Source organism: Pseudomonas sp. NFACC14 (assembly GCF_900106885.1).
Taxonomy (GTDB): domain Bacteria; phylum Pseudomonadota; class Gammaproteobacteria; order Pseudomonadales; family Pseudomonadaceae; genus Aquipseudomonas; species Aquipseudomonas fluorescens_AA.
This window is the reverse complement of record NZ_FNOA01000016.1, coordinates 77,426-135,096: the sequence shown is the minus strand read 5'-3', so window position 1 is coordinate 135,096 and position 57,671 is coordinate 77,426. Positions and strand designations below refer to the sequence as shown.

The window sequence follows — 57,671 nt, the reverse complement described above, 5'->3', positions numbered from 1 at the left end:
GTTTCGCGCCCGTTTCAATCGTTTGGATGGTACGCAAGCACAATGCGCCGACGTTCAGGCGTTCTTCGCTGAGCGTTACAAGAGCCTGACAGGGGACGAAGGGGTGGCCGCATGACGATGATGACCGAGACTTTAGTGAGTGGAACAGCACCCGTGAGCGACAACGTGAATTTGAAACAGCACCTCAATACGCCCAGCGAAGAAGGTCAGACCCTTCGCGGGAGTGTCGAGAAGGCGCTGCACAATTATTTCGCCCACCTTGAGGGCGCTGCCGTCACGGATGTGTACAACCTGGTGCTTTCCGAAGTCGAGGCACCGCTGCTCGAAAGCGTGATGAACTACGTCAAGGGCAACCAGACCAAGGCCAGCGAGCTGCTGGGCCTGAACCGCGGCACCCTGCGCAAGAAACTCAAGCAGTACGATCTGCTGTAAGCATTCAATCAAACCAGAAAGGCGCCCGCATAAAAAACGGTCGCCTTTTTTGCTGACTTCCCTTGCTTTTGATGGAAATTGAAATGACCGACCAGACCACCCGCCTGCCGATCCGCCGCGCCTTGATCAGCGTTTCCGACAAGACCGGGATCCTCGAATTCGCCCGCGAGCTGCAACAGCTGGGCGTCGAGATTCTCTCCACCGGCGGGACCTTCAAGCTGCTGCAGGACAACGGCGTCGCCGCAGTGGAAGTCGCGGACTACACCGGTTTTGCGGAAATGATGGACGGTCGGGTCAAGACCCTGCACCCGAAAATCCACGGTGGGATCCTGGGCCGTCGCGGCATCGACGACGCCATCATGAACGAACACGGCATCAAGCCGATCGACCTGGTGGCCGTCAACCTCTACCCGTTCGAAGCCACCATCAACAAGCCAGGCTGCGACCTGCCGACCGCCATCGAGAACATCGACATCGGCGGCCCGACCATGGTCCGCTCGGCGGCCAAGAACCATAAGGACGTGGCCATCGTGGTCAACGCCAGCGACTACGCCAGCGTGCTGGAGAACCTCAAGGCCGGTGGCCTGACCTACGCCCAGCGTTTCGACCTGATGCTCAAGGCCTTCGAGCACACCGCCGCCTACGACGGCATGATCGCCAACTACATGGGCACCGTGAACCAGGCCGCCGAAACCCTGTCGACCGAAGGCCGCAGCGAATTCCCGCGCACCTTCAACACCCAGTTCGTCAAGGCCCAGGAAATGCGCTACGGCGAGAACCCGCACCAGAGCGCGGCGTTCTACGTGGAAGCCAAGCCTGCCGAAGTCGGCATTGCCACCGCCACCCAACTGCAAGGCAAGGAACTGTCGTTCAACAACGTGGCCGACACCGACGCCGCGCTGGAGTGCGTGAAGAGCTTCGTCAAGCCAGCCTGCGTGATCGTCAAGCACGCCAACCCGTGTGGCGTGGCCGTGAGCCCGGACGCCGAGGGCGGCATCCGCCAGGCCTACGAACTGGCCTACGCCACCGACACCGAGTCGGCCTTCGGCGGCATCATCGCCTTCAACCGTGAACTGGACGCCGAGACCGCCAAGGCCATCGTCGAGCGCCAGTTCGTCGAAGTGATCATCGCCCCTTCCGTCAGCGAAGAAGCCCGCGCCATCGTTGCCGCCAAGGCCAACGTGCGCCTGCTGGCCTGCGGCCAATGGTCGGCCGACCGTGCGCCGGCCTGGGACTACAAGCGTGTCAATGGCGGCCTGCTGGTCCAGAGCCGTGACATCGGCATGATTGGCAGCGAAGACCTGAAAGTGGTGACCCAACGCGCCCCGAGCGAGCAGGAAATCAACGACCTGATCTTCGCCTGGAAAGTCGCCAAGTACGTCAAGTCCAATGCCATCGTCTACGCCAAGAACCGCCAGACCATCGGTGTCGGCGCCGGCCAGATGAGCCGTGTGAACTCGGCCCGCATCGCCGCCATCAAGGCTGAGCACGCCGGCTTGCAGGTACAGGGCGCGGTCATGGCCTCCGATGCGTTCTTCCCGTTCCGCGACGGCATCGACAACGCGGCCAAGGTCGGCATCACCGCCGTGATCCAGCCGGGTGGCTCGATGCGTGACGCTGAAGTGATCGCCGCCGCCGACGAAGCCGGCATCGCCATGGTGTTCACCGGCATGCGCCACTTCCGTCATTGATACACCGATCGACTGTGGGAGCGAGCTTGCTCGCGATAGCGTCGGATCAGTCAGCATTGAAGTCCGCTGACACACCGCCATCGCGAGCAAGCTCGCTCCCACAGAAAAGCAGCTTCAGTGCTGCATACAGAATCAGCGTCATCCGAGGTTTTTGAAATGAATGTTTTGATCATTGGCAGCGGTGGCCGCGAACACGCCCTGGCCTGGAAAGTGGCCCAAGATCCCCGTGTGCAGAAGGTTTTCGTGGCCCCGGGCAATGCCGGCACCGCCATCGAAGCCAAGTGCGAAAACGTCGCCATCGACGTGCTGGCCCTGGAGCAACTGGCCGACTTCGCCGAGAAGAACGTCTCGCTGACCATCGTCGGCCCGGAAGTGCCGCTGGTCGCCGGCGTGGTCGACCTGTTCCGCTCCCGTGGCCTGGACTGCTTCGGCCCGACCGCTGGCGCCGCGCAGCTGGAAGGCTCGAAAGCGTTCACCAAGGATTTCCTGGCGCGCCACAAGATCCCGACCGCCGACTACCAGAACTTCACCGAAATCGAACCGGCCCTGGCATACCTGCGCGAGAAAGGCGCACCGATCGTGATCAAGGCCGACGGCCTGGCCGCCGGTAAAGGCGTGATCGTTGCCATGACCCTGGCCGAAGCCGAAGACGCCGTGCGCGACATGCTCGCTGGCAATGCCTTCGGCGACGCCGGTTCCCGCGTGGTGATCGAAGAGTTCCTCGACGGCGAGGAAGCCAGCTTCATCGTCATGGTCGATGGCAAGAACGTGCTGCCGATGGCCACCAGCCAGGACCACAAGCGTGTCGGCGATGGCGACAGCGGCCCGAACACCGGCGGCATGGGCGCCTACTCCCCAGCCCCGGTGGTGACCGCCCAGGTGCACCAGCGCGTCATGGACCAGGTGATCTGGCCGACCGTGCGCGGCATGGCCGAGGAAGGCAACGTCTACACCGGCTTCCTCTACGCGGGCCTGATGATCGACAAGGCTGGTAACCCAAAAGTCATCGAATTCAACTGCCGTTTCGGCGATCCTGAGACCCAGCCGGTCATGCTGCGCCTGCAATCGAGCCTGGTCCTGCTGGTCGAGGCCGCGCTGGCCCAGGCCCTGGACAAGGTCGAAGCCCAATGGGACCCGCGCCCAAGCGTCGGTGTCGTATTGGCGGCCGGCGGTTACCCGGGCGACTACGCCAAAGGTAGCGCAATCCAGGGCCTGGACGCCGCGGCGCGGCTGGAAGGCAAAGTCTTCCATGCGGGCACTGCGTTGAAGGATGGGCAAGTGGTCACCGCCGGCGGTCGTGTGCTTTGCGCCACCGCCCTGGGCGCCAGTGTGGACGACGCTCAGCAGCAGGCCTACAAGCTTGCCGCCGAGATCGACTGGGAAGGTTGTTTCTACCGCAAGGACATTGGCTACCGTGCCATTGCCCGTGAGCGTGGCGAAAATCTGGAATAACCCGGCCATTCAGCCAGGCAGGGGTCTGCGGCCCTTGCCTGACTGTTCCGGCGCCGCGCATAGTTATAATCTGGCATCAACCTACGAAGGGATTTCGCCGTGCGCTGGCTCAGGATTGCCATAGGCTTTACCGTCACCCTGCTGACGCTGCTCTGCATGCTCCCGGCCCAGGCCGCGCCAGGCAGTGGCTGGGCGGTATTGCTCGACGAACAGGGCGACCTGACGCTGAGCGACATCCGTTCCGCTCGCTACACCAATCAATTCAGCCCCATCGACCTAGACCGCCTCAGGGCCGCCGAACCCGGCGGTGCATTGTGGCTGCGCTTTCGCCTGGCCCCGGACAGGCACGAACAAATCCTGCGCATCTTCGCCCCCGACCTGTCACGCCTGAACCTCTATGTGCTGGACGGCGACGCCCTGGTCGAGCAACAGGTCGGCGGCAATGCCACGCCGCATACGGAACCGGCGGTGCCCAGCAGCGACTTCATGTTGCCGCTGCCGCGCAGCGACAAATCATTGGACGTCTACCTGCGACTGGCTTCGCGTCACGAACTGCGTCCCTACATCACGTTGCAATCGGCTGTCGTGGCAGCGGCCGATCAGAACCAGACGCTGATCTACGGGCTGCTGTTCGGCTGCATCGCCATGCTGATCCTGCATAACCTCACCCGCTACGCCTACACCCGCTCCCGCAGTTGCCTGTGGCTGGCCGCCTGTGAAGGGCTGCTGATGCTCAGCCTGGTGCTGTTGCTGAACCTGGCCGGGCCCTGGCTGCCCGACTGGCCGGCGGTGCAGACGCCCGGCGCTTACCTGGCGTTGCTGCTGACGGCGCCCTGCGGCCTGATGTTCGCCTACCGCTTCTTCGCGCCCCTGGGGCCGCACCCGCTGAACCGGTTGCTGCTGGGGGACATTGTGTTCGTCATGCTGTGCAGCCTGCTGCTGTTGTTCGTCAACACGCTGCCACTCAATATCATGACCTACGCCCTGGTGGCCCTGGCCGGCCTGAGCATGCTGTTCGTCAGCGCCTGGCACTGGCAAAAGGGCTACCGCCCGGCCCGGCTGTTCGTCGCGGCCATGGTGGTCTTCAACCTGGGCACGCTGATCATTCTCCCGGCACTGCAAGGGCTCACGGAAGTCCCTCCCCAGGGCTTGATCATCACCCTGCTGATCTTCATCTGCATCAGCGGCCTGTTGATGAGTGTCGCCCTGGGCGAGCGCCAGCGCTCGATCAACGAAAGCCGCTTCAGCATCAGCCGCGACCTGGCGGCGAGCAATGCCGAGATCAATGCCAAGGCCGAGTTCCTGGCCAAGATCAGCCATGAGATCCGCACCCCGATGAACGGCGTGCTGGGCATGACCGAGCTGCTGCTGGGCACGCCACTGTCGGTCAAGCAACGCGACTACGTGCAAACGATCCACAGCGCCGGCAATGAACTGCTGACCCTGATCAACGAGATCCTCGACATTTCCCGGCTCGAATCCGGGCAGATCGAACTGGACGACGTGCAGTTCGACCTCAATGCGCTGATCGAGGATTGCCTGAGCATCTTCCGCGCCAAGGCCGAACAGCAGAACGTCGAGCTGATCAGCTTCATCCAGCCCCAGGTGCCGCGGGTGATCAGCGGCGACCCGACGCGGCTGCGCCAGGCGTTGCTGAGCCTGCTGGAAAACGCCCTGAAGAAGACCGACGAGGGCGAAGTGCTGATCGTCGTCGCCCTGGACGAGCGCAGCCATCAGCCGCGCCTGCGCATCGCCGTGCAGGACAGCGGGACGCCGATGGACGCTGAAGAGCGCGACACGCTGATGCACGCCGAACTGCACAGCAAGAACTTCCTTTCCGCCACGCGCCTGGGGGGCAACCTGGGGCTGGTCATCGCCCGCCAGCTGATCATCCTGATGCACGGGGAGTTCGGCATCAAGAGCGGCAGCAACCAGGGCAGTACCTTGTGGCTGACCTTGCCCCTGGACCCGGATCGCCTCGAACACCCGACCTCGGACCTCGATGGCCCGCTGCAAGGGGCACGGGTGTTGATCGTCGACGACAACGACACCTGCCGCAAGGTGCTGGTGCAGCAGTGCAGCGCCTGGGGCCTGAACGTCAGCGCTGTGCCCTCGGGCAAGGAAGCCCTGGCGCTGCTGCGCACCAAGGCACACCTGCGGGATTATTTCGACGTGGTGCTGCTGGACCAGAACATGCCGGGCATGACCGGCATGCAACTGGCGGCCAAGATCAAGGAAGACCCGAGCCTGAACCACGACATCCTGTTGATCATGCTCACCGGTATCAGCAATGCGCCGAGCAAGATCGTGGCGCGCAACAGCGGGGTCAAGCGCATCCTCGCCAAACCGGTGGCCGGCTATACCCTCAAGACCACCCTGGCGGACGAGCTGAACCAGCGCAACCGGGGCCTGGCTACGAACGTGCAGGTGAACGCCAGCCCTCCCACCCCGGTGAAGGTGCCGAGCGATTTCCGCATCCTGGTGGCCGAGGACAACAGCATTTCCACCAAGGTCATCCGTGGCATGCTCGGCAAGCTCAACCTGCAACCCGACACCGCCAGCAACGGTGAGGAAGCCCTCAAGGCCATGAAGGAGCAGCGCTACGACCTGGTCCTGATGGACTGCGAAATGCCGATCCTCGACGGATTTTCCGCCACCCAGCAACTGCGTGCCTGGGAAATGGGTAACCAGCGCACCCGCACACCGGTGGTGGCGCTCACCGCCCACATCCTGGCCGAGCACAAGGAACGCGCCCGCCAGGCCGGGATGGACGGGCACATGGCCAAGCCGGTGGAACTGTCGCAACTGCGCGAGCTGATCGAACACTGGGTGGCCCAGCGCGACCAGCAGAACAAGACCGCCGCGCATTCGTCCGAGGGCGTCCGCTGACGCCCGAAGCCCTGTCAACACTCCAACGCATGAATATTACGGGTCGTCTCGGCGATAACGGCGCCCAGGACTTTGTCCCGGAACATTGAGTAATGCAGGGTGTTGAACGTCACCACCGCCATTTCTTCATGACTGGTTCGCACGACCTCCTCGATTGGCCAGAAAAGAAAGGTCGAGACTATTTTACGAATGCTGAATTGTTTGTGATAAAGAGCGACCTCTATTCGCCCGGGCGATTTCGGCAGGCAGGGAACCACCTGGAAGAACGCCGAATCATGCTGCAGGCTTGCCCGTTCGAATACCTCAAGGGCATTGGGATTGCGCTCCAGGGCGCCAATCGAATCAGTGGCCGACCGCGCGAAGCGTTCATCGAATGACTGGGAAATCTGCCGGGCCACACTCTCGGCCATTGACCCCTCGCCCGCCTGTCCAGGCCTGAGGGGACGCGCCGAATCCCACCCCAGGTACCTGAGCGTGTTCCTGTAGTAGCTGAACCAACTGCCCACCAGACCGTCCCGATAGGCCGACCGCGTTGCCAACTGGGCGTACAGGTTGCTCAGGCAGATGTCTTCGCGATCCTGGGGCGACAGCCCCTGGCCGAACGACACAAGGCTTGCCCCCACGACAGCAGCCGGCGTGGGATCGCTGCTGCGGAACAGGCGTCCGCCAGCCTGTAGACGTTCGATATTCATAGCGCGGCCCCCCGTCCAACGTTGTCGGAAATATCAAAGACATGCTTGGTGGGCTTATCTCCCAGCTTTTGTACGATCGCACCGCGCAGGGGGTCGTAAAGCCCTTTCGACAAGTTGGCCTGGAAGCATCTGGATTGAAGATTCCCGACCACATTGGCGACGGACAGGCCCTGCCCGAGGGGGTTGGAGATTGCTTGTCGCCTGGTCTCATAGCTCAGGGAAACGCTGCTCAGCAAGGGGCCTCGTCGGGCCAGAATCACTTGCAGGCAGACCCTGCCGACAACTTCATCGGCCTCTGACGATGGCGCGGATTCCTTGCGCTTGCAGGTCTGCTCGCGCAGTTGCTCGATGGCCGGCAGGGTCCCCGGTAGCTGCGCGACTCGGCTCAACAGACGAGTGACTTCATCGGCCACCGTATGATCGACATACTCCCCCAGCCGACGCCCTAGCCAGTGCGCCGCATTGAAGTTGGGTTGTTCATCGAGCGTGAAGTTGTCCCAGGCCGCGGCCTTTTGCAACCAGCCGTTCTTCAAGACGTCGCGGTACTCGTCATACTTTTTTTGTGCCTGGGCATAAGCCGGGTACTTCTTGCTGGCGACCAGCTGCGCAAACAATACCGAATCCAACACATCGCTTTTTTCCTGCCCGGCCATACCCGGGGACACTATCACGACAACGCCGGCATTAATAAAAACCGAATAACCATCATTCATTGCAATCACCTGGTTCTTTTTATGGTTGGCGACTACGCTGTAGTCGCCCGGTGGATACACAAGATCAGAGTTCGTATGCTTCGATTTTTTTCTGCGCCCGATCGCCGAGTTTTTCGATGATGGTCGCACGGGTACGGTTAATAACGGACGGCACCATGGTCATGTGGCTTTCACCGCGATACAAGTCAACCGAACTGCTGTCCCAATTAACGAACAATACTTGGGTCTGATTCGTACGCTTGATGAAACGCACGGCTCCCAGTGCCATGATGACTTCGCCCTGGGGCGTCTCATGACAGGCGGCGACGCCAAACCCTCCCGTGCCGGATTCCTGGATGTTCTGGTCAAACACCCGCAGCGGCCTGTCACGGCTCTGCAAGGCCGCGATGGCATCGCTGGCGACCTTGAGCATCAACAGTGACGATGGCCCGGGCACCGCGGCGGCCGTCACCGCCGACCCCAGGATCTTCAGCACCAGTTGATCCATCTTGAAACTCTTGCCCGAGGCGGCAACCGCGTCGTAGTACTTCTGCAGGATCGTCCAGCCGCAATCCTGCATCACTTGCAGGAAAAGTTGATACCACTCCTTACCCTGTTCATCACGTGGGTAGCGCTTATTAGCCACTAACGAAGCGAACAGGTAAGAGTGCTGGATATCCGCCTGGTTTTGTTCGGACATTCCCGAAACAAAAGCCAGGATCCCGTCACCCACAATCGAAGCGCGATCCGGTTTTTCCGGAGAGTCCGCCGTCTCGTCAGGACGAACAATAAAAGTACGCGGCGACAATTCAAACGCCTCCGGCTCGACATCATAAGCACTCAAGCGCTCCAGGCGATCAGACAGTGTTACAACAGAATCATATTTAACGTTCATACTATTTCCTTATTTATTAAAGACCTTCCTTAGATCCGAGATATGAACTTACGCAACCCACCTCATCACAACAAGTGCACAACTGTAACCGTAAATAATCAACGTCGACGCCTTACAATCGCCGGTAATGAAGTTGCATTTTCCTGGACTTTCATCTTGCCCTTGCCACAAGCCGACAGATATCCCGACGCCTGATAGACTCCACGCCAAACTCATTCGTCGCGAGCCTCGACCATGCTCCATGTGCTGTTCAGCGTTTACCTGAAGATGCTGGTGCTCTACAGCCCCTTCTTCGTCCTGTCCTGCTTCATCGGCCTGACGCGCGGCTATTCCCGCAAGGAACAACGCCGCCTGGCCTGGAAAGTCGCGACGGCGACGCTGATCTCCAGTGTGTTGCTGTATTTGTTCGGGCGAGTGATTTTCAGCGTGTTCGGCATCACCGTGGATGCGTTCCGGATCGGCGCCGGCAGCGTGCTGTTCATTTCGGCCCTGGGCATGGCCCAGGGCAAGTCGGCCGTGCAGACCGACAATGTGCAGCAGGACGTGACCATCGTCCCGCTGACCATTCCGTTGACCGTCGGCCCCGGCACCATCGGCGCCCTGTTGGTGATGGGCGTGAGCCAGCCGCACTGGGACGACAAACTCATGGCCATTATCAGCATCGCCCTGGCAAGCTTCACCGTCGGCGTCGTGCTCTACCTGTCCAGCCGCATCGAACGCATCCTCGGCGACCAGGGCCTGCAGATCGTCAGCCGCCTGATGGGGCTGTTTGTCTGCGCCTTGGCGGCGCAGATCATTTTTACCGGGGTGAAGGGCTACCTGGTGCCGTAAAAGGAGGACGGCTCATTCTGCGAGCGGCGCTGTCGCCAGCAGCGCCTTCAGGGTTGCACTGCCAGTCTCCCCCAGGTCCCTTAACCGCGCCACGAACGTCGACACCGGGCGAGATTGCGCGGCGTTGAAGCCCAGGCATATTTCACCGCGCAAGGCCGGATCGGCAGAACACACGTCACGCAAGATCAGGCAGCGTTCACTGTCCGGATCGACAATGACCAGGTGCGCCTGGACGATCTCGAACACGAGTTTTCCAGGCTCATCGAATGCCCAGATCAAGGTGCTGGCCGTGACGGGTGTTTCACCCAGGGCATGGCGACAGTCGACAATGACCGACTCCAGCTTCAGCCATACCGGCTTCGTCAAATGACAAGTCACCGCGCCTTGGCCCATACGCAGGATCAACCGGTTGACCTCATCGGGAATCAGCGGCAAGAGATCGCGACCGACCTTCTCCCCTTCGACCACCAGCACCTGGGCGTTACGCTGGACGTAATCGAACGGCCCGATGCTGCGCTTGTCCGGATAGATCAGCACCCGCCCATCCTGGTGCGCGTGCAGCAGCACATTCACCGGTGCTTGAGTGCCCAGCAGGGTGAAGTCCCTGGGCAGGTTCTTGCCAGTGACCCGCAACAGCCGGGCACTTTGCACGTCATACCATTGCAGGCTCCCAGGCTCGGACTCCACCGAGACGAACTCGGCATGCTGCGCCGCGTCCAGCAATCGCTGCAGGGCTTCGACCAGGTGTTCGCCCTGGGCCCTCACCCAGGCGTGGTTGACCCCGGTGATGGTCGCCGCCTCCTGGTGACGCAGCGCCAGCGACACACCGTCCACGCTGGTCCCGCGCAATCCGCTGCCGTCGGGCGTGACGTCGGCGAACCGCCAGCCCGTCCACTCGCGTCGATAAGCTGGCAGGCTGGCACCCGGCAGCAGTTGCGAGCCGGCGCCAAATGCTTGATCGAGCTGCTGCGGGTCGAAGAATGCCTGGCTCAGGACTTCACCGCTTGACCGGTCGAACAGCCAGGCCGACTGATTGTCCGGCGTCACGCCGAGCAAGCGCACTTCTTTGTCGAGTCCCGGATCGCACAACAACAATCGGTGCGTCGCGTACCAGGCACACAGGTTGCCGTCGCCGGCGGCATTGCGCAGGCCGGCAATGGCGAAATCCTTGTCCGGGTAGCGCTTGGCCAATGGCTCCAGCGCCTGCCACCAGCGGGCACGGCCCTTGAGCCAGTGCTCGCTCACACCGGCAAACTGCAACGCGCCTTGCGCGGCCAGGTTGAAAAACAGTCCATTGTCATCGAGCGCCACGTAGCCCCCTTCGACAGCCAGGACCTGCTTGAGTCCGTCGGGTTGCACCCAGCGGTGCGTCCATTGCGCCTTGCCGTCCTTCACGCTGCGTTGCAGCCGGCAGAGCGTTTGGTTGGGGGTGACTCGCTGGTAGATGAAGAAGACATCGCTGTCATCGGCCATCGGCAAGAGCATCAGGCCGTCCAGGTGCTTGATCGAATCGTCCCAGCCACGGGCGTGATGCCTGGCCGGTTGTGCAAGGATCAGCTGTCGATCACTGCCGCGTACCCACGCCATGTCTCGAACGTCGGGCGCGATCGCCCAGCAGATCGAAACATACGGCGCCGGCTGCCAATCGACAGTGACAAGCCCATCGCTCGAAGGCCCGGAGGCCAGCCGCAGGAAATTGCCGAGCAAGGACGACCATTCGGCCAGGGTATCGTTGGCCAACAGCAGCGCTTGCAGCTGCGACGCCGTGTCGTAGGTGACGGAACTCAACAGCAGTTGCCCGTCATGAATCAGGTAGCGGTATTGCCGGACGGTTTTCTTGTCGACGACGTACTCCTGCACCACATGAATCACGCCCTGGGCATCCGCAGCAACGCTGCGAATGGTGCTTTGACCGTCCTGGATAAGTAACAGGTAACGGCGCTTGAGCAGGCCAGTGGCGCAATCCGTTTGCCATATCTGCAATTGCTCGGGGTCATGGAAATACGCGGAGCCCTCCAGGACCACCGACAGCTGTGGCTCGCCGAGCACTTCCAGGTCGTCGCGGATGTAGAGGAAACGGTCTTCGTGGGCGTCATACCAGGCCGTGGTGTAGCGCGGTTGCCGGGGATCCTCGAACGGGATCAGGAAACGCTGGACCGGCGTATATGGCAGTGCCAATCGATGCTCCCGCGCCAGGCCCTTGTAGTGGTCAAGCAGCGCCTGCTCGTCGAGCCCCTCGGGCGCCGTCTGCTCGACCAGGTCCAGTTGCTGTTTACCCTGGGTGACGCTGAACAACTGGTCGGCCGTGCGGATCAGCACCTCCTGACGCCCGATCCGGGTCACATGGACGGTGCCGATGTACAGGTCGCCGGAAGGCTCGACCCGGATGTCACTGTCCTTGGCCCAGTTCGCCTGTAATACCCAGCGGCAATACGTCTGGTTCGGTGCGATCAGCCGGATGTCGGCCCCGGGGTTGAGCATCACCGTACAGCGCCCGCCCGCGCCCCGGAGCCAATAGGCCAACTTTCCTTGCCAGGCATCCGGCAGGACGGGAACCACCAGCGTCCGCTCCAGCGCATCCAGGTTCACCCGGATAACCGTTTCGCCATACACCGGGTTCAGGCGATTGAGGATGTAGTCGGAAGGAAACGAATAGAACGAGAACAGAAACAGCCAGGTGCCGTCCGCTTGCTTTTTTTCCAGGCGCCGGGCCGTGTCGAAGCCGCGGTCATGGCGCCAACGGGCGAAGGGCAACGCCTTGTATTCATAACCGTACGTGGTGTGTGGCGTGCAGGGCAGCACGATGGGTTGGCCAGCGGGCGGCGCGAACCCGACCTGCCCGGGCAGCCCCAGCTCCCGGCGAATGTCGATGACCCGCGCGTTATCGGGATCGAAGCCCGGCACACCAAAATGATCACGCAGCGGATACAGCTTCGGGCTGTCGAGCAGCACCGTTGCCTCGTTCAGATCGATGCTTTTGACCAGCAGTGACGGCCGTGCCACCCACGCGGCCAGCGTGTAGTCGTAGTGGTAGCCATCGCCCCGGTAGGCCTGCTCCAGGTCGTCGAAAAACTGACCGACTTGCCGTGCCTCGCGGGCGATGGTGGCAAACCCCTGGGCCAGGGCGGCGACGCCGACGGCCAATCCGCCGAGAATCACCCCCGCACCGCCGAGTACCGCCGCCGCGGTCGACGCCCCGGCCAACCCCGCTCCAACACCGCCCGCCGTCAAGGCCAGGCTGGCAGAGTCGAAGGTCAGTTGGGTGCCGAATTGCGCGGTCTCGACGCCGGTTCGCGCGGTCTTCAACTGATAGATATCGAAGCCGACATTGGCCAGCCCCAACACCGCGCCGACGCCCTCGTTGGCCGCATGCCCCAGCGCCTGGCCGACAATCGGCGCGCACGTGCGGGCGATGAGCCGCTCTTCCGCCAGCGCCGTGCGCGCCAACTGCACCAGGCCCGCCACATCCACGACATTGCCGTGCACCAGCTGCGCATAATTGACGTACGCGTGCAGGCGCACGGCGGTGGTCAACGTCCGGTCATCCCCTTCCCGACCGCGCAAGGCATTCATCAAGGCCTGGATGGTGAAACCGGCGTTGAGGGTATGGACACTGGCGGCCTCGGTCGGGTCCAGGACGTTACCCGTCTGCGCGGGTTTGCGCGCCAGGGTCGAAAACTGTTCCGACAGCCAGTTCTTGATCCGCAACAGGCGCTGATCGTCGCTGAGCACCTGAACCGACTGTTGCGGTCGCGCGGGATCGATCAGGCTCACCCGGTACTTGCCCTCGGGGGTGATTTCCAGCGTTTCGAACAAGGGCACCAGCGGCGTCGCCGAGTCATGCAAATCCTGCAAACCGACCGTTGCCTGGGCGATCTGCTGGCCCCACCAATGGCTGTCCAGTTCCAGCAAACTGCTGCCCAGGTGCGAGTTGTCCGCCAGGGACCTGCCGTGGGCGTTGTTCAGGCGCTGGCGAATCGCAAGCGCCGGTTTTCCGGGCAACGGATCGGGCTTGAGCAGGTGTTCCACGGTGAAGCCGTCAGCCAGTTCCAGGGCGGCGATTTTGTTGCTGTGCAGGTCGATCAGATCGAATTCCGGTCGCGCGTCGGGGCCATAGGCGGCGTAATAGCGGGCCATGCCCTCTGTTCGGAAAAACGTCTCCAGTGCCCGTTGCAGTGCATCCGGCTGGTCGAACTTGCACAGGCCGAAATTGGGGTCGAAAAAATGGTAGGTGGCACGTTCTCCACTGACGGTCTTGGCCACCAGCATCGAATGGTTGTCAGAGTTGAGCATCAGCGTACGGGGGCCGATGTGCTTCTCGAGCCGGGCCCTGACCTGATCCAGGTTCGCCTGCCCCAGACGCGTCCCGACCTCCGCCATCGGTACGTCCCGCAGCGCCTCCAATGTTTGCACAAAGGCCTGGGAATCGGCTTGCCCGGGTTCGAGCACCGCGAGGAAGAAACGCTCGCGCAAGTGCCCGGAGGACGCATCGCCCTGGGCAAGCGCTGCACTCATCACCAACGCCAAGGGATAACAGCGCCCGCCAATCGCCTCGCCATCGCCGTTGAGCAGCAAATCCTGGGGGACCATTTGCACACCGTTGCTGCCGAATCCGTCCAGCACCTGCGCGGAGCGTTCGACGACCTGGAGACGGTGTTCCAGGGTCGCCGCTTTCTGGATCCGCGCGACATGACGGCCCCACTGGAACAGCGTCCGCGCCTGTTTCAAAGCGGTTTTCTTCAACTCCAGCGCGCTGTCGGACGGCAGCGGCGCATCCGCCGGATCGCTCACCAGGCCGTTCATGAACCCTGCCGCCCTGCGCTTGAACAATTGCCGCTCGATGACCGCGTAACGGCCGGCCACCGCCTGTTCGGCGACGCTGTTGGCCAAGTTCTCAAGTTCACTGGTGAAGGCGTTGAAGCGCGGGTTATCCAAGCTGTCCAAACCGAGCAACACACCCAGCGACAGCCTTTGCGCAGGGCTGACCTCAATGACCCGTCGAGCGCCGCTGGCGATCTCGCCCAGCACGTCGTCGATCCCCAGGCTTTGCATCTTTGCATCGCTCAGGAACACCGGAACCAGCGTATCGGGCGCCTGGCGCCGGATACGCTGGCGATCATCGAAACTCAGCGGCAGCGGCTTCCCGAAACGGATTTCACCATCATGCCCCTGGCTCATCGCCTCGATGAACGGCTCGCCGAGCCCCTCGACCAAGCGCTCCAGGACATCGGTCAGCAGCACGGCCCGGCCTTCGATCAGCGGCCAGCCCTGTTGGAATTCAACGGTCGAATGCTTGAGCAACTCGGCGATGTCGCCGCTGTAGCGCGTGCGGTACTGACCTTCACGCCAGCGTGCCTGCTCGTCGGCCAGCCATTTTTCCGGTTGGTTGCCATGTTCTTTCCAGGAGTGATCCTGCTCCTCTTCGGTGGCGCCGTTAACCGTCAGGTGGGGGGCAACGCCCGCCTCCTCGCGCAAGGTCTTGGCAACCGCTGCGCTCAAGTGCGCGTTCGCATAGTCGGCCATGCCATCGCGCATGGCGCCGGGGCCCGTCAGGTGGATGGTGCCTTCACTCTCGAAGCGAATGCCGTCGCCAAAGTGGGTGGCTACGCCCGATATCCGCGCGATCGCCCTGAGCACTTCGCCCATCGGCAGGCGGCTCAGCGATCCATGTCTTTTTTCGAAGACTTCTTCCACCAGCACCAACATGCCGGCAACGTCGCTCAATGCAACATTGCGCTGGGCGGCCAGTTGGACCGATGCGTCAATCAACTCGTAGTTGGAGCGCAGACGGTCGATCACGCTCTTGAGAATCTCGGCGCCCGGATGAGCCATCAGAAAGGCATTGGTCAGCGACAGCTCCGCGCTCAAGGCCCGCAGCGCGAAAGGTCGGGCCAGCCGCTCCGCCGGCAGTTCGAAGACCTCGCTCAAGCTTGGCCGGCTCCGCGCGAACGCTTCCAGTGCCGGCAGATGCTCGGCAGGAATATGCCCACGATAACGGGAAGAGGCCTGGCGACCCGGCAGCCATTCGGGGTTCTCGTTCAGCAGCAATTGCAGGGTGCCCAGACGGGCATCATAGTCAAAACCGCTGATGTCGACGCCGCCCAGGGTGGCCGATAACGGCGGAAGGTAGTCGATATCGGTATACCTGCCACCTTCGGCGAACAGGACTTCCATGCGCACCACATCCGCAGCCGCCGCCATATTGCCAAGCAAGCGCATCTCCCGGTCATAGACCTCCTGCAACTGCAGCGAAACCGCGCCAGCGGCAAGATCGCGCAACTTGAAGCCGTCCATGTCCAGGACACTGCGCCGATTGCGTTCCAACTGTTGGCGAAGCACTTGCGCATCCTGACCGTAGGCGCGGGTCAGTAAATCGATCCGGGCTTCATCGGCTGATCCGCCATTCACCACAGCGGCATTGATATGGGCCTGCATCTGTTGTTTCAGAACAAGGGCATGTTCGTTGTACAGGGCTCCCAACTCGACTTCAGTAATACGCTCATCTACGCCGTGTAAAAAAACATTGGCCTTGGCCGCCTCGACAATAAGCTTATTGGTTTGCCAGGCCAGTAGTGCATCGCTGTCATACCAGAGATTCAGGGTATAACCCTGCCGGGCCAACACCTGCCGCCATACATTGAGATAATCGCGCTGAATGTCGCCAAGACCGCCGCCGAGCCAGACGAAGTGCAACATCCTTGGCACTTCCGTGGGCAACTTTTTCATCTGTTCGGCACTGAACTGGAGGCGCGCTTCGTGTTGTTCGACTTTGTCGTATATCTGCGGCAGGTCAATCCCGGCGCCGGCAGGGCTGGAGATATGCGTATCCTGGCTGCGCTTGACCCTGCGCTTGCCCAGCAGCTTGGCGAGCGTCTGTTTCAAGAGCCCCAAGGGCTCGAGCAACCGGTGGGAATCCGGCATGCCGATACAGGCAAAGTAATAACGGATGACCGCGTCGTAGTGCTCAGTGTTCTTGTGGGGCAACAGTGCCCGTTCGAGATCGGCCAGTTTGAAAAGGCTGATGAAGCCGAGCGCACTGTCGCCCGTCTTGATGTTCGCTTCCTGCATAAAAAAGACACTCCTTGGCCTGTCTGGTTAAAAAACAGGCCTATGACAACGCCGTCGTCAGCAAATATTCTGACGACCTATTGATTCAATTTAATATCTTGCAACCTGGCGACACCTGACACGTCTGCCAAACACCGACAAGCGCACACCGACATCTTATCAGGCAGGCAAACTAACGCTTAGAAACCATCAACTCAAACGGGAAGGCTTTCAATGCATTTCAACGAAGGGTCAAGACTGCAACTTTCGCTTTTATTTATATGAGAAACCAATACAGCGAAAGAATCGAATGTACGGCCCTGAAGGCGATGTTTCTCTTCTGTGGCGAGGGAGATTTCGCAGCCTGCGATGAGGCTGCGCGGTGTGGTAGGAGCTGTCGAGCGAAGCGAGGCTGCGATCTTTGCCCAGACACTTGAGTCCCAAGCGAAAGATCAAAAGATCGCAGGCTTCGCCAGCTTCTACAGGGATCCCTCGCCGCAGTAGCCATCCATGAATGAACGGTGTCGCGGTTCAGGCAGGTTTGGCCCCATACCAGCGGGGCGTGTACACCCAGTTCCCACCCGACGCGCGCGGGAACACGCAGGTGGTGGAGGAACCGATCAGGACCATGGTGCGCATGTCCACCTGCTCGGCCGTGAGCTGCCCCAACGTGGTGACACGCAGGGTCTGGCCCGGACGACCGATGTCACGCCCCAACACCACCGGCGTCTCCGGCGTGCGGTGCCGGGCGACGATTTCCAGCGCACGCCCCAATTGCCACGGTCGCGCCCGGGAGATCGGATTGTAGAAGGCCAATGCCAGATCGGCTTCGGCAGCCAGGTCCAAACGCTTTTCGATGATCGACCAGGGCTTGAGATTGTCCGACAGCGACATTACGCAGAAGTCATGCCCCAACGGCGCACCGGCCTGGGCGGCGGTCGCGAGGGAGGCGGACACCCCGGGCAGGATTTCCAGGTCCACCTGATGCCAGGCCGGGTCGCTGGATTCGTGCAACGCTTCGAGCACCGCCGCCGCCATGGCGAAGACGCCCGGGTCGCCGGACGACACCACGATCACCGAACGCCCCAGGGCCGCCAGTTCAAAGGCGTGACGAGCGCGCTGCATTTCTTCGCGGTTGTCGGTGCAGTGCAGCACTTGATCGTCGCGAAACGGGCCGGCCATGCGCACATAGGTTTCGTAACCGAGCACATCGGTGGCCCGCGCCAGTTCGGCTTTCACCGCCGGCACCATCAGCTCGGCAGCGCCTGGCCCCAGGCCGATCACCGCCAGGCGGCCGCGCGGACGACCGATTCGGGCCACATCCAAGGGCTGCGCGGCGACAGCGATGACCAGGTTGGCCGTTGCCGAAACGAGGGTCGCCGCCGGCACCGAGCCGCGGGCCAAGGTGGCGGCATCGCCTGTGGCCGCCACAAAGCGCAGCGCCACCCCGAGTTCCTGCGCGGCGTCACGCAAGACCGTGCTGGCCATCAGCGTATCCGCCGCCACCAGGCACGCCAGGCTCGCAATCGCCACGTTGGCTTGCTGCAACGCTGCACGAACGGCGCTTGGCAGATCGGCCACCTCGGCGCTCACCACCGCCGCGACACTGCGCGGATAAATCAGCAGCTCATGGGCACTGGCCTCACGCTCGGCATGGCTAACGTGGATCGTGCGCCGGGCTTGCGGGTCTTGCGGCAACTGCGCTTGATCCAGCCACGGAGCTGCGCCTTCGATGCGCACCGGCTCGCCGGCCAACAGGTCGGAGACGAAGCGCTTGCCTTGCTCCAGGTCGCCGAGGCTGTAACCGCTGGGTGGATTGAGCAGGCACGTGCCGAAACGCAATTCACCGCTGGTGGTGATCGCCGGCGCGACCTGCAGCATTGCCGCGATGTCCCGGGCCATGCCGTTCACCCCGCCCAGGCCGCCCAGCAGCGGCACCACGGCGCTGCCATCCTCGGCCACTGCCAGCACCGGCGGTTCGGCGCCTTTTTCCAGCAGCAGCGGCGCCAGGGTACGGATGACAATGCCCGCCGCGCACAGGGCGATGATCGGCGTGTCCTGTTGGTAGAGTTCACGCAGTGTCGCGCCGAACTCGAAGTATTGCCGATCACCCTCGACCCGCCCGGCCAGGCCGTGGATCAGGGCGCCGGGGTAACGCTGCTGGATCCGTCGGGCTGTTGCCAGGCTGCCGGGGCCGAGGATGACGATGGCCGGCGTGTTGGCGGCCATCAACCCTGCCACCGTTCGCCCGGCACGATGATCAGCGAGAAGTACGGCGAAGACATCGGCTCGACTTCATCCAACGGCACGATTTTTTGGTTGGCCATGGTCGCTCGCTCGACGTACAGCGCTCGCCCGTCCATGCCCAGTTCCTGAAGCACCTGGCGGACCTTGGGGAAATTGCGTCCCAGCTTCATGATCACCGCCGCATCGGCATCGGCCAGGCGACGCTTGAGATCGTCGTGGGGCAAGACGCCGGAGAGCACCGACAGGCTCTGGTTGCGATAGACCAGCGGCGCGCCGAGCACCGAAGCACCGCCCAGCATCGAGCACACGCCGGGAATGACTTGGGCCTCATAACGCTCGGCCAGGCGATCGTGCAGGTACATGTAGGAGCCGTAGAAGAATGGGTCGCCCTCACAGATCACCGCCACGTCGCGACCGGCATCCAGGTGCACGGCCAACTGCTCGGCGGCGGTGTCGTAGAAATCGGCGATCACCTGTTCATAGGACAGCGGCGCAGGCAGCACCTCGGTGGTGACCGGGTAGACCAATGGCAGCAATGTCTGCGCGTCCTGCAAATGGGCCTCGATGATACCGAAGGCGTTGCCCTTCTTGCCCTTGGCGACGAAATACGCCACCACGGGCGATTCGCGCAGCAGGCGCAGGGCCTTGACCGTAATCAGTTCCGGGTCACCGGGGCCCACGCCGAGGCCGATCAGACGTCCAGGCTGCAGCATCATTCAATCTCCGTGGCGAGGGCGTTGACGGCAGCGGCGGCCATGGCGCTGCCGCCCAGGCGGCCTTGCATGATCACGAATGGCACGCCACGGCTGTTGGCCGCCAGCATCGCCTTGGACTCGGCGGCGCCGACGAAGCCCACCGGGAAACCGAGGATCAATGCCGGTTTCGGCGCGCCGGCATCGAGCATTTCCAGCAGGTAGAACAGCGCGGTCGGGGCGTTGCCGATGACCACGACACTGCCTTCCAGGTACGGGCGCCACAACTCCAGCGCTGCCGCCGAACGGGTGTTGCCCAGTTCCTGGGCCAATGCCGGTACGCGCTCGTCGCGCAAGGTGCAGATCACCGGATTGTTGGCTGGCAGGCGAGCCCGGGTCACGCCTTCGGAGACCATCCGCGCATCGCACAGGATCGGCGCACCGGCGGCCAGCGCCTGGCGCCCGGCCGTGCCCGCGCCCTCGGAAAACTGCAGGCCATCGATGGCCTCGACCATGCCGCAGGCGTGGATCACCCGCACGGCGAGTTTCTCCAGGTCGGCCGGAATGCGCGCCAGGTTGGCTTCGGCGCGGATGATCGCGAAGGAGTTGCGATAGATCTCCTGACCGTCGCGGATGTAATCAAGCATCAAGGGGGCTCCGGGGGCGAGCGTCGAGCCAGTGGCCGAACGCTTCAATAGTCAGATTGTGTGCCTGCAACGCGCCGAAACCCGGCAACGTGGCATCGCGAAAATACAGGTCGTAACGACCGGGGGCGACCGCCAGCAAAGTGGCAGGCGCGACGTGGGCCGCCGCGCAGGAACGCGGGCAGCCCGACAGATGAACCTTGAGGGTTTGGCCCTGGCGTTGCAGCAACTCGGCCAGTTGGCGGGCGTCGGCCTTGGTGTCGGCCAAGGCTTTGCCGCAGCCACTGGAACCGGTACAGGCGATGAGTTGCGCCAGGGGTTGATCGTTCGAACCTAACAGCCCCAACCCCTCAAGCCGCGCCAGCACTTGGTCGGCATCCGCGCGGCGCACGTTGGGCAGCAGCAGGCTTTGCCAAGGGCTGAAACGCAGGCTCGCATCACCCTTCTCCCGCGCCAGTTGCGCGGCCCCCCGTAGCATGACCGCATCGAGCCGGCCCAGGGGCGCCGCCGCGCCGACGTAGACGCGGTCGTCGTGCTGGGGATGGACGCCGAGGTGCAGTCCATCGATGGACCCATCCCGCCGCCAATCCAGGCACGCTTGCAAGGGCACACGACGGGCCAGCCGGGTCATGAACTCATCCACAGAGACTTCAGCCAGCAAGTGGCGCATGCGGATCTGGTCCGGGCGGGCCAAGTCGAGGAACAACTCCAGCACCGCCACCACCAAGGCATGCCCCTGGGCCAGGGGCACCCTGCCCGCTGGTGTATCCAGCGGGGTGCCGGCCAAGCCGAAGGCCAGCCAGGGCTCGCCGTTACGGACCTGGGCCGAGAGCCACAAGTCGTGGTGATGTTCGAGCATCGCCAACGCCTCTCCGCCGTCCAGTTGCACGGCGAACTTGGCGGACAGTTCATGGAAGCGTTCATGGGTTTGCAGGGTGACGAGGATCCGCTCGGCCAACGGGCGAGTGTCGAACAGCATCTGCCGGTCGATCCCGGCCGCGGGGCTGAGCATCAGGTTGCGCACGTCATCGCCAGCGGGTGTCCGCGGCCCCAGGCCAGCGACGAGCAAGGACTCGATCAATGCGCTGTGCTCGGAACCAATCCCGCGGATTTGCAGGTTACCGCGGTTGGTCGCCTCGATCACACCGCCGGCAAACCGCTCGGCCGCCGATGCCACGGCCTCGGCCTGATCCGCCTGGATGGCACCGCCATCGAGCTTGATCCGACAGATCCCCCCGTCCAGCGCCTGGACGACACGCAGCAACCCCGGGCAACCGGAGGGGCGTACGACGAGGAGGGATGGGCGTTCGTTCAAGGGAAGACCGGCAAAGATAAGAAACGCCACATTGGCGAAGGAGCGCCATTATGCCTGCTTTGCCGGGGGTCATGAAAAGCTTGCTGGTCGGATTGAAGCCAGAGAGCTCAAGAACACGGGCTGCCTGATCCTATGATGTTGTCTGTACCGCTGCTTTCGCGAGCAAGCTCGCTCCCACAGTGTTGATCAGGTTGTGCACAGATTCTGTGCTCACCCCAATCCCCTGTGGGAGCGAGCTTGCTCGCGAAAGCGGTCTGGCAGCCACAATGATGTTGCGCCAGGCGCCTGATCCGCCGGGGCGCGGTATGATGGCGGCCCGGTTCGCGGCGGCAACACGCCTGTCGATCAACCCCATTCATTCGAGGAACAGAGATGACCCCCTGGCTGACTGTAGTGGGCATCGGCGAAGACGGCTTCAAGGGCCTGGGCCGAACGGCTCGTCATGCCTTGCTGCGGGCGTCGCGTATTGTTGGCAGCGCTCGCCAGTTGGCGCTGCTGCCAGTGTGCATCCGCTGCGAGCGGGAGCTGTGGCCCAGCCCGTTTTCCCTGGAACCGCTGCTGGCGCGGCGGGGCGAGTCGGTGTGTGTACTGGCCAGCGGCGACCCGATGTTCTACGGCGTGGGCGCGAGCCTGGCGAAACAGCTGCCGGGCGATCAGATGCTGGTCATCCCCGCGCCCTCCTCTTGTTCGCTGGCCGCGGCGCGCATGGGCTGGCCGTTGCAGGACGTGGTCACGCTGTCGCTGGTGGCACGCCCCCTGGCGGCGCTCAATGGGCATTTATCCACAGGCGTCAGGCTGTTGCTGCTGAGCAATGACCGCCACAGCCCTGCCGCCGTGGCGACGTTGCTGCGCGAGCGGGGGTTCGGCCCAAGCGCCATGACCGTTCTGGAGCATCTGGGAGGTGCGGCAGAACGACGGGTCGACGGTAGCGCCGCGCAATGGTCCGATGACAGCGTCGCCGACCTGAACCTGATCGCCGTCGAATGCCGGGCCGAACCGTCGACACCGCGACTGTCACGCTTGGCCGGTTTGCCGGACAGCGCGTTCGAGCATGACGGCCAGTTGACCAAACGCGACGTGCGCGCCATCACCCTCGCCCGCCTCGCCCCGACCCCCGACGAGCTGCTCTGGGACGTCGGCGCCGGCAGCGGCTCCATCGGCATCGAATGGATGCGCGCCCACCCCAGTTGCCGAGCCCTGGCCATCGAAGCCGACGAAGGCCGGCAAGGCTTGATCGAACGCAACCGCGACAGCCTCGGTGTACCCGGCCTGCAACTGATTCGCGGCAGCGCCCCGCAGGCGCTGGACAACCTGGAGCGTCCGGACGCAGTGTTCATCGGAGGCGGCGTCACCCGCGAAGGCGTGCTCGACACCTGCTGGGCCCGACTCAAGCCCGGCGGTCGGCTGGTCGCCAACGCCGTGACCCTGCAAAGCGAAATGACCCTGATGCACTGGCGCGAACGTCACGGCGGTGAGCTGACCCGCATCCACATCGCCCAGGCCCAGCCGTTGGGCGAATTCGACACCTGGCGCCAGGCCTTGCCGATTACCTTGCTGGACCTGACGAAACCTCTCGATGCGTGACGAAACCGCCGAACAACCCGCCCCCCTGCGCAGCGGCCTGACCACCGGCAGTTGCGCCACGGCCACCAGCCTGGCAGCGGCCCGCTTGCTGCTGCGCGGCACCGAAGCCGACGCCGTGGAAATCGTACTGCCCAAGGGCAAGCAGGTGCAGATGCGCCTGGAGTTCTGCCGCCTGACCGAACAAGGCGCCGAGGCCGGGACGATCAAGGACGCGGGTGATGACCCGGACGTGACCCACGGTGCCCTGCTGTTTTCCCAGGTGCGCCTGATCGCCGAACCCGGCGTGCGTTTCGTCGCTGGTCGCGGCGTAGGCACGGTGACACGACCGGGGTTGGTGCTGGGTGTCGGTGAGCCGGCGATCAACCCGGTGCCACGCAAAATGATCAACGATCACCTGGGCCGCCTGGCCGAGGAAAGCGGTTATGCCGGTGGTTTCGAAGTCACGGTCAATGTCGAGGACGGCGAAGCCCTGGCGCTGAAAACCATGAACCCACGACTGGGCATCCTCGGCGGCCTGTCGATCCTCGGCACCAGCGGCATCGTCCGGCCATTCTCCTGCGCGGCCTACATCGCCTCGATCCACCAGGGCATCGACGTGGCGAAGACCAACGGTTACCTGCACATCGCCGCCTGCACCGGCAATGCCAGCGAAGACACCATGCGCCGGGTCTATGACCTGCCGGAGATCGCCCTGATCGAAATGGGCGACTTCGTCGGCGCCGTGCTCAAGCATGTGCGCAAGGTGCCGGTGGAAAAACTCAGCCTCTGCGGCGGCTTTGGCAAGATCAGCAAACTCGCCGCCGGTCACATGGACCTGCACAGCCGCCACTCGAGCATCGACCTGCCGCAACTGGCCGAATGGGCGGCGGCCATCGGTGCCGATGAGGTTTTGCAGCAGGGCATCCGAGATGCCAACACCAGCCAACAGGCCCTGGCGATGGCCAGCGCCGCCGGCGTCGCCCTCGGCGATGCGGTGTGCGAGCACGCCCTGGCCTTCGCTCGCAGTGTGGTACCGGCCCAGGTCCAGGTCGAAGTCTTCGCCATCGACCGCCAGGGTGGGATCGTCGGTCACGCCGGAAGCTTCCAATGAAACGCATCCTGCTGCTCGGTGGCGTCACCGAAGCCCTGGCCATCGCCCGCACCCTGGGACCCGATCACATCTACAGCCTGGCTGGCATCGGTCGCGTCCCCACCGACCTCACCTGCCAGGTCCGCGTCGGCGGCTACGGCGGTGCCGAAGGCCTGGCGCAATTCATTCGCGACCAAGGCATCGATCTGCTGCTGGACGCCACCCACCCCTACGCCGCGCAAATCAGCCACAACGCCGCCCACGCAGCACGCACCTGCGGCATTTCCTGCTGGGCCCTGCGCCGTCCGGCCTGGCAGCCCCAGGCCGGGGATGACTGGCGCGAAGTGGCCGATTGGGCTGAACTGATCCAGGCCCTGCAACCCTTCCACCGCCCGCTGTTCACCCTCGGCCGCGAACCGCTGCAACACCTGCACGAAATTCCGCCAGAGCAATTCTGGATCCTGCGCGCCCTGGACGTTTATCCCGGCAATGAACGCTGCGAAGTCATCGGTGCCCGCGGGCCGTTCCACCTCGAAGGCGAGCGCGAGCTGTTCGAACGTCGGCAGATCGATGTGCTGATCAGCAAGAACAGCGGGAGCATGGCTACTGAGCCGAAGCTGGAAGTAGCCAGGGAGCTTGGGGTGCCGGTGCTGGTGTTGAAGCGGCCGGTGTTGCCGGTTGTTGATCGGGAGTTTGGGACAGTGGGTGAGGTTTTGTTGGCGTTGCGGGACCCGATCTAAGGCCGTTTTTGTCGCGATGTTTAGAAACTCCGAACAGCCCTACAATTTCGTCCGTCAGAACTTCGGCACCTGGCTACATTGTCTTGCGCCGCGCCCTACAACTACACCAGAATCCGCTGGCTTGTGCGCTTTGGGATCCCTCGGTAACTTGGTCCCCGTCACTGCCCATCAGTGATCGGGTTTAGTCGCCCGTGGTCTTTAGCTGGTTCATAAGCTTCCTCCAGCCAGGTAGTCATTCCTGCACTCGATGGTGGTGTGCGCAGGGCGCCCTCGGGCGCGCCGGTATTGCTGGACTCCCCGGTCGACTAACCTGCGCACAGCCGCCCTGTGGCGAGGGGATTTATCCCCGCTGGGCTGCATAGCAGCCCCTGAACGACAGCACGGGGTTAGGCTGATGCTGCGAGGTGCCAGCTTTTGGGACTGCTTCGCAGCCCAGCGGGGATAGATCCCCTCGCCACAAAAGCATCCACTTACAAAAACCGTTGCTACTGTTAATGCAAACCCTGCGACCCTATACCGCACGCGCCTTTTTTACTTCTCAACCCCGATCAGGCTAAATACCGCCACCTGATCGCCCAACCGAGCGGATTGCCCCATGTCCCGACAACGGCTTGCATTTGCCTGGATCGCCTGCTTCGCAGTGCTGTTCAACATGCTTGCCATGCCGCTTTCCAACAGCGGTGGCACGACTGCCAGTTCACCAGCCGAGCAATTGCTGTGGGGCAGTTTCTGCTCGTCCAGCGGCACGAAAATGGTCGCGATTTCCCTGGGCACGCTCGAGCAGGGCACGCCACAGAAAGACACTCACTCGACGATGCAGCATTGCTGGTGCTGCGCCGGCACCGCGTCGCTGGTGGCACTCACCGGCCATGCCCCGCAACTGTACCTGGACGCCCGGCTCGATCATCGCGGCATCGCCCAATCGAAACTCGATAACCCCACGCCCCGCCAGCAATGGCCAAGCCTCAATCCCCGCGCCTCGCCCCTGGTCTGATTCTTTCCGCACACACCTGCGCCCTGAATCGTTCCGGAGAATCGCCATGTTGAACAGACTTATCCTGCTGGCTGCCCTGCTGCTTCCCGTCGGCTTTGCCCAAGCTCACCAGTACAAGGCAGGCGATCTTGAAATCGCCCACCCGTGGTCTCAAGAGTTGCCGCCCAATGCGCCGACCGTGGCCGCGTATTTCGTCATCCACAACGGCGGCACCCGCGCCGACAAGCTGCTCAGCGTCGACTCACCCATCGCCGGCAAGGCCGAGCTCCATGAGCATGTGATGCAAAACGACCTGATGAAAATGCAACCGGTTTCCGACGTCGATATCGCCCCGGGGGCGACTGTCACCTTCGCGCCGATGGCGTATCACGTGATGCTGCTGGAGTTGAATGACCGCAGCCTGCTCAGCGACGGCAAGCGTTTCCCGATGACCCTGCATTTCGAAAAAGCCGGCGATGTCACGGTCGACGTCGCGGTGCAGAAAAAAGCGCCCGACGGCACCAAGACACACATGCACGCCCAGTAGACGTAGCCGCCCGTGCACGCCCTTCGCGCCAGGCCATCCATGCCCCGCCGTCAGCCCATGAGCCTGACACGCGGCAGTTGGATCAGCCTGTTCGCCATGCTGATGATCTTTATCGGTCCGCTGATTTCCCAGTCGATGCCGATGGGTCAGCGCATGTCTTCGTCCATGCCTGTGTCCATGAGCATGAACATGGAGATGGACATGACGGCGCACGAAGCGCCGGCAGCCGAACATTGCCCGTCCCGGAGCGAGCACCATGCGTTGTGGGAAAAGTGCGGTTATTGCAGCCTGCTGTTCAATTGCCCCGCGCTGCCTGGCGGCCACACCTTCGCCGTCTTCGACACCCCCCACACCAACACCTACACCAGCCCTTCCCCACGCCTGGGCCATGCCCGACCCGCGTTCTTCCCGGGAGCCCGCACCCGCGCACCGCCCCTCGACGCGTAAGCCGACACTTCACTCACCCGGTCGTACAAGACAGCCCCAGGCTGCCCGACCGTGTCGTCTACGTTTGTTCGATGGAATCATCATGTCCAGGTTTTCTGCTGGCATCGCGTTGGGCTCTGCCCAGGTTCGCTGCCCCCTGAACGAGCCACGGGTTCGTTTGCGCCAAACCATCGCCGCACTGTGCGGCCTGCTGCTCACGCCTCTCGCGCTGGCCGACGAGCACGAGCATCACGACCATCAGGTCGACGAACTGAGCCCGACGGTCATCACCGCCATCGCCCCCAGTTCGCCGCTGACCGTCGTCACCAACCCCAAGGACCCGCGCCAACCGGTGCCGGCCAGTGATGGCGGCGACTACCTCAAGACCATTCCGGGCTTTGCCCTGGTGCGCAACGGTGGCACCAATGGCGACCCGGTGCTGCGTGGCATGTTCGGCTCACGGCTGAACATCCTCACTAACGGCAGCATGCTGTTGGGTGCTTGCCCAGGCCGGATGGACGCGCCGACCTCCTATATCTCGCCGGAAACCTACGACAAGCTCACCGTCATCAAAGGCCCGCAAACCGTGCTCTGGGGCCCCGGCGCCTCGGCCGGGACCGTGCTGTTCGAGCGCGAGCCGGAACAGTTCGGCGAGCTGGGCACCCGGGTCAACGCCAGTGTGCTGGCCGGCTCCAACGGCCGTTTCGACAAAGTGCTGGATGCCGCCGCCGGTGGCCCGCTGGGCTATGTACGGGTGATCGGCAACACCGCCCATTCGGACGACTACCGCGACGGCAATAACGACACCGTGCCGTCGCGCTATGACAAGTGGAATGGCGACGTCACCCTTGGCTGGACGCCGGACGCCGACACCTTGCTGGAGTTGACGGCCGGCAAGGGCGACGGTGAAGCGCGCTACGCCGGACGCGGCATGGACGGCTCACAGTTCAAGCGCGAAAGCCTCGGGCTGCGTTTCGAGCGCTCGAACATCGGCGAGGTGCTGGACAAGGTCGAGGCCCAGGTCTACTACAACTATGCCGACCACGTGATGGACAACTACACCCTGCGCACGCCGTCCGGCACCGGGATGATGGCCGGGCCCATGGCTTCCAACGTCGATCGCCGCACCCTCGGTGCCCGCATCAAGGCCACCTGGCGTTGGGCCGATGTGCAATTGATCAGCGGCCTGGACGCCCAGACCAACGAGCATCGCCAACGCAGCAGCATGGGCGTGGACACCTACAAGGACCTGCCGTACACCAAGGACGCCGACTTCCACAACTACGGGGTGTTCGGCGAATTGACCTGGTACGCCGCCGACCGTGACCGGGTGATCACCGGCGCCCGGCTCGACCGGGCCTCGGCCAAGGATTACCGTCAGAGCATCGGTTCCGGCATGTCGGCGCGCCCCAACCCCACCGCCGACGACACTCGCGCCGACACACTGCCCAGCGGTTTCGTCCGCTACGAGCACGACCTGGACGACAGCCCCACCACCCTCTACGCAGGCGTCGGTCACGCGCAACGCTTCCCGGATTACTGGGAGCTGTTCTCGCCGGACGCCGGCCCCGGCGGGTCGCTGAATGCCTTCGATTCGATCAAGCCGGAGAAAACCACCCAGCTCGACTTCGGCCTGCAGTACAAGACCGAAACCCTTGAAGCCTGGGCGTCGGGTTATGTCGGCCAGGTACGCGACTACATCCTGTTCGACTACACCCCCGGCATGATGGGCAGCACCTCCCGGGCCGAGAACATCGATGCGCGGATCATGGGCGGTGAATTGGGTGCGGCCTACAAGCTGAGCGAACGTTGGAAAGCCGACGCCACCCTGGCCTACGCCTGGGGCAAGAACAGCAGCGACGGCAGCGCCCTGGCGCAAATGCCGCCGCTGGATGCACGACTGGGCCTGACCTACAGCGAAGACCGCTGGAGTGCCGGCGCCCTGTGGCGGCTGGTGGCGGCGCAACACCGTGTCGATGAAAACAGGGGCAACGTGGTGGGCAAGGACTACGGCGAAAGCTCGGGCTTCGGCGTGTTCTCGCTCAACGGCGCCTATCGCATCAATCAACACTGGAAGGTCAGCAGCGGTGTCGACAACCTGTTCGGCAAAGCCTACGCCGAACACTTGAACCTGGCCGGCAACGCCGGGTTCGGCTACCCGGCGAGCGACCCGCAGGCCATCAACGAACCGGGGCGCACGCTCTGGACCAAGGTGGACATGAGTTTCTAACCGGCACCGGAGATCTGTCAGCCAGGACATAAACTGTGGGAGCGAGCTTGCTCGCGATGGCGAAGGCCCATTCAACATCGATGCAAGCTGAACCATTGCTATCGCGAGCAAGCTCGCTCCCACAGGGTTCGATTCCACCTTGACTGACGGCACACCATAACAACCCAATTTGCCCTGCGGAGCGCGTTGCAATGAGCCAACCGAAACCGAATTTCTACAACCTGGCCTGGCGCTGGCATTTTTATGCCGGGCTGTTCGTGGCGCCATTCATGGTGATGCTGGCCCTGACCGGCATCATCTACCTGTTCAAGCCACAACTCGATCCACTGATGTACGGCAGCCTGTTGAACGTGCCGGCCGGGCATCACACCCTGGCGGCGGACGACTTGCTCAATAAGGTCCGCCAGGCCTACCCCGAAGGCCAGGTCAAACAGTACCTGCCACCGGTCAATGCCGAGCGCAGCGCGCAGTTCGTGGTGATCGACCAGGGCCGGGAACTGAATGTGTTCATCGACCCTTACCACGGCGACGTTCTCGGCGAACAGGATGCGAAGAGCAACCTGCAAGCCATGGCCCGGGCAATCCACGGCGAGTTGCTGATCGGCACTGTCGGTGACCGATTGGTGGAAATGGCCGCTGGCTGGGGCGTGGTGCTGGTGGTCTCCGGCCTGTACCTGTGGTGGCCGCGCGGGCAATCGTCGGCCGGTGTGCTGTGGCCGCGCTGGAGCGCCCGCGGGCGATTGTTCTGGCGTGACCTGCATGTCGTCGTCGGTTTCTGGGGCGCGGCATTCCTGCTGGTGATGCTGCTCAGCGGCATGACCTGGACCGGCTTCTGGGGCAAGCAATACGCCAACCTCTGGAACCGCTTCCCGGCGGCGATGTGGAATGACGTGCCCAAGTCCGACGTCGAGGCCGGCAGCCTCAACAACGCCCACCGCCAGACCGTGCCCTGGGCCGTGGAAAATACGCCGATGCCGATGTCCGGCGACCATGCCGAGCACATGGGCCACGGTGGCATGCACGAAGGCCCCGCCGCCCCGACCGTCAGCCTGCAAGCGGTGCAGGATATCGCCACCGAACGCCAGGTCACGCCCGGCTACAGCATCACGTTGCCCACCACGGCCAGCGGCGTGTTCACCGTCGCCGTGTTCGCCGATGACCCGCGCAACGATGCCACCTTGCATGTGGACCAGTACACCGGCAAGGTCCTGGCCGATGTGCGCTGGGAGCACTACAGCATCGTGGCCCGCGCCACCGAAACCGGGGTGATGCTGCACGAAGGCAAGATGTTCGGCCCGGTGAATCAGATCCTCGTGCTGCTGGTTTGCCTGATGATCCTGCTCAGCGCCGTGAGTGGCCTGGTGATCTGGTGGAAGCGCCGGCCCCAGGGCAAGTTCGGCGTGCCGCCGCTGCGTCACGACTTGCCGACGTGGAAGACCGGGGTGTTCATCATGCTGGCCCTGGCGCTGGTGTTCCCGTTGGTGGGGGCTTCGCTGGTGGTGGTGTGGCTGTTGGACCGGCTGCTGATCCGCTTGAATCGCGAGCCTGAAGTGGCCTCATCTTCAAGCTGAGACAGTGCACTAACGGAAGGCGGCGCGAACGCTCTACTATCGCGCCCGCCATCTAAACGCAGACCCCGGCCCCCTGTGGGAGCGAGCTTGCTCGCGATGGCGTCAACCCATCCAGCATTGATGTGGCAGACAAACAGCTATCGCGAGCAAGCTCGCTCCCACAGTTGATCGTTGACGACCGTGACATCGTGCCCCAATGCGGCGCACCCCATCGCACCAGCGCCGAATCGCGATCACTCATGGTGCACCACCCTTCTTCCCCTCCTCGCGACTTCCCTGTTTCCGGGCTTTTTTCCAACCGGGCACACCCCTTGCAAAAGCGCCTTCAGCGTTTGCATCTGCCCTCGAAAAAAAACTCATAAGTCCATGGAGATCGCACAATGAAGCGTCGTAGCTTGATCAAGGCTTTTACACTCTCGGCAAGCATTGCCGCGATGGGCATGGCCTGGACCGTCCAGGCCGCCGAGACCATCAAGGTCGGCATCCTGCATTCGTTGTCCGGCACCATGGCGATCTCCGAGACGTCCCTCAAGGACATGGCGCTGATGACCATCGACGAGATCAACGCCAAGGGTGGCGTGAACGGCAAGAAGCTTGAAGCGGTGGTCGTGGACCCGGCGTCGAACTGGCCGCTGTTCGCCGAAAAGGGCCGTCAGCTGCTGACCCAGGACAAGGTCGCCGTGGTGTTCGGCTGCTGGACATCGGTGTCGCGTAAATCCGTGTTGCCGGTGTTCGAAGAACTCAACGGCCTGCTGTTCTACCCGGTGCAATACGAAGGCGAAGAGATGTCGCCGAACGTGTTCTACACCGGCGCGGCGCCGAACCAACAGGCAATTCCGGCGGTGGAATACCTGATGAGCGAAGAAGGCGGCAGTGCCAAGCGCTACTTCCTGCTGGGCACCGACTACGTCTACCCGCGCACCACCAACAAGATCCTGCGTTCGTTCCTGCACTCCAAAGGGGTGGCGGACAAGGACATCGAAGAGGTCTACACCCCGTTCGGCCACAGCGATTACCAGACCATCGTGGCCAACATCAAGAAGTTCTCGGCCGGTGGCAAGACCGCGGTCATCTCCACGGTCAATGGCGACTCCAACGTGCCGTTCTATAAAGAACTGGCCAACCAGGGCCTGAAGGCCACCGACGTACCGGTCGTGGCGTTCTCGGTGGGCGAAGAGGAACTGCGCGGCATCGACACCAAGCCGCTGGTGGGCAACCTGGCGGCGTGGAACTACTTCGAATCCGTGGATAACCCGGCGAACAGGAAATTCGTCGATTCCTGGAAAGCCTACGCCAAGGCCAAGAACCTGCCAGGTGCCGACAAAGCGGTGACCAACGACCCGATGGAAGCCACCTACGTCGGCATCCACATGTGGGCGCAAGCGGTGGAGAAAGCCAAGTCCACCGACGTCGACAAAGTCCGCGAAGCCCTGGCCGGCCAGACCTTCGCCGCACCGTCGGGCTACACCCTGACCATGGACAAGACCAACCACCACCTGCACAAGCCGGTGATGATCGGCGAGATCCAGGCCGACGGTCAGTTCAACGTGGTCTGGCAGACCGAAGGCCCGATCCGCGCGCAACCGTGGAGCCCGTTCATCGCCGGCAACGACAAGAAGCCTGACTATGCGGTGAAGAGCAACTGAGCCCATGGGTGTCGGCCCCAATCCCGGGCCGACACACAACCCCTGTGAGAGCGAGCTTGCTCGCGATAGCGATGGATCAGCCAGAAGAAAAGTGACTGGCACACCGCTATCGCGAGCAAGCTCGCTCCCACAAAAAGCACTGCGCAAGGCCTAGCATATGCCCACCGCCCTTTACCGCCTCATCCTCGCCCTGGTGCTGCTGTTGCCACTGGAGGCCCATGCCGGTGACGCCGAAGACTTCGTCGCCGCCAACCCGACCCAGCAGGCCAGACTCCTGGAAACCTGGGCCGCGCAGCCGGAGCCTGAACGTGTCGAACTGATCAACGCCCTGCAACAAGGCCAGTTGATCGTCGACGGCCAGCCAAAAACCCTGCGCCTGAACAACCGCTTGCGCGGGCTGATCGAAACCGCCCTGGCCAGCCATCAACTGCTCGCCGTCGATGCCCGCGTACGCCTGGCCGCCGCGCAGCAACTGCAAAAAACTGCCCGCCCGGCGCAACTGGCGTTTCTCGACCGGCAATTGGCCGGTGAGCAAGACGAAAACGTACACGCCGCCCTGAGCCTGGCCCTGGCGAACCTGCAACTGGTGGACACCAACCCGAACGTGCGCCTGGCCGCCGTCCGTCTGTTGGGGGAAACCGGCGATCCACTGGCCCGCACCCGCCTGGAAGGCCTGCTCGAACCCGGCGTCGAAACCGATGCCGCCGTGCGCACCGCCGCTGAAACCAGCCTGGGCCAGGTCAAGCGCAAGCTCCTGGTGGGCGAATTGCTGGGCCAGGCCTTCAGCGGCATGTCCCTGGGCTCGATCCTGCTGCTCGCCGCCCTCGGCCTGGCGATTACCTTCGGCCTGCTGGGGGTGATCAACATGGCCCACGGCGAGATGCTCATGCTGGGGGCCTATTCCACTTATGTGGTGCAGCTGCTGTTCCAGCGCTTCGCCCCGAACGCCATCGAGTTCTATCCGCTGATCGCCTTGCCGGTGGCATTTTTCATCACCGCGGCCATCGGCATGGCCCTGGAGCGTACGGTGATTCGCCACCTCTACGGACGGCCGCTGGAAACCCTGCTCGCCACCTGGGGTATCAGCCTGATGCTGATCCAACTGGTGCGCCTGGTGTTCGGTGCGCAGAACGTCGAAGTCGCCAACCCGGCCTGGCTCTCGGGCGGGATCCAGGTGTTGCCGAACCTGGTGCTGCCGTACAACCGCATCGTGATCATCGCCTTCGCCTTGTTCGTGGTGGTGCTGACCTGGCTGCTGCTGAACAAGACGCGCCTGGGCCTGAACGTGCGCGCGGTGACCCAGAACCGCAACATGGCCGCCTGCTGCGGCGTGCCCACCGGGCGGGTCGACATGCTCGCCTTCGGCCTCGGCTCGGGCATCGCCGGGCTCGGTGGCGTGGCCCTGAGCCAGATCGGCAACGTCGGCCCGGACCTGGGCCAGAGCTACATCATCGACTCGTTCCTGGTGGTGGTGCTCGGTGGTGTCGGTCAGTTGGCCGGCAGTGTGTTCGCCGCGTTCGGCCTGGGCATCGCCAACAAGATCCTCGAACCGCAGATCGGCGCCGTGCTCGGCAAGATCCTGATCCTCGCGCTGATCATTCTGTTCATCCAGAAGCGTCCGCAAGGCCTCTTCGCGCTCAAAGGACGGGTAATCGACTGATGAACCAGCCCCTGATGCTCACGGCCACGCAAAAGGCCGGTCCCAAAGTCACCCTCGCCGTCGGCGCGCTGATCCTGGCCGTGCTGCTGAGCCTGCCATTGCTGTCGCTGCTGGCGGCGGACAATCCGCTGCACGTCTCGGCCTACACCCTGACCCTGGTGGGCAAGATTCTCTGCTACGCCATCGTCGCCCTGGCACTGGACCTGGTCTGGGGCTACGCCGGCTTGCTCTCCCTGGGCCACGGCCTGTTCTTCGCCCTGGGCGGCTACGCCATGGGCATGTACTTGATGCGCCAGGCCGCCGGGGATGGCTTGCCGGCGTTCATGACCTTCCTGTCGTGGACCGAGTTGCCTTGGTACTGGGCCGGCACCGACAGTTTCCTCTGGGCGATGTGCCTGGTGGTACTGGCGCCGGGGTTGCTGGCCCTGGTGTTCGGCTTCTTCGCCTTCCGCTCGCGGATCAAGGGCGTGTATTTCTCGATCATGACCCAGGCCCTGACCTTCGCCGGGATGCTCCTGTTTTTCCGCAACGAAACCGGGTTTGGCGGCAACAACGGCTTCACCAATTTCCGCTCGATCCTGGGCTTCGGCATCACCGAGCCCGGCACCCGGGCGGTGCTGTTTTTCGCCACGGTGTTGCTGCTGGTGGCGAGCCTGTTCATCGGTTGGCGCCTGGCCCGCAGCAAGTTCGGCCGGGTACTGACCGCCCTGCGGGACGCGGAAAACCGCCTGATGTTCTGCGGCTACGATCCCCGTGGTTTCAAGCTGTTCGTCTGGGTGTTGAGCGCGGTGTTGTGCGGCCTGGCCGGGGCGTTGTACGTGCCGCAGGTGGGCATCATCAACCCCAGCGAAATGTCGCCGACCAACTCCATCGAGGCCGCCGTGTGGGTCGCCCTTGGCGGGCGCGGCACGTTGATCGGGCCGTTGCTGGGCGCCGGGGTCGTGAATGGCATGAAGAGCTGGTTCACCGTGGCGTTTCCTGAATATTGGCTGTTCTTCCTCGGCGCCCTGTTCATCGTCGTGACCCTGTATCTGCCCAAGGGTGTGATCGGGTTGCTGAAGAAAAGGAGCGAATGATGCGAATCACACCTACGGCGGACTTCATGCTCGAACCCATCCTGGAGCCCAACAAGGACCAAGGCAGCAGCCGCGACGCCATCGGCCTCGGCCAGGCAGCCGGCGTGGGCCTGAACACCCGCCACGGCACCATCCTGACCCTGGAAGACATCAGCGTCAGCTTCGATGGCTTCAAGGCCTTGAACGATTTGAACCTGTACATCGGCGTCGGCGAGTTGCGCTGCATCATCGGCCCCAACGGCGCCGGCAAGACCACCCTGATGGACGTGATCACCGGCAAGACCCGCCCCAGCCACGGCAAGGCCTGGTTCGGCGAGACCCTGGACCTGACGAGCATGAGCGAAGTACAGATCGCCCAGGCCGGCATCGGGCGCAAGTTCCAGAAGCCCACGGTGTTCGAAGCCCTGAGCGTGTTCGAGAACCTGGAACTGGCGCTCAAGACCGACAAATCGGTGTGGGCCAGCCTGCGGGCACGACTCACTGGCGAGCAGCACGACCGTATCGACGAAGTGCTCGAGACCATCCGCCTTGCCACGTCGGTCAACCGCGCCGCCGGGTTGCTGTCCCACGGGCAGAAGCAGTTCCTGGAGATCGGCATGCTGCTGGTGCAAGACCCGCAATTGCTGTTGCTCGACGAACCGGTGGCGGGCATGACCGACGCCGAGACCGAGTTCACCGCCGAGCTGTTCAAGTCCCTGGCGGGCAAGCATTCGCTGATGGTGGTGGAACACGACATGGGCTTCGTCGGCGCGATCGCCGACCACGTCACCGTGCTGCACCAGGGCAGCGTGCTGGCCGAAGGCTCGCTGGAACAGGTGCAGGACAATGAGCGGGTGATCGAGGTGTATCTCGGTCGCTAGAGTGGCAAATGCTGTTCCCTGTGGGAGCGAGCTTGCTCGCGATGGAGGCGACACATTCAGCACCTAAGCAAGCTGCCCCATCGCTATCGCGAGCAAGCTCGCTCCCACAGGGAACTTGAGGAGAATCTGGAACATGCTGCAAGTCGACAAGCTGCACCAGTACTACGGCGGTAGCCACATCCTGCGCGGCCTGTCGTTCGACGCCAAGGTCGGCGAGGTGACGTGCCTGCTGGGGCGCAACGGCGTGGGCAAGACCACCCTGCTCAAATGCCTGATGGGCCTGTTGCCGGCCAAGGAAGGCGCGGTGAGTTGGGAAGGCAAGGCCATCACCGCGTTCAAGCCGCACCAACGGGTGCATGCCGGCATTGCCTACGTGCCCCAGGGCCGGGAAATTTTCGGACGGCTGACGGTGGAAGAAAACCTGCTGATGGGCCTGTCGCGCTTTCCCGGCGCCGAAGCCAAGGAAGTGCCGGCATTCATCTACGAATTGTTCCCGGTGCTGCTGCAGATGAAACAACGCCGTGGCGGTGACCTGTCCGGCGGCCAGCAACAGCAGCTCGCCATTGGCCGGGCCCTGGCCAGTCGCCCGCGCCTGCTGATTCTCGACGAGCCTACCGAAGGCATCCAGCCCTCGGTGATCAAGGAGATCGGCATGGTGATCAAGAAGCTGGCGGCCCGGGGCGACATGGCGATTTTGCTGGTGGAGCAGTTCTACGACTTCGCCGCCGAGCTGGCCGATCAGTACCTGGTGATGTCCCGGGGCGAGATCGTGCAGCAGGGGCGCGGAGAAAATATGGAAGCCGAGGGTGTGCGCGGACTGGTTACGATCTAGTCTGTAGCGTCCTGACGATAATCAGAAATCATGAATCTACCTGTCTGTTCATTGGCGCCTTCGGCCCTGTTCACCCCCAGCTGGCACGCTGAGCTGGAATTGGGCTACGCCCGCTTCGGCGAGTGCACACGCCCGGTACAGCGCCGCCACAAAGGTCCGCTGCGGGTGCAGAAGCACTTGTACGCCGAAGGTCCCGAGGTGTGCCAGCACATCATCGTCCACCCGCCCGGTGGGATTGCCGGCGGTGACCGGCTGGATATCTCGGCCCATGTCGGCCCTGGCGCCTGGGCGCAACTGACCAGCCCCGGCGCGGCCAAGTGGTACCGCGCTGCCGGCCCGGCGTACCAACAGTTGAGCCTGAGCGTGGCCCCCGGCGCGACCCTGGAATGGCTGCCCCAGGAAACCATCGTCTTCAGCGCGGCCCAGGCCGAACTCGGCACGAGTATCGACCTGCTGGGCGACGCACGCCTGCTCTACTGGGACATGGTCGCCCTCGGCCGACCGGCCAGCGGCGAGCGGTTCGACCTGGGGCACTTTCAATCGCGACTGGACATCCGCCGCGACGGCCAGTTGCTGTGGCATGAGCGCCAGCGCATTGTGGGCGGTGATGGGCTGCTGGACTCGCCCATCGGGCTGGGCGGCGATCCGGTGTTCGCCACGTTGCTGGTGACCGGCGAGATCGACAGCGAGTTGCTGGAACACTGCCGATCCCTGGGCCATGCCGTGCGCGGCGACCTGACCCAATTGCCCGGCCTGGTCGTGGCGCGCTGCCTGGCGAGCGAGGCATTGCTGGCGCGGGGGTGGTTGATTGAATTGTGGCGCTTGCTCAGGCCTGCATTGCTTGGAAGAGAGGCCGTACCACCGAGAATCTGGAGCACCTGAATTGGCTTTCCTGTGGGAGCGAGCTTGCTCGCGATGGCGGTGTACCAGCCAACGGTGATGTTGAATGTTCGATAGCTATCGCGAGCAAGCTCGCTCCCACAGTGGAATGGGTTTACAGCGAATTTTTTTATCTGCCCTTATGGATTGCACATGGACCTGACCCCACGCGAAAAAGACAAGCTGCTGATCTTCACCGCCGGCCTCGTCGCCGAACGACGGTTGGCCCGGGGCCTGAAGCTCAACTACCCGGAGGCCATGGCCTACATTTCCGCCGCGCTGCTGGAAGGCGCCCGTGACGGCCAGACCGTCGCCGAGCTGATGCACTACGGCACCACGCTGTTGAGCCGCGAGCAGGTGATGGAAGGCATCCCGGAAATGATCCCGGAGATCCAGGTCGAAGCGACGTTTCCCGACGGCACCAAACTGGTCACCGTCCACCAACCCATCGCCTGAGGCCACGCCATGACTGCCCATGTTCGTGACGCCCATGCCACAGACCTGCCGGCGATCCGCGAGATCTACAACGACGCCGTCCTCAACACCACGGCGATCTGGAACGAACAAGCCGTGGACCTGGGCAATCGCCAGGCCTGGTTCAGCGCCCGGCAGACCCAGGGCTACCCGGTGCTGGTGGCCGTCGACGCCGAAGACAACGTGCTGGGCTACGCTTCGTTCGGCGACTGGCGGCCGTTCGACGGTTTCCGCCACACCGTGGAGCATTCGGTGTATGTGCGCAGCGATCAACGCGGCAATGGCCTTGGCCCGCTGCTGATGGCCGCGCTGATCGAACGTGCCAGGGCCTGCGATAAACACGTCATGGTCGCGGCCATCGAAAGTGGCAACGTGGCCTCGATTCGCCTGCACGAGCGGGCCGGTTTCGTGATTACCGGGCAGATGCCCGAGGTGGGGACCAAGTTCGGCCGCTGGCTGGACCTGACCTTCATGCAGTTGAACCTCAACCCCGGGGCGCTACCGCCTGCCATCAACAAGGAGTGAAAAGCCAATGAACGCCGCCCAGTTGCGTCGGGTCCACGCCGAGAGCTTTGCGCATTATCGCCAGGGCCTGATCGATCTGTTGCTCGACGCCGTCGGCTACGGGGCCAGCGTGGGGTTCATGGCCGATCTCGATGCCGTCCAGGCCCGCGCCTATTTCGACGAGGTCCAGGCCAGCCTCAATCAGGGCCACCTGCTGCTGTGGGTGGTGGTCAAGGATGAACAGGTACAGGCCAGCGTCCAGCTCGCCCTGTGCCAGAAGCCCAACGGCCTCAACCGCGCCGAAGTGCAGAAGCTGCTGGTCCGCGGTGAGGCTCGCCGCCGCGGGCTGGGCCAGCAATTGATGAGCGCCCTGGAACTTGGCGCCCGCCAGCACAAACGTGGCCTGTTGTACCTCGACACCGAGGCCGGTTCCGAGGCCGAGGCGTTCTACCGCGCCATGGGCTACACCCGCGTCGGTGAACTGCCCGACTACTGCCAGAGCCCGGACGGGACCTACACCCCGACCGCCATTTACTACAAGATTTTGGGGCAACCGCAATGATTCCAGGGCAATACCAGGTCCAGCCCGGCGACATCGAACTCAACGTCGGTCGCCGCACGCTCACGCTGAACGTCGCCAACAGCGGCGACCGACCGATCCAGGTCGGCTCGCACTATCACTTTTTCGAGACCAACGACGCCTTGACCTTCGACCGCGCCGCCAGCCGTGGCATGCGCCTGAACATCCCGGCCGGCACCGCGGTGCGTTTCGAACCGGGCCAGAGCCGCGAGGTGGAGCTGGTGGACCTGGCCGGGCATCGCCGGGTGTTCGGGTTTGCCGGGCGGGTCATGGGCGACCTGTAAGTCATAGGGTGCCTGCACTGGCCTCATCGCGAGCAAGCTCGCTCCCACAGGGAAACGCGATCAAATGTGGGAGCGAGCTTGCTCGCGATGAGTGAGCGCAGCGAACGGTTTCAACATTCAATTGAATTCCAAGGCAAGCACATGAAGATTTCGAGACAAGCCTACGCCGACATGTTCGGCCCCACCGTCGGCGACAAGGTCCGCCTGGCCGACACCGAGTTGTGGATCGAAGTGGAAAAAGACTTCACCACCTACGGCGAAGAAGTGAAATTCGGCGGCGGCAAGGTGATTCGCGACGGCATGGGCCAGAGCCAACTGTTGGCCGCCGAGGTCGTCGACACCTTGATCACCAACGCGCTGATCATCGACCACTGGGGCATCGTCAAGGCCGATGTCGGCCTCAAGGACGGGCGCATCGCCGCCATCGGCAAGGCCGGCAACCCGGACATCCAGCCCGACGTGACCATCGCCATCGGCGCCAGTACCGAAGTGATCGCCGGCGAAGGCATGATCCTCACCGCCGGCGGGATCGACACCCACATCCACTTCATCTGCCCCCAGCAGATCGAAGAAGCGCTGATGAGCGGCGTCACCACCATGATCGGCGGTGGCACGGGCCCGGCCACCGGGACCAACGCCACCACGTGCACCTCCGGGCCGTGGCACCTGGCGCGCATGCTCCAGGCCGCCGATGCCTTCCCGATGAACATCGGCTTCACCGGCAAGGGCAACGCCAGCCTGCCGGAACCGTTGATCGAGCAGGTCAAGGCCGGTGCCATCGGCCTGAAGCTGCACGAAGACTGGGGCACCACGCCCGCGGCCATCGACAATTGCCTGAGCGTGGCCGACCAGTACGATGTGCAGGTGGCGATCCACACCGACACCCTCAACGAGTCGGGCTTCGTGGAAACCACCCTTGCCGCGTTCAAGGGCCGCACCATCCACACCTACCACACCGAAGGTGCCGGTGGCGGGCATGCGCCGGACATCATCAAGGCCTGCGGTTTCCCCAACGTGCTGCCCAGTTCCACCAACCCGACCCGGCCGTTCACCCGCAACACCATCGACGAGCACCTGGACATGTTGATGGTCTGCCATCACCTGGACCCGAGCATTGCCGAAGACGTGGCCTTCGCCGAAAGCCGCATCCGCCGCGAGACCATCGCCGCCGAAGACATTCTCCACGACCTCGGCGCCTTCTCGATGATCAGCTCCGACAGCCAGGCCATGGGCCGCGTCGGCGAAGTCATCACGCGCACCTGGCAGACCGCCGACAAGATGAAAAAGCAACGCGGCGCCCTGCCCGGCGACGGCGAAGGCAACGACAATTTCCGCATCAAGCGCTACATCGCCAAGTACACCATCAACCCGGCGATCACCCACGGCATCAGCCATGAAGTGGGCTCCATCGAAGTGGGCAAGTGGGCCGACCTGGTGCTGTGGCGCCCGGCGTTCTTCGGCGTCAAGCCGACGCTGATCCTCAAGGGTGGAGCGATTGCCGCCAGCCTGATGGGTGACGCCAACGCCTCGATCCCGACACCACAGCCGGTGCACTACCGACCGATGTTCGCCAGCTACGGCGGCTCACGGCATGCCACCAGCCTGACCTTCATCAGCCAGGCCGCCGCCGAGGCCGGGTTGCCGGAACAACTGGGGCTGAAGAAAAGAATCGCCGTGGTCAAAGGCTGCCGCGACGTGCAGAAGACCGACCTGATCCACAACGACTACCTGCCGAGCATCGACGTCGATCCGCAGACTTACCAGGTCAAGGCCGACGGCGTGTTGCTGTGGTGCGAACCGGCTGAAGTGCTGCCGATGGCGCAGCGTTATTTCCTGTTTTGAACCGGCGCAGTTCCTGTGGCGAGGGCGCTGCCAAAGGCTGCGATCTTTTGATCTTTCGCTTGGGACTCAAGCGTTTTTGGAAAGATCGCAGCCTCGCTGCGCTCGACAGCTCCTACGGTCCAGCGAGAGCACGCGTACTCGCCACGGTTTTCATTGCCTGAAAGGATCAGCCTACAGGTCGGTACTGCCTGGCAACTGCTCCAGCTCGGTTCGCGTCAACGACTGGACCAGCTCCGCTTCCTTGATCTTGTGTTGCAGGCCCAACGCCTCGGACTGGCTGATGTAGTCGGCTTCCTCCAGGGTCCCGGCCGCCTTCGCTTCATCCAGCTCGATCTGGTTGGCGATAAGGGTGTCGTTCAGCGCCTGGAAGGAGGCCCCATGGGCCTGCTTCAAATAATCGATCCAGAAATCCCGGCCCACCAGCGACTGAAACTGCTGGGGGGAATCGTCCAGCGCCAGCACCTCATTGGCAGCGGCATCGAGCATTCCAGGGGTGACATCTCCCAGCCTGAGAAAAACCCCGCCCGCGGGCTGGCCCGGTAGCCCCAATCGATCCTTGAGCCCCACACGGTAAGCCAGGCGGACCTCGACTTCTTCTATCAGCGCCAGGTTTTCGCGCTTTTCATCGTTGGTCAGGTCGGTGCGGGCATTGATCGCATCACGGCGCCGCTGGATATCCTTCAGGGCAATACGCTCTACCTCATCGAGGCGAAACAGCCCCTTGGCCAACTGGACCAGCGTTGCCGCCTCATCCTTTCCAACCGCCAAGGCCCTGGCGTTGTGGATCATCAAGCGGATTTCCAGGTAGCTGAAGGACAAGGCTGCGCGATCTTCACAGGCCGGTCGGCCAGCCAGGTCGAACAGCTCATGACGCAAGTCGGTGGCGTTGCCCATCGCCTCGAGCATCTGCCAGACGCGGGCCTGGAGGTCCGGATAATCTTCCAGACCCTGATAGGAGGCGGCCAACCGATGCAACAATTCAAAAAACTCTCCCGAGTGCCGCTCATCCGCCAGGCTTTGCCACAAAGCTTTTTTTTCCGCCAGTTGGCCCGCAGGCAGGTCGCGCAGCCATTGCTGCATATTCGCCGGCCCGACCGGCGCTGAAAACCCAAACGCCTCGGGCAAACGCAGGACGGCCCATTCGGGACGCGTCTGCAAGACCGTCGCCCAATAATTACGCATGCGCTGTTGGACCCCCTCGCTCAACGGGTTGCCCTGCAACAACGTCACGCGATTCAGACGTGCCGTGGCATGGGCACGCTCGGCGGGCGGGTCGAGCAGGTGATCCGGTACCTGGGTCAAGCCGTTGTCGCGCAAGTCGATCAGCTCCAGCGGTTGGTCGCGCAGGCCGGTGGGCCAGGCAGTGATCCCGGTGTTCTTCAGGTGCAATCGTTCCAGGTCAGGTAACCTGCTGAAGTCCGGCAGGCGCTCCAGCAAGTTATTATCCAGGTCGAGGTTTTTCAGCCGGCCAAGGCTTTGCAGGATTTCAACGCTACGACGTGTCAGGCCGATCTGGTTATTCGCCAGCCGAAGCGTCTCCAGATTTCGCATCCCCTCCAGGGTTCCGGGAATATCCATCAGCCTGTTCCTGGACATTTCCAAGCGCTTGAGGGAGGAGAACGCGCTGAGGAAGCTCTCGCAGTAGTCCAGCGTCAAGCCCATGTCGGACATCATGAGCACACCCACATGGCTGAAGTCGGCCGTCAGCTCCGGCAATGCGCCGATGTTCAATCCGCTCAAATCAAGCTCATACCCGAGCCTGCGACCATCGGCCCCTGCAACGACCCGGGTCTGACGCCGCCAGCAGCGCTCGATGTGTTCGGCCGCGATCTCTCTGACCCCCGTCGGTACTTGCCGACGGTGATTACCCTCGTAACGCCATCCAAAGGTAGCGACCCAGCGGTCCAGATCCCGGCGTAGCATTTTCAACTCGACTTTACGTCGCTTGAGTTCCCTCACCGCGCCATTGCCCAGCGATCGCAACAGCGCCTCGGTCTGCTCCGCCGTGTAGCCCGGGTACAACTCCTGCACCCGGCTCTCCGGCGACCGGCCCAGGCGCAACCAATCCCGCAGTCCACCCAAGGGGTAGCCGACTTTGCCCGAAGCCAGGCGCATCGGTGATTGGAAGGCGGGCTTGAGCGCGGGCATCTTCAAGCGGCTCGCCAGCACATCCCGGTCCACTGGCGAAGCGCCGATGGCCTCTCTCAACCGGTCGCCGTGATGGATCGAGGGCCGAGCCATGGCCCGGCGTTCGGCATCCGGCAGGGCATGCTGCAAGGCATCGAAGACACTGCCCCAATGGCTCAACTCATTGCCGCTGTCGTCAAAGGCCTGGTAGACATCATCGTCCTTGACCACGACCTTGGTCTGCGGCGCATTTTGCGGCCCGATGCTGTCGATCAAGGCGCCGGACACATCGGCCTCGCGCAATTCGATGCGCACCGTGTCGCTCCAGCCAGGCAAGGTTTCCAGGGTCGCCAACACCAATCGAGGCGTGTCCGCCGTGGCCAAGGCGTCCTGATACAGGCCCTCGTAGGCTCGGTTCAAACGCACCACGCGCTGATAATGGCGCAGCTCTTCGGCGATGCGCAGCGGGATGGGTTTGGTCTGGCTGGCCTCATCGAAATCCCAGGCGGCCATTTGCTGCAACTCTTCGCTACCGGCCAGGGTGATGATCTGTTCGATCGCCTTTGCCGGAACCGAGGGGAAACGGGACTTGATCAGCGTGACATGGGGGTCACCTCTCGTCTCGCCCATGGCGTAGTAATCGTTGAGCAACTGCACCTTTTCATTTACCGCCGCTTCGGCGAGTGCCTGGCGCAGGTGCCGGACGCGAGCATCCATGTTGGTTTTCGCAATCGGCGGGCTCGCCGTGGCCAACAGGTCGGCGCCTGCGGCATCCACCGCTGCGATCAGGTTTTTCAACAGCGAAGATGTGCGGACCTTGGCCTCGGTAAGGCTGGCTTCACGGAACGGGGTCTCGCCTTCCGAGGGCCGGACGTATTCCCAGCGCGTCCGCCCGGCGCCGTCGACGACCTTCAGCTTCAGCCCTCTTGGCCACGGGCCGTATTGGCTCAGCAGGTGCAACATCGGCTCGGCCAAGTCATGGCCCAGCGGTTCCTCGCTTTGCAGTTGCCCGATGAACGTGTCGAGTTGTCGGCAGAGGTCGAAGCGATCCAGGGTGTCGGCCAGCAACGCCGGCACCGGCTCGCCCTCGACATGCACCCGTCGCAGCACGTCCTGCGGGGTCGCGCTGGCGAGGCGGATCCGCTCCAGTTCAGCATCGCTGAAGTCCTTGACGCCGTGGCCCAGGCGCCTCATCAGCGTCGGGCCTTCCCAGCTGCGCGGTTGTTCCAGTTCATGGTGCCAGGCACCGTTGCCGTTGCCCGTCAGTTCGGGCTGGTAGGCCTGCGGACGGGAAGGATGACGAATGCGATAGCGAAGAGTCTGCGGGTCCTGTTGCACTTCATAATATCGGTCACCCAGCGGCAGAACCTGCCGGTCGCCGACCCGATACAGGCCCTGGGTATCCGGACTCGACGCCGGGGGAGGCGCCAGCTCACTTTGATAAACGCTCAGGTCGGGACGCCACAGGCGCGATTCGCCGTTGGCCAATTGCACCGGCTCCAGCTGATCCACCGCGCCCGACCATCGAATGTGCGGCAGCACCGCCGCACCGGTGGCGACGAAGGCCGTGTTGAGGGCCACGCTGGAAAAATGCGCCCACATTTCCTGGGTCTCGCCACGTTCGAACGCTTCGATGCCCTCGAAGGCCTCGTTGAACATCTGCACCGCCCCGACCGTCAACATCAGCGGCCCCAATCCTGGCACGACGAACGCCGCCAGGTTGAACACGTCGACCACCGCGTCCAGGTAACTGTCCAGGCGCGCCAGGCGGGCTTTCTGGTCTTCATCACCGGTAGGCACCGCCACCGCGCGGGCGTCAGCCTGGATCTTCTCGATCTGCCGCAGGCGTAGCGAGCCCCACAGGTCGCCGGGAATCGGCGCCGTGGCCATGGGCAGGTTGCGCAACGACGATTTGAGTGGGTAATCGGCCTGGTCATCGGCCGTCGGGGAGGTTTGATAGAAGTGCTTGAACTGGCGGAAAAACACCCCTTGCTGACGCAGCGGCACGAAACGGCTGAAGAAGCGGCGGTAGGTGCTACCGTGCAGGCGTCGCCGCAGTTCGACCATGAAGTCGGCGCTGGAGGCATAGGCTTTCAGGGGATGCTCGGGATCACCCGGAAGGTAGGCCACGACCGGCACCACCCGGCGGCTGCTTTCAAGGTCGGGGCCGATCAACAGCGGGCCGACCAGGTCGATGTCGAACACTTTCAGGGAAGTGAAAGTCACGGCCTGGCCATCGAGGGTGACGTCGCTGGCACCGTCGATCACCCGCTGCAACATCGCGTAGACCGCCGGGCTGATGTCGGCCTTGGCCCGGGCGATCTCGATGTTCAGCGCCAGGCCCTGCCGGTGATGCTCCTCCAGTGAATGATCCAGCGGGTTGTATGTCTTGCTGTCGTCGAGCCGCAGGACAGCGTTGATGTGCTCCTGATACTGGCGCCCCAGGTCCAGGGTGCGACACAACTGGGCGAAGGCTTCTGAGGCAATCGGCAACGCACCTGCGCGAACGGCGTCGACGGAAGGCACCACTGCGCCGCCCTGGAACGGACGCACCGTGGTAATGAGGCTGCAATCGGCACAGGCGGGCTTGCGCGCTTCCTCTGGCGCGAAATTGGCCAGCGCCGCCTCCAGCAATGACGTGCCACGATATTCGTAGCGATCGAAGTGGCCGCCCTCGCTGTCCAGGACCAGCGCCCCAAAAAAATCATCGCGGGTCCTGCGCCCGTACTGGCGGACGAAATACACCTCGTTGACGTTCAGTGTGAGGTTGAACTCATCCAGGAGTGCCTGCTCAAGCAAGGGTTCGGCAAAGGCGCGGATGTCCTGGATATTGCCCAGCCGGTTGTCGACCTGGTTCAGGCGCTCGCGGTAGCGGGAATGACTGTCCTTGAGGCTGTTCCAGAGGTCGGGGGAGGCTTTCGCGTACCAGTCCGGAAGCGTCAGTTCATGGTCGCTCAGTTCCTGCTGGCGTTGCACGATGGCCCCGCTGTACCAGCCGGGAATGCGGGCTTTGAGCAGGTCGAAATGCTCGCCTTGGGGAGTGGCGAGACGGGGGGTGAAGCCTGGCATATCGGGTCATCCTTGACGATGGAAAACCCGAGCCTAACCAGCGTGCCGCCGAGGCGTGCGGTAACTATTTATTGCTTTTTCGACAAGACATGACGGATACGAACCGCCACGGTCATTCCACCCAACGGCCCAATTGCTGGCGCAGCCGACGATTCTCGGCACGCAGTTGCTGGACTTCCTCCAGCAGGTCCAGCGCCAGGGCGACGCCTTCCCATTCCAGGTCCAGCTCGCGGCGCAATTTGGCCGCACGACGGGCCAGGACCAGTTCATAGTCGGTAAAACGCCAATCCGCAGGAGCCGCGCCGTGGGGTTCGAGGATGCCGTGGGCGACGATCTCGATCACATGGACGTCGGCCAACGCGGCAGCCTCGCAGAATTCCGTCAGGGTCAGTTCAATGATCGGGTTGTTCATGGTCTGCTTCTCCCAATGCCTTAACTGTGTAGGGGTGCAAGAACGTAGGAGCTGACGAGTGAAACGAGGCTGCGATCTTTCCACCCCACATTGAGTCTAGAGCGAAAGATCAAGAGATCGCAGCCTCGTTTCACTCGTCAGCTCCTACGCTCCTACCAACAGAGACCGGCCGCTGTCAGAAATTCTCCCGCGGATCGAACGCCGCTTTCTTCGCCAGTTCGGCCCACAGTGCCTTGACCGCTTCGTCGCTGGCCTTGGGCATCACGGCCTTGAGCTGCACGAACAGGTAGCCGCGCTCGCCGGCCTTGTTGCGCAGGCCGTGGCCCTTGGCGCGCATGCGCTGGCCGTTCTGGCTGCCGGCCGGGACCTTGAGATTGATCTTGCCGGTGAGGGTCGGCACCGCCACTTCGGTGCCCAGCGCCAATTCCCACGGGGCCAGGGGCAAGGTGATGATCAGGTCCTGGCCTTCGACGTCGAACTTGGGGTGCGGGGCGAAACGAATGGTCAGGTACAAGTCGCCGTTGGCACCGCCACCGACACCCGGCGCGCCCTGGCCCTTGAGGCGGATGCGTTCGCCGTCGGTCACGCCCAGCGGGATCTTCACGTTCAGGCTCTTGCTGGTGTTGCTCACGTGTTGGCCGGCCGCGTTGTATTGCGGCACCTGGAACGTGACCTTCTTCGACTCGTTCGACAGGGTTTCTTCCAGGAAAATCGGTAATTCCATTTCCACGTCTTGCCCTCGACGGCCGGCGCTGCGACCTGACTGTCCGCCACCGAAACCCGACCCACGGTTACCGAAGATCGAACTGAAGAAGTCCGAGAAGTCGCCAGCGTCCTGGCCACCGCCAAAACCGCCACGGCTCTGCCAACCCGGCGGGCCCTGGAACGGCTGGCCGTGCTGGCCGTAGCGGCGCAGGTCGTCGTATTCGGCGCGCTTGTCGGCACTTTTCAGCGCTTCATAGGCCTCCGAGACGTCCTTGAACTTGGTCTCGGCGTCTTTTTCCTTGCTTACATCCGGGTGGTACTTGCGCGCCAGCTTGCGGTAGGCAGCCTTGATCGTACTGTCGTCCGCCGTGGGCTCGACACCCAGGATCTTGTAATAGTCTTTGAAGTCCATCTAAGCATCACCATCCGTTATCGATGTCGCACCGCCACGCACAGCATGCCCGGATGACCGGACAGCGGGTTGACCGACCTCAAGATTGGGACCGGGCGGCACGTCAGAAGTTTATCGGCAGCTGGCGGCGGTTCTTGTACCCGCCTTGCGCTACCAGGCTCATGCCAGCAAGTTTGGGGGTATAAGAGAGTCTTTCAAGGCCTGCGGTCGAGAATTAGCAGATAACCGGCCTTCGAATCCGCGCCCCACTGACATACACTGCGCGGCCGTTTTTTCAACTGGAACCCGAAAGACATGAAAAACGCATCCCCGGCCCGTGCCTGCGGCATCGATTTTGGCACGTCCAACTCCACCGTCGGCTGGCTGCGCCCCGGCATGGAAACGTTGATCGCGCTGGAGGACGATAAGATCACCCTGCCTTCGGTGGTCTTTTTCAATCTCGAGGAACGCCGCCCGGTGTATGGCCGCCTGGCCCTGCACGAATACCTGGAAGGCTACGAAGGCCGGCTGATGCGCTCGCTCAAGAGCCTGCTGGGCTCCAAGCTGATCAAGCACGATACCAGCGTGTTGGGCACGGCCATGCCCTTCAAGGATCTGCTGGGGTTGTTCATCGGCCAGTTGAAGAAACGCGCCGAAGCCACCGCCGGTCGGGAATTCGAAGAAGTGGTACTGGGGCGCCCGGTGTTTTTCGTCGACGACGATGAAATGGCCGACCAGGAAGCGGAAAACACCCTGGTGGACGTCGCCCGCGCCATCGGCTTCAAGGAGGTTTCGTTCCAGTACGAGCCCATCGCGGCGGCCTTCGATTATGAATCGACCATCGAGAAAGAAGAGCTGGTGCTGATCGTCGACATCGGCGGCGGTACTTCGGACTTCTCCCTGGTGCGCCTCTCCCCCGAGCGCCGTACCCACGACAACCGCCACGCCGACATCCTCGCCACCGGTGGCGTGCACATCGGCGGGACCGATTTCGACAAGCAACTCTCCCTGGCCGGCCTGATGCCGCTGTTCGGCTACGGCAGCCGTATGAAAAGCGGCGCCTACATGCCCACCAGCCATCACATGAACCTGGCGACCTGGCACACCATCAACGCGGTGTACTCGCAAAAGTCCACCCTGGCCCTGGGCAGCATGCGCTACGACATCGAAGACACCGGCGGCATCGACCGCCTGTTCAAGCTGATCGAACAACGCGCCGGGCATTGGCTGGCGATGGAAGTGGAAGAAACCAAGATCGAGCTGACCCACACCGACCAGCGTCATTTGCTCCTGGACCGGATCGAGCCGGGCCTGAGCGTGGAACTGAACCGGGCGCTGTTCGAGTCGGCCATCGACGGCTTGCTGGAGCGGGTGCGCGGCAGCGTCACGCAGTTGCTGGGCGATGCCGAGGTGCGGGTCGATCAGGTCGACACGGTGTTCTTCACCGGCGGTTCCAGCGGCATCCCGGCGCTGCGCAACAGCGTCTCGGCGATGCTGCCCCAGGCGCGGCATGTGGAAGGCAATATCTTCGGCAGCATTGGCAGCGGGCTGGCGATCGAGGCGATGAAGCGCTACGGAACGCAGGTCTGATCCCAGACCGAGGCGCGGCCATCGCGAGCAGGCTCGCTCCCACATTGAATCGCATTCCATCTGAAGGAACTCGGTCAACTGTGGGAGCGAGCTTGCTCGCGATGGCGCCAGATCAGGCGCCATCCCTACCGGATCAAACCATCCCGATCTGTTTCAGCTCACTCTTGATATACGCATAGTAAATCGGCCCCGCCACCACCCCCGGCAACCCGAACGCGGCTTCGAACACCAGCATCGCCATGAGCAACTCCCAGGACTTGGCGCTGATCTGCCCGCCGACGATGCGGGCGTTGAGGAAGTATTCGAGCTTGTGGATCACGATCAGGTAACCCAGCGCCGCCACGGCGACCCAGATCGACAGCGACAGGCCGACAATGGTGATCAGCGTGTTGGACATCAGGTTGCCGATGACCGGCAGCAGTCCCAGCAGGAAGGTCATCACGATCAGGGTCTTGGTCAGCGGCAGCTTTATCCCGAACAGCGGCAGCACCACCGCCAGGAAAATCCCGGTGAAGAAGGTGTTGAGCAGGGAAATCTTGATCTGGGCGAAGACGATGTTGCGAAACGCCTTGACCAGCAGGTTCAGGCGATCGAACAGCGCCGCGGCCAGGGGCTTGCGCTTGGTCAGGTCGGGGATGCGCTGCAAGGCGACGATGGCCCCCAGTACCATGCCGATCAGCAACGTCACGAACATATGGGCCGCGTCCTTGCCCACCAGTTGCAGGTCGCTCAGGTGCTTGCTCACCCAGTCGCCAATGGCCACTCGGAACTCGGCGGCGCTGGCCGGCAGGTAGGCGTCGATGAAGGGCGGCAATTGCCCTCGGGCGCGGTCGACCACCGTCATGAACTTGTCCAGGGAGGCTCCGGGGTTTTCGGCCTCATGGAGCAGGAAACTGATGGCTCCGGCGAAGATCAGCGTCAGCACACTGACCACCAGCGTGCCCAGCAACGCCACGGCCAGCCAGCGGGCACGGCGACCTTCGATCAGGCGCTGCAATTGTGGGGTGAGCATGTTGACCAGCTCGAACACCAACAACCCGGCCAGCAGGCTCGGCAACAGGCGCAGTGGCAGCACCAGCAACAACCCACCAAAAATGATCACCCAACTGATCACCAACAATACATGACGCTGAGAAAACGTTGGCATACAGCCTCAGGACAAAACGGCGTGAAAGGATCGGCAGTCTGCCAGCGATCCACCAACAGCACTAGACATTGTATCGGCCGATCCTGGACAGGGTTCAGCTGTTTTTTTGCAGTGCGGTGCCGCCCCCATCGCGAGCAAGCTCGCCCCACCATGGATTTGTAGTGCCCGGTCCATGGTGGGAGCGAGCTTGCTCGCGATAAGGCCCTCACAGGCTGGAGAAAAACCCAGCCCTTATTTTTTCTTCAGGCACTCACTCATGAACGTCTTGCGGGCATCGCCCTTCAGGGCCTGGGTGGTGGCCGTGGCGTTACAGGTCTTCATGCGTTCCTGCGGGGTGCTCGGTGCAGCCTTGAGGCAGGTGCTCATGAACGCCTTGCGCTCGTCGCCCTTGAGCGCCTTCGCGGTGGCGTCGGCGTTGCAGGTGGTCATCTTGGTCTGCTGCGCCGTCGCGGCGAAGCCTTGGGAACACAACAGCAAACCGATCATCAACAAAGGCACACGCAGCATCTTCATGGTGTTTCTCCTGGCTGCCGCACGAGGGTACGGCGATGAGGTGCAGTGTAGACAAAGCCTGTTACACCTTCATCTGTTGGATCTGCTGTGCCTGGTCTATCGCCATCGCGAGCAAGCTCGCCCCCACAATGGACCGAGCGCTGCAAATCCCCTGTGGGAGCGAGCTTGCTCGCGACGGCGGCCAACTCGATCCGAAACCCTACACCCCAGCCGCCTTCAACCGCTGCGCATGCTCGACAAACAACCGGACTGGCTCGGCCCCCTTGCCCACCAGCCCCAGCGACTGGTTGACGATGTCGAAGTGGTCCAGCGGATAGTCATCGCCGATGACCGTGCCCAAGTGTGAGCTGCAGCGGCCGACCATGCCGTCGCACTGCCCCGCTTCCCTGACAAAGGTGCGGGCAAATAAACGGCAAGTGCGGTTGGTGCCGTCGAACAGATTGCGCCCTTTATCGGTCTTGCCCGGCTGCAAGGTGCCGGACCACGAGTAATAGCGCACGCCATTGACCTCTTCCGGCCCGTGCCCGCCCCAGGTAACCGGCAGGCCCTGTGGATAATCTTGATTGAACAGCGCCACCCCGGCGGTGGTCAGGGAGGCGTGGGAGGCGTGGATGTCCACTGGCAGCTTCGGCCCGCGATAGCCGGTGTCCAGCAGGCTCATCAGGGCGTTGATCAGGCGCAACACGACACTGAGCACACGCCCCTTGGCACTGTCGGCCGGGTAGTGGGCCTGCAGATAATCGGCCAGTTCGGAGCCATGGTTGGGGCCGGCCACTGACGTGACCGACGCCACCAGGTCCGGGCGTTTGGCGGCGGCATAACGGGCGGTGAGGCTGCCCTGGCTGTGGCCGATCAGGTTGACCTTCTGCGCGCCGGTTTGCCGCAGGATGTCGTCGATCAATGCCAGCAACTGTTCGCCGCGCACCTCGGACGAATGCACCGGCGAAACCTTCACCGCCACCACCACGGCCCCTGCGCGACGCAACGCCGAGACGATCCCATACCAGTACGGATACAGCACCAGGCGTATGAACCCGAACATGCCCGGGACCAGTACCAGCGGGTAACGAGTGGCGCAGCGTTGCGACATGGCGACATCCTTGTGATCAAGAAGGGATCAGCATCGGTACCGATGATGACCCGGCTATGACACCCGTGTCACTTCAAGTATGCGCAGGCGTCCATGGCGCAGGCGTTTGCGCCCGCAGGGCCGCGTCAAAAGGTGCGCGCCAGTGCGAGCAGACGCTCCTCGGCCTCGGCACAAGACAACGCGAAACTGCGCTCGGCCGACTCTTCGCCTTCGGCCGCCACCACCGTCACATCGGTGATGCCGATAAACCCCAGCACGGTGCGCAACAGCGTGTCGGCGTGGTTCATGCTCTCCAGTAAGCCACCGGGGCCAAAACCGAAATCGCCGCGGCTGGTCACGATCAGCGCCTTCTTGCCCAGCACCAGCGGCTCGTAGTGCGACACGCCGTTGTCCAGGCGGTGGTTGAACGTCAGCCCGATGCGCACGATCTGGTCGATCCAGGCCTTCACGCCGCTGGGCACGCTGAAGTTGTGCATGGGCGCTGAGATCAGCAGTCGGTCATGGGCTTGCAGCTCCTCGACCAAGGCATCGCTCAGGGCCAGGTCCGCTTGCATGATCAACGGGCGAGCCTGGGGCTCGGGGTAGAACGCCGCGGCGATGAAAGCTTCGTTGACCGGCGCAATCAACGTGCGTCCGACTTCACGACGGGTCACGTGGGGCTGCGGATGGGCGGCCAGCCACGCCGAGACAAAGGTCTCGGCCAAGCGCCGGGAATGAGAACGCTCGCCACGAGGGCTGCCGTGCACTACAAGAATATTGCTCATCTGAATCTCCTTTCCTGCGGCTACAATCAAACATTGCTTGTGCCTTGCAGCTTGAAGCTCAGAACGGGCTTCAGACAAATGAGCGTTAGTTCATCTGGATGAGTTAATTTCATCCATTGCACGCCAGGAGAATTCAAATGTTCGCCAACCTGCCGCTCAACGCATTGCGCGCCTTCGAGTCCGCCGCACGGCTGCTCAGTTTCAAGGCGGCCGCGGCGGAGTTATCGGTAACGCCGACGGCAGTCTCCCACCAGATTCGAGCGCTGGAGAACTGGCTGGGGCTGATGCTGTTCGACCGCCTGCCACGCCAGGTACGCCTCACCGAAGGTGGGCAACGCTTGTTCCACAGCCTGCACGGGGCCTTGCTGGAGGTGGCGCAAAGCGTCGACACCCTGCGCCCGCAACGCAGCAGCACCCACCTGACCCTGTCCACCACCGCCGCGTTTGCCGCCCTGTGGCTGGTGCCTCGCCTGGGGCGCTTCTATGCGCGCCACCCGAACATCAAGGTGCGCCTGGACACCCATTGCGAAGTGATCGACCTGCACCAGGACGCCAGCGTCGACCTGGTGGTGCGCTACAGCCTGGAGGCCTATCCGAACCTGTACGGCATGTGCCTGTTCGATGAAAGCTTCGGGGTCTACGGCTCGCCTGAACAAGTGGCCCTGGCAGCCCGGCAGCCGCCGACGCTGATCAGCGTGCGCTGGCACAACTCCAAACTGTACGCCCATGGTTGGGATGCCTGGTGCGCCCAGGCCGGGGAAACCTGGCTCACCCGACAGCCGTGCATGCGCGAGTACGACGAAGAGCATTACGCCTTGCAAGCGGCGATTGCCGGGCAAGGCCTGGTGCTGGCGAGCAATATCCTGGCGTCGGAAAGCATCGCCAGCGGCTTGCTGGTGGGCTATCGCCCGGACGTCCAGATCGATGGCGCCGGCTACAGCGCCCTGTGTGTCCCGGGCCGTGAACGCCATCCGCCGGTGCGGGCATTTTTCCAGTGGCTGGGAGAGGAAGCGCGGCTGTCCGGATTTCCTCCAGTGCTTGCGATGTCGCAGGCGTAGGAACTGCCGAAGGCTGCGCCTGCCCATGGGAATTGCATTGACACATTTCATTAAACTTTTTGCCTCGTTCCTCACTCCACCTAAGAAGTGATCGCGCCAGCAGAGCGTGACGCTCCAACCGGATCAGCCCCCAGGAGAACGAGATGAGCGACATGCACTTATCCGATGTAACCACCCTGCGCGAACGTGCACGGCAGAACGTGCAGAACGGCGCAGTGACCGAAGGCTATGGCGCCGACCGGCAGGAAGTCATCCGCCTGCTCAACGAAGCGCTGGCCACCGAACTGGTCTGCGTGCTGCGCTACAAGCGTCACTACTTCATGGCCACCGGCCTCAAGGCCAGCGTGGCGGCCAGTGAGTTCCTCGAGCACGCGAACCAGGAAGCCGAACACGCCGACAAACTCGCCGAACGCATCGTGCAGTTGGGCGGCGAGCCGGAGTTCAACCCCGACCTGTTGACCCGTAATTCCCACGCCCAGTACGTCGCGGGCAACACCCTCAAGGAAATGGTGTACGAGGACCTGGTGGCCGAACGGATCGCCATCGACAGCTACCGGGAAATCATCCAGTACATCGGCGAAAAAGACCCGACCACCCGGCGCATCTTCGAAGACATCCTGGCCCAGGAAGAAGAGCATGCCGATGACATGGCCGACATCCTGGCCGATCTGTAACAATCTTCAGCCCCAATCGCGAGCAAGCTCGCTCCCACATTTTGACCGCATTCCTTCAGACGGAATGCGGCCCCCTGTGGGAGCGAGCTTGCTCGCGATGAGGCCAGCCACCTCACCGCACAACCGGGCTACCGGGTAGGCTTGACCGTCACCGGCGCCTTGCCCGCCTTCATCTGCTCCAGCAGCGGCGCGCACTGGTTTGGCTCACCCCCACTGGGCGCCACCAGCGCCAGCAACCCGGCCGCCGGCGCGGCGATCACGCCCAACGCCACCATCCCGGCACCGCGCAGCATCAGGGGCACGGCCTTGACGCCGGCGGCGGGCTTGGCGAACGGGCCGCGCACGTACAACGGCGAGCGCAGGGAAATCAGACGCCAGCCCTTGGACTCGGGAGTGATGGTCAGGTCCAATTGTTCGCTCGCCATGTTCGCCGTGCCATCGATGTAGATGATCGCGTTCTCGGTGTCGAACACGAACAGCCGCGTGGTCGCCAGGCCCGTCTTGATGTCGAAGTCCGCTGCCGCGCAGTTGATCTTCACCTCTTTGTCGCCAAAGATTTTTCCCACCACATAGTTGCCGACGTTCAGTCCCGCCAGCTCCATCAATTCCCGACTGATGGCGCCATCGTTGATGAGCATTTTCAGCGTGCCATTGGCCGTGCCCAGCAGTGCCGCCACCGAATTGCCGCGCCCAGCGATATCGGCGTCGCCGTTCAATTCGCCGAAACTGGTTTTCATCGGTTCAAAACCCGGGAACAGCTGCTTGAGCTTGAACCCCCGCGCCGTCAGCTTCGCCTGGCCTTCAAGGGGCTGGGTGTGCCCGTTGAGGCGGATCTGCGCATCGAGGCGGCCACCGGCCACGCCGAAGCGCAGGGGTTCCAGGCTCAACTGCCCATCATTGAGCACCAGGTGGGTATAAAGGTCGTTGAACGGCAATTGTTCGCTGTGAACGATGCGTTTGCCCGTGAACTCCACATCGGCGTCCATCACGCTCCAGCGCTCGGTGCGAAACTCTTCGACGGGCAAGACCTTGTCGGTCGGCTGTTTGCTGGCGCCGCCCCGGGCCTTTTGCTCGGCATTGGAGTCCGCACCGATCAGCGGCGCCAGGTCGCTGAACAGCAGCTGATTGGAGACCAGCGCACCACTGAGTTTCGGCCGCGGCTGGCTGGCGACATAGGCCAGGTCGCCATGGATATCGCTGTCGCCGATCTTGCCGTTGAACGCCTCGTAGCGGAACAGCGCCCCACCCGGCTCATGCAGCTTGGCAATCAGGCGGCCATCGGTGGCGTAAGGCGGCGAATCCGGCAAGGTCACTCCGGTCAGTGGGTAGAGATGAGCGAGGCTTTTGCCGGCCAGCTTCAGGCGCAAGTCCAAGGCCCCGAGGTTCAGCGGGTCGGTGAGGGTGCCAGCCAGTTCGATGCGAGTGTCGCCGATCTTCGCCTGGGCCTGGAGCGGAAAGGGTCGTGACGCATCCTGCAACGCCAGCAAGCCACCGACCTTGCCGGAGCCGGTCAGGTTTTGCCCGTGATACTGCCCGTTGACCTTGAAGGCGAACGCATAGTCCTGCGGCGTCGCGCCTTGGTCCTGGGCTTTTTTGGCGGCCTTGTCGCCCACGATCTCGCTGAACGGAATAGGTTTGCCCAACGGATCGATCAACAGGTCGAGCCGGGTCTTGAGCGTCTGGTCGTCCAGAGTGACGTGGCCCTTGTCGAAGCCGATGGCACCAATGTCCACCACCCAGCTGGACGGTTCGGCGTCCGGGTCCTTCGGGTCGAACTGGAAGGTCCAGTTGGCGCGACCGTCCGCCAGGCGTTGCAGGTTGGCATCGGGCTCCGTCAGGTCGATGCGCGGAATCGCCACTCGCCGGGCCAGCAAGGCCAAGGGCGAAACGCGTAGCTCGACACGCTTGAGCGTGACCATTTGCGGGGTTTTCGACCAGTCCGGGTTACCCAGGCTCAAGTCTTCGGCCACCACATGGGGCCACGGCAACCAGGCGCGCCAGCCACCTTCCCCCGGTTCGCGCTGCCAGACCACTGCCAGGTTGCCGTTAATGGCGAAGGGGCGATGCAACTCCTCGGAAACCTTCGCATTGAGCGGGGGCTTGATGCGGTTCCAGTCGAAGAACGCGATGACCAGGACCAGCACCGCCAGCAGGACAACAAGGCTGGCAAAGCTCCAGGCGAGGATTTTCGAAGTGCGCGTCATGCACAAGGCTCCTGATGACAAGTCAGCGTCCGCAACCACGGCGCTGTTGAAAATACGAACCCGCAGTGGGTTCGTCATGAAAGATTGGACTGATAAACCGACCAACAGGTGCCGATGAACGGCACAAAAAAATGCCGGGATCCTGACCGATCAGCCAACAAACTGTTACCGCACCCGCACATTTACGAGTCACAAATGGGTACAAAATACCCATCACAGTGCAAAACCGCACCCCGGAAACGCCCGGTCTAGAGCCTCCGCCCGGAACAATCAATTCCGTTGATTATTACCATTGTCTTTATGAACTTTTATATCGACTTATCGAGAGTAGCATTGCCCTCGTACCCACTTTATCGCCCTCCCAAGGAGCAACGATCATGAAACGCCAATTACTGATGAGTCTTTCGCTTTCACTGCTGGCCTCTACCGCCTTCGCGCTGCCAGCCTCCGAACAAGCCACGCCACAGGTCAAGGACAGCCATTCTGTCTACAACCAGACCGTCGCTGAAGGTGGACGTGACAGGCTGGAAGAAAAAGGTCTGGTTGAAGGTGGTTCCGATCGCACCCCACAAGGCCAGACCCTGGCAGCTGACGGTTCCGACCGCACCCCACAAGGCCAGACCCTCGCAGC

At 63.0% G+C, this 57,671-nt stretch carries 45 protein-coding genes (1 of these 45 cut by a window edge); 29 read left to right on the top strand and 16 right to left on the bottom strand.

Annotated features, from left to right (window positions below):
* From dusB to BLU85_RS21780, 5 genes are all read left to right on the top strand, one after another.
* Positions 1-115 carry the final stretch of a tRNA dihydrouridine synthase DusB gene (dusB, locus tag BLU85_RS21800; RefSeq protein ID WP_053181619.1) on the top strand. It extends 893 nt beyond the left edge of the window, so the window shows 115 of its 1,008 coding nt (coding positions 894-1,008); its start codon lies off the left edge, out of view; the stop codon is at positions 113-115.
* A complete protein-coding gene (gene fis, locus BLU85_RS21795; RefSeq protein ID WP_007921650.1) occupies positions 112-432 on the top strand; it encodes a DNA-binding transcriptional regulator Fis in 321 nt (106 codons plus the stop codon). The genes dusB and fis overlap by 4 nt, the downstream gene beginning before the upstream one ends.
* Positions 433-515: 83 nt before the next feature.
* Positions 516-2,123: a bifunctional phosphoribosylaminoimidazolecarboxamide formyltransferase/IMP cyclohydrolase gene (gene purH, locus BLU85_RS21790; RefSeq protein ID WP_072410260.1), complete on the top strand. Its 1,608-nt coding sequence runs from the start codon at positions 516-518 to the stop codon at positions 2,121-2,123.
* Between the two features lie 156 nt (positions 2,124-2,279).
* Positions 2,280-3,575, top strand: a complete 1,296-nt coding sequence (gene purD, locus BLU85_RS21785) for a phosphoribosylamine--glycine ligase (RefSeq protein WP_092204790.1) — start codon at positions 2,280-2,282, stop codon at positions 3,573-3,575.
* A 99-nt stretch (positions 3,576-3,674) separates the two neighbouring features.
* Positions 3,675-6,464 carry a hybrid sensor histidine kinase/response regulator gene (locus BLU85_RS21780; RefSeq protein ID WP_092204791.1) on the top strand — a complete coding sequence of 930 codons (2,790 nt, stop codon included), beginning with the start codon at positions 3,675-3,677 and terminating at the stop codon, positions 6,462-6,464.
* A gap of 14 nt (positions 6,465-6,478) precedes the next feature.
* On the opposite strand, the gene BLU85_RS21775 is transcribed toward BLU85_RS21780, so the two are convergent.
* The 3 genes from BLU85_RS21775 to BLU85_RS21765 all read right to left on the bottom strand — a co-directional run bounded on the left by BLU85_RS21775 (position 6,479) and on the right by BLU85_RS21765 (position 8,743).
* Positions 6,479-7,156 (bottom strand): hypothetical protein, encoded by a 678-nt coding sequence (locus BLU85_RS21775; RefSeq protein WP_092204792.1) that lies wholly within the window; start codon positions 7,154-7,156, stop codon positions 6,479-6,481.
* A complete protein-coding gene (locus BLU85_RS21770; protein ID WP_092204793.1) occupies positions 7,153-7,869 on the bottom strand; it encodes a hypothetical protein in 717 nt (238 codons plus the stop codon). The genes BLU85_RS21775 and BLU85_RS21770 overlap by 4 nt, the downstream gene beginning before the upstream one ends.
* 64 nt (positions 7,870-7,933) lie before the next feature.
* Positions 7,934-8,743 carry a hypothetical protein gene (locus tag BLU85_RS21765; RefSeq protein WP_139208039.1) on the bottom strand — a complete coding sequence of 270 codons (810 nt, stop codon included), beginning with the start codon at positions 8,741-8,743 and terminating at the stop codon, positions 7,934-7,936.
* A 234-nt stretch (positions 8,744-8,977) separates the two neighbouring features.
* On the opposite strand from BLU85_RS21765, the gene BLU85_RS21760 reads away from it, so the two are divergent.
* Positions 8,978-9,574, top strand: a complete 597-nt coding sequence (locus BLU85_RS21760) for a MarC family protein (protein ID WP_060739358.1) — start codon at positions 8,978-8,980, stop codon at positions 9,572-9,574.
* A 12-nt stretch (positions 9,575-9,586) separates the two neighbouring features.
* Here the strand turns inward: BLU85_RS21760 and BLU85_RS21755 are convergent, their stop codons facing one another.
* The 5 genes from BLU85_RS21755 to cobG all read right to left on the bottom strand — a co-directional run bounded on the left by BLU85_RS21755 (position 9,587) and on the right by cobG (position 21,519).
* Positions 9,587-16,642, bottom strand: a complete 7,056-nt coding sequence (locus BLU85_RS21755) for a TcdA/TcdB pore-forming domain-containing protein (RefSeq protein WP_092204795.1) — start codon at positions 16,640-16,642, stop codon at positions 9,587-9,589.
* A gap of 510 nt (positions 16,643-17,152) precedes the next feature.
* Positions 17,153-18,850, bottom strand: coding sequence for a precorrin-3B C(17)-methyltransferase (cobJ, locus tag BLU85_RS21750; RefSeq protein WP_092204796.1), 1,698 nt, complete (start codon positions 18,848-18,850; stop codon positions 17,153-17,155).
* A complete protein-coding gene (locus BLU85_RS21745) occupies positions 18,850-19,584 on the bottom strand; it encodes a precorrin-2 C(20)-methyltransferase (protein WP_371914250.1) in 735 nt (244 codons plus the stop codon). Before BLU85_RS21745 ends, cobJ begins: the two co-directional genes overlap by 1 nt.
* A complete protein-coding gene (locus BLU85_RS21740; RefSeq protein ID WP_092204798.1) occupies positions 19,581-20,207 on the bottom strand; it encodes a precorrin-8X methylmutase in 627 nt (208 codons plus the stop codon). Before BLU85_RS21740 ends, BLU85_RS21745 begins: the two co-directional genes overlap by 4 nt.
* Positions 20,200-21,519: a precorrin-3B synthase gene (gene cobG, locus BLU85_RS21735; protein ID WP_092204799.1), complete on the bottom strand. Its 1,320-nt coding sequence runs from the start codon at positions 21,517-21,519 to the stop codon at positions 20,200-20,202. Before cobG ends, BLU85_RS21740 begins: the two co-directional genes overlap by 8 nt.
* 372 nt (positions 21,520-21,891) lie before the next feature.
* Here cobG and cbiE point away from each other — a divergent pair, with 372 nt between their 5' ends.
* The 19 genes from cbiE (at position 21,892) to ureC (ending at position 41,296) form a co-directional block, all read left to right on the top strand.
* Complete coding sequence (cbiE, locus tag BLU85_RS21730; protein ID WP_092204800.1) at positions 21,892-23,103, top strand: precorrin-6y C5,15-methyltransferase (decarboxylating) subunit CbiE; 1,212 nt, start codon at positions 21,892-21,894, stop codon at positions 23,101-23,103.
* On the top strand, positions 23,096-24,193 hold the full coding sequence (locus BLU85_RS21725; protein WP_092204801.1) for a cobalt-precorrin-5B (C(1))-methyltransferase: 1,098 nt from the start codon (positions 23,096-23,098) through the stop codon (positions 24,191-24,193). The genes cbiE and BLU85_RS21725 overlap by 8 nt, the downstream gene beginning before the upstream one ends.
* Positions 24,190-24,912 (top strand): cobalt-precorrin-6A reductase, encoded by a 723-nt coding sequence (locus BLU85_RS21720; protein WP_092204802.1) that lies wholly within the window; start codon positions 24,190-24,192, stop codon positions 24,910-24,912. The genes BLU85_RS21725 and BLU85_RS21720 overlap by 4 nt, the downstream gene beginning before the upstream one ends.
* Before the next feature lie 595 nt (positions 24,913-25,507).
* Positions 25,508-25,906, top strand: a complete 399-nt coding sequence (locus BLU85_RS21715; protein ID WP_092204803.1) for a DUF2946 domain-containing protein — start codon at positions 25,508-25,510, stop codon at positions 25,904-25,906.
* A gap of 46 nt (positions 25,907-25,952) precedes the next feature.
* Complete coding sequence (locus BLU85_RS21710) at positions 25,953-26,432, top strand: copper chaperone PCu(A)C (protein ID WP_092204804.1); 480 nt, start codon at positions 25,953-25,955, stop codon at positions 26,430-26,432.
* A 57-nt stretch (positions 26,433-26,489) separates the two neighbouring features.
* Positions 26,490-26,879, top strand: a complete 390-nt coding sequence (locus BLU85_RS21705; RefSeq protein WP_092204805.1) for a DUF2946 domain-containing protein — start codon at positions 26,490-26,492, stop codon at positions 26,877-26,879.
* Positions 26,880-26,961: 82 nt separating this feature from the next.
* Entirely contained in the window at positions 26,962-29,088 is a 2,127-nt protein-coding gene (locus BLU85_RS21700) for a TonB-dependent copper receptor (protein WP_092204806.1), read from the top strand.
* Between the two features lie 191 nt (positions 29,089-29,279).
* Positions 29,280-30,659, top strand: a complete 1,380-nt coding sequence (locus BLU85_RS21695) for a PepSY-associated TM helix domain-containing protein (protein WP_092204807.1) — start codon at positions 29,280-29,282, stop codon at positions 30,657-30,659.
* Positions 30,660-31,039: 380 nt separating this feature from the next.
* Positions 31,040-32,305, top strand: a complete 1,266-nt coding sequence (gene urtA / locus BLU85_RS21690; protein ID WP_092204808.1) for an urea ABC transporter substrate-binding protein — start codon at positions 31,040-31,042, stop codon at positions 32,303-32,305.
* Between the two features lie 157 nt (positions 32,306-32,462).
* On the top strand, positions 32,463-33,965 hold the full coding sequence (gene urtB, locus BLU85_RS21685; protein WP_092204809.1) for an urea ABC transporter permease subunit UrtB: 1,503 nt from the start codon (positions 32,463-32,465) through the stop codon (positions 33,963-33,965).
* A complete protein-coding gene (urtC, locus tag BLU85_RS21680) occupies positions 33,965-35,041 on the top strand; it encodes an urea ABC transporter permease subunit UrtC (protein ID WP_092204810.1) in 1,077 nt (358 codons plus the stop codon). Before urtB ends, urtC begins: the two co-directional genes overlap by 1 nt.
* The gene (urtD, locus tag BLU85_RS21675; RefSeq protein WP_092204811.1) at positions 35,041-35,901 is read left to right on the top strand and encodes an urea ABC transporter ATP-binding protein UrtD; all 861 of its coding nucleotides are present in this window, start codon (positions 35,041-35,043) and stop codon (positions 35,899-35,901) included. The genes urtC and urtD overlap by 1 nt, the downstream gene beginning before the upstream one ends.
* 133 nt (positions 35,902-36,034) lie before the next feature.
* Positions 36,035-36,733 carry an urea ABC transporter ATP-binding subunit UrtE gene (gene urtE, locus BLU85_RS21665; protein ID WP_092204813.1) on the top strand — a complete coding sequence of 233 codons (699 nt, stop codon included), beginning with the start codon at positions 36,035-36,037 and terminating at the stop codon, positions 36,731-36,733.
* Positions 36,734-36,763: 30 nt separating this feature from the next.
* Positions 36,764-37,615 (top strand): urease accessory protein UreD, encoded by an 852-nt coding sequence (locus BLU85_RS21660; RefSeq protein WP_092204814.1) that lies wholly within the window; start codon positions 36,764-36,766, stop codon positions 37,613-37,615.
* Positions 37,616-37,765: 150 nt separating this feature from the next.
* Positions 37,766-38,068, top strand: a complete 303-nt coding sequence (gene ureA / locus BLU85_RS21655) for an urease subunit gamma (protein WP_003197350.1) — start codon at positions 37,766-37,768, stop codon at positions 38,066-38,068.
* 9 nt (positions 38,069-38,077) lie between these two features.
* A complete protein-coding gene (locus BLU85_RS21650) occupies positions 38,078-38,611 on the top strand; it encodes a GNAT family N-acetyltransferase (protein WP_092204815.1) in 534 nt (177 codons plus the stop codon).
* Between the two features lie 7 nt (positions 38,612-38,618).
* The gene (locus BLU85_RS21645; RefSeq protein WP_060739380.1) at positions 38,619-39,152 is read left to right on the top strand and encodes a GNAT family N-acetyltransferase; all 534 of its coding nucleotides are present in this window, start codon (positions 38,619-38,621) and stop codon (positions 39,150-39,152) included.
* Positions 39,149-39,454, top strand: a complete 306-nt coding sequence (locus tag BLU85_RS21640; protein ID WP_014336352.1) for an urease subunit beta — start codon at positions 39,149-39,151, stop codon at positions 39,452-39,454. Before BLU85_RS21645 ends, BLU85_RS21640 begins: the two co-directional genes overlap by 4 nt.
* Positions 39,455-39,595: 141 nt before the next feature.
* Entirely contained in the window at positions 39,596-41,296 is a 1,701-nt protein-coding gene (ureC, locus tag BLU85_RS21635) for an urease subunit alpha (RefSeq protein ID WP_060743085.1), read from the top strand.
* Between the two features lie 171 nt (positions 41,297-41,467).
* Here the strand turns inward: ureC and BLU85_RS21630 are convergent, their stop codons facing one another.
* The 3 genes from BLU85_RS21630 to BLU85_RS21620 all read right to left on the bottom strand — a co-directional run bounded on the left by BLU85_RS21630 (position 41,468) and on the right by BLU85_RS21620 (position 48,021).
* Positions 41,468-46,492 carry an NEL-type E3 ubiquitin ligase domain-containing protein gene (locus tag BLU85_RS21630; RefSeq protein WP_092204816.1) on the bottom strand — a complete coding sequence of 1,675 codons (5,025 nt, stop codon included), beginning with the start codon at positions 46,490-46,492 and terminating at the stop codon, positions 41,468-41,470.
* A 112-nt stretch (positions 46,493-46,604) separates the two neighbouring features.
* The gene (locus tag BLU85_RS21625; RefSeq protein ID WP_092204817.1) at positions 46,605-46,904 is read right to left on the bottom strand and encodes a chaperone modulator CbpM; all 300 of its coding nucleotides are present in this window, start codon (positions 46,902-46,904) and stop codon (positions 46,605-46,607) included.
* 175 nt (positions 46,905-47,079) lie between these two features.
* Complete coding sequence (locus BLU85_RS21620; protein ID WP_092204818.1) at positions 47,080-48,021, bottom strand: DnaJ C-terminal domain-containing protein; 942 nt, start codon at positions 48,019-48,021, stop codon at positions 47,080-47,082.
* A 294-nt stretch (positions 48,022-48,315) separates the two neighbouring features.
* On the opposite strand from BLU85_RS21620, the gene BLU85_RS21615 reads away from it, so the two are divergent.
* Positions 48,316-49,590: an Hsp70 family protein gene (locus BLU85_RS21615; protein WP_092204819.1), complete on the top strand. Its 1,275-nt coding sequence runs from the start codon at positions 48,316-48,318 to the stop codon at positions 49,588-49,590.
* Between the two features lie 133 nt (positions 49,591-49,723).
* Here the strand turns inward: BLU85_RS21615 and BLU85_RS21610 are convergent, their stop codons facing one another.
* From BLU85_RS21610 to BLU85_RS21595, 4 genes are all read right to left on the bottom strand, one after another.
* Entirely contained in the window at positions 49,724-50,737 is a 1,014-nt protein-coding gene (locus BLU85_RS21610) for an AI-2E family transporter (RefSeq protein ID WP_092204820.1), read from the bottom strand.
* Positions 50,738-50,968: 231 nt separating this feature from the next.
* Entirely contained in the window at positions 50,969-51,250 is a 282-nt protein-coding gene (locus BLU85_RS21605) for a PsiF family protein (protein WP_092204821.1), read from the bottom strand.
* A gap of 199 nt (positions 51,251-51,449) precedes the next feature.
* A complete protein-coding gene (locus BLU85_RS21600; RefSeq protein ID WP_092204822.1) occupies positions 51,450-52,340 on the bottom strand; it encodes a lipase family alpha/beta hydrolase in 891 nt (296 codons plus the stop codon).
* A 125-nt stretch (positions 52,341-52,465) separates the two neighbouring features.
* Positions 52,466-53,104: an FMN-dependent NADH-azoreductase gene (locus BLU85_RS21595; RefSeq protein ID WP_092204823.1), complete on the bottom strand. Its 639-nt coding sequence runs from the start codon at positions 53,102-53,104 to the stop codon at positions 52,466-52,468.
* A gap of 137 nt (positions 53,105-53,241) precedes the next feature.
* Between BLU85_RS21595 and BLU85_RS21590 the strand changes: the two genes are divergently transcribed.
* Positions 53,242-54,162 (top strand): LysR substrate-binding domain-containing protein, encoded by a 921-nt coding sequence (locus tag BLU85_RS21590; protein ID WP_092204824.1) that lies wholly within the window; start codon positions 53,242-53,244, stop codon positions 54,160-54,162.
* A 143-nt stretch (positions 54,163-54,305) separates the two neighbouring features.
* Positions 54,306-54,836 (top strand): ferritin-like domain-containing protein, encoded by a 531-nt coding sequence (locus BLU85_RS21585; RefSeq protein ID WP_092171445.1) that lies wholly within the window; start codon positions 54,306-54,308, stop codon positions 54,834-54,836.
* A 128-nt stretch (positions 54,837-54,964) separates the two neighbouring features.
* Here the strand turns inward: BLU85_RS21585 and BLU85_RS21580 are convergent, their stop codons facing one another.
* Entirely contained in the window at positions 54,965-57,040 is a 2,076-nt protein-coding gene (locus BLU85_RS21580) for an AsmA family protein (protein WP_092204825.1), read from the bottom strand.
* Positions 57,041-57,417: 377 nt separating this feature from the next.
* Here BLU85_RS21580 and BLU85_RS21575 point away from each other — a divergent pair.
* On the top strand, positions 57,418-57,671 hold a 254-nt coding region (locus BLU85_RS21575), incomplete at its 3' end, for a hypothetical protein (RefSeq protein WP_092204826.1).

Excerpts from the sequence above, each read along its gene's own strand:
- BLU85_RS21630 (WP_092204816.1), bottom strand. The coding sequence starts at position 46,492 with ATGCCAGGCTTCACCCCCCGTCTCGCCACTCCCCAAGGCGAGCATTTC.
- BLU85_RS21580 (WP_092204825.1), bottom strand. The coding sequence starts at position 57,040 with ATGACGCGCACTTCGAAAATCCTCGCCTGGAGCTTTGCCAGCCTTGTT.
- fis (WP_007921650.1), top strand. The coding sequence starts at position 112 with ATGACGATGATGACCGAGACTTTAGTGAGTGGAACAGCACCCGTGAGC.
- BLU85_RS21645 (WP_060739380.1), top strand. The coding sequence starts at position 38,619 with ATGAACGCCGCCCAGTTGCGTCGGGTCCACGCCGAGAGCTTTGCGCAT.
- ureA (WP_003197350.1), top strand. The coding sequence starts at position 37,766 with ATGGACCTGACCCCACGCGAAAAAGACAAGCTGCTGATCTTCACCGCC.
- BLU85_RS21660 (WP_092204814.1), top strand. The coding sequence starts at position 36,764 with ATGAATCTACCTGTCTGTTCATTGGCGCCTTCGGCCCTGTTCACCCCC.
- BLU85_RS21640 (WP_014336352.1), top strand. The coding sequence starts at position 39,149 with ATGATTCCAGGGCAATACCAGGTCCAGCCCGGCGACATCGAACTCAAC.
- BLU85_RS21610 (WP_092204820.1), bottom strand. The coding sequence starts at position 50,737 with ATGCCAACGTTTTCTCAGCGTCATGTATTGTTGGTGATCAGTTGGGTG.
- BLU85_RS21595 (WP_092204823.1), bottom strand. The coding sequence starts at position 53,104 with ATGAGCAATATTCTTGTAGTGCACGGCAGCCCTCGTGGCGAGCGTTCT.
- urtD (WP_092204811.1), top strand. The coding sequence starts at position 35,041 with ATGCGAATCACACCTACGGCGGACTTCATGCTCGAACCCATCCTGGAG.
- BLU85_RS21600 (WP_092204822.1), bottom strand. The coding sequence starts at position 52,340 with ATGTCGCAACGCTGCGCCACTCGTTACCCGCTGGTACTGGTCCCGGGC.
- purH (WP_072410260.1), top strand. The coding sequence starts at position 516 with ATGACCGACCAGACCACCCGCCTGCCGATCCGCCGCGCCTTGATCAGC.
- BLU85_RS21705 (WP_092204805.1), top strand. The coding sequence starts at position 26,490 with ATGAGCCTGACACGCGGCAGTTGGATCAGCCTGTTCGCCATGCTGATG.
- urtA (WP_092204808.1), top strand. The coding sequence starts at position 31,040 with ATGAAGCGTCGTAGCTTGATCAAGGCTTTTACACTCTCGGCAAGCATT.
- urtE (WP_092204813.1), top strand. The coding sequence starts at position 36,035 with ATGCTGCAAGTCGACAAGCTGCACCAGTACTACGGCGGTAGCCACATC.
- BLU85_RS21720 (WP_092204802.1), top strand. The coding sequence starts at position 24,190 with ATGAAACGCATCCTGCTGCTCGGTGGCGTCACCGAAGCCCTGGCCATC.
- urtB (WP_092204809.1), top strand. The coding sequence starts at position 32,463 with ATGCCCACCGCCCTTTACCGCCTCATCCTCGCCCTGGTGCTGCTGTTG.
- ureC (WP_060743085.1), top strand. The coding sequence starts at position 39,596 with ATGAAGATTTCGAGACAAGCCTACGCCGACATGTTCGGCCCCACCGTC.
- BLU85_RS21620 (WP_092204818.1), bottom strand. The coding sequence starts at position 48,021 with ATGGACTTCAAAGACTATTACAAGATCCTGGGTGTCGAGCCCACGGCG.
- cobJ (WP_092204796.1), bottom strand. The coding sequence starts at position 18,850 with ATGGCCGCCAACACGCCGGCCATCGTCATCCTCGGCCCCGGCAGCCTG.
- purD (WP_092204790.1), top strand. The coding sequence starts at position 2,280 with ATGAATGTTTTGATCATTGGCAGCGGTGGCCGCGAACACGCCCTGGCC.
- BLU85_RS21765 (WP_139208039.1), bottom strand. The coding sequence starts at position 8,743 with ATGAACGTTAAATATGATTCTGTTGTAACACTGTCTGATCGCCTGGAG.
- urtC (WP_092204810.1), top strand. The coding sequence starts at position 33,965 with ATGAACCAGCCCCTGATGCTCACGGCCACGCAAAAGGCCGGTCCCAAA.
- BLU85_RS21770 (WP_092204793.1), bottom strand. The coding sequence starts at position 7,869 with ATGAATGATGGTTATTCGGTTTTTATTAATGCCGGCGTTGTCGTGATA.
- cbiE (WP_092204800.1), top strand. The coding sequence starts at position 21,892 with ATGACCCCCTGGCTGACTGTAGTGGGCATCGGCGAAGACGGCTTCAAG.
- BLU85_RS21760 (WP_060739358.1), top strand. The coding sequence starts at position 8,978 with ATGCTCCATGTGCTGTTCAGCGTTTACCTGAAGATGCTGGTGCTCTAC.
- BLU85_RS21755 (WP_092204795.1), bottom strand. The coding sequence starts at position 16,642 with ATGCAGGAAGCGAACATCAAGACGGGCGACAGTGCGCTCGGCTTCATC.
- BLU85_RS21585 (WP_092171445.1), top strand. The coding sequence starts at position 54,306 with ATGAGCGACATGCACTTATCCGATGTAACCACCCTGCGCGAACGTGCA.
- BLU85_RS21715 (WP_092204803.1), top strand. The coding sequence starts at position 25,508 with ATGTCCCGACAACGGCTTGCATTTGCCTGGATCGCCTGCTTCGCAGTG.
- BLU85_RS21590 (WP_092204824.1), top strand. The coding sequence starts at position 53,242 with ATGTTCGCCAACCTGCCGCTCAACGCATTGCGCGCCTTCGAGTCCGCC.
- BLU85_RS21775 (WP_092204792.1), bottom strand. The coding sequence starts at position 7,156 with ATGAATATCGAACGTCTACAGGCTGGCGGACGCCTGTTCCGCAGCAGC.
- BLU85_RS21695 (WP_092204807.1), top strand. The coding sequence starts at position 29,280 with ATGAGCCAACCGAAACCGAATTTCTACAACCTGGCCTGGCGCTGGCAT.
- BLU85_RS21700 (WP_092204806.1), top strand. The coding sequence starts at position 26,962 with ATGTCCAGGTTTTCTGCTGGCATCGCGTTGGGCTCTGCCCAGGTTCGC.
- BLU85_RS21625 (WP_092204817.1), bottom strand. The coding sequence starts at position 46,904 with ATGAACAACCCGATCATTGAACTGACCCTGACGGAATTCTGCGAGGCT.
- BLU85_RS21725 (WP_092204801.1), top strand. The coding sequence starts at position 23,096 with ATGCGTGACGAAACCGCCGAACAACCCGCCCCCCTGCGCAGCGGCCTG.
- BLU85_RS21650 (WP_092204815.1), top strand. The coding sequence starts at position 38,078 with ATGACTGCCCATGTTCGTGACGCCCATGCCACAGACCTGCCGGCGATC.
- BLU85_RS21605 (WP_092204821.1), bottom strand. The coding sequence starts at position 51,250 with ATGAAGATGCTGCGTGTGCCTTTGTTGATGATCGGTTTGCTGTTGTGT.
- BLU85_RS21745 (WP_371914250.1), bottom strand. The coding sequence starts at position 19,584 with ATGATGCTGCAGCCTGGACGTCTGATCGGCCTCGGCGTGGGCCCCGGT.
- BLU85_RS21615 (WP_092204819.1), top strand. The coding sequence starts at position 48,316 with ATGAAAAACGCATCCCCGGCCCGTGCCTGCGGCATCGATTTTGGCACG.
- BLU85_RS21740 (WP_092204798.1), bottom strand. The coding sequence starts at position 20,207 with ATGCTTGATTACATCCGCGACGGTCAGGAGATCTATCGCAACTCCTTC.
- BLU85_RS21710 (WP_092204804.1), top strand. The coding sequence starts at position 25,953 with ATGTTGAACAGACTTATCCTGCTGGCTGCCCTGCTGCTTCCCGTCGGC.